This window comes from Paenibacillus sp. WC2504 (assembly GCF_052682475.1).
Map to the genome: position 1 here is coordinate 6724437 of NZ_JBQZFH010000001.1, position 57671 is coordinate 6782107.

The 57671-nt window shown below is 41.7% G+C and carries 49 protein-coding genes, 3 rRNA genes, 2 pseudogenes and 1 riboswitch (1 of these 55 only partly in view); of the genes and pseudogenes, 7 read left to right on the plus strand and 47 right to left on the minus strand.

The genetic code is table 11. From position 1 onward, the window contains the following. Window positions 1–18 precede the first annotated feature (18 nt). The 8 genes and pseudogenes from tnpA to ACUN27_RS30435 form a co-directional block, all read right to left on the minus strand. Window positions 19–471, minus strand: a pseudogene (gene tnpA / locus ACUN27_RS30400) (IS200/IS605 family transposase). Window positions 472–610: 139 nt separating this feature from the next. Then, window positions 611–805 (minus strand): annotated as a pseudogene (locus ACUN27_RS30405) (DUF420 domain-containing protein); the annotation flags it as partial. Between the two features lie 390 nt (window positions 806–1195). Continuing rightward, window positions 1196–1675, minus strand: coding sequence for a response regulator (locus ACUN27_RS30410; protein ID WP_445560117.1), 480 nt, complete (start codon window positions 1673–1675; stop codon window positions 1196–1198). 254 nt (window positions 1676–1929) lie between these two features. Beyond that, window positions 1930–3657: a thiol reductant ABC exporter subunit CydC gene (cydC, locus tag ACUN27_RS30415; protein WP_445560118.1), complete on the minus strand. Its 1728-nt coding sequence runs from the start codon at window positions 3655–3657 to the stop codon at window positions 1930–1932. Continuing rightward, window positions 3654–5420, minus strand: coding sequence for a thiol reductant ABC exporter subunit CydD (gene cydD / locus ACUN27_RS30420; protein ID WP_445560119.1), 1767 nt, complete (start codon window positions 5418–5420; stop codon window positions 3654–3656). The genes cydC and cydD overlap by 4 nt, the downstream gene beginning before the upstream one ends. 43 nt (window positions 5421–5463) lie before the next feature. Continuing rightward, window positions 5464–6477, minus strand: coding sequence for a cytochrome d ubiquinol oxidase subunit II (locus ACUN27_RS30425; protein ID WP_445560120.1), 1014 nt, complete (start codon window positions 6475–6477; stop codon window positions 5464–5466). Further along, window positions 6477–7841 carry a cytochrome ubiquinol oxidase subunit I gene (locus ACUN27_RS30430; RefSeq protein ID WP_445560121.1) on the minus strand — a complete coding sequence of 455 codons (1365 nt, stop codon included), beginning with the start codon at window positions 7839–7841 and terminating at the stop codon, window positions 6477–6479. Before ACUN27_RS30430 ends, ACUN27_RS30425 begins: the two co-directional genes overlap by 1 nt. A gap of 282 nt (window positions 7842–8123) precedes the next feature. Next, window positions 8124–8759: a TetR/AcrR family transcriptional regulator gene (locus tag ACUN27_RS30435; RefSeq protein WP_445560122.1), complete on the minus strand. Its 636-nt coding sequence runs from the start codon at window positions 8757–8759 to the stop codon at window positions 8124–8126. A gap of 305 nt (window positions 8760–9064) precedes the next feature. Here ACUN27_RS30435 and ACUN27_RS30440 point away from each other — a divergent pair, with 305 nt between their 5' ends. Then, window positions 9065–9241 carry a hypothetical protein gene (locus ACUN27_RS30440; RefSeq protein WP_445560123.1) on the plus strand — a complete coding sequence of 59 codons (177 nt, stop codon included), beginning with the start codon at window positions 9065–9067 and terminating at the stop codon, window positions 9239–9241. After that, window positions 9241–9426 (plus strand): hypothetical protein, encoded by a 186-nt coding sequence (locus ACUN27_RS30445; protein WP_445560124.1) that lies wholly within the window; start codon window positions 9241–9243, stop codon window positions 9424–9426. Before ACUN27_RS30440 ends, ACUN27_RS30445 begins: the two co-directional genes overlap by 1 nt. 155 nt (window positions 9427–9581) lie before the next feature. On the opposite strand, the gene ACUN27_RS30450 is transcribed toward ACUN27_RS30445, so the two are convergent. Further along, entirely contained in the window at window positions 9582–9770 is a 189-nt protein-coding gene (locus ACUN27_RS30450) for a hypothetical protein (RefSeq protein WP_445560125.1), read from the minus strand. A 21-nt stretch (window positions 9771–9791) separates the two neighbouring features. Between ACUN27_RS30450 and ACUN27_RS30455 the strand changes: the two genes are divergently transcribed. After that, window positions 9792–10301, plus strand: a complete 510-nt coding sequence (locus ACUN27_RS30455) for a DUF2306 domain-containing protein (RefSeq protein ID WP_445560126.1) — start codon at window positions 9792–9794, stop codon at window positions 10299–10301. 654 nt (window positions 10302–10955) lie between these two features. Here the strand turns inward: ACUN27_RS30455 and ACUN27_RS30460 are convergent. From ACUN27_RS30460 to ACUN27_RS30470, 3 genes are all read right to left on the minus strand, one after another. After that, window positions 10956–12242: an IS110 family transposase gene (locus tag ACUN27_RS30460; protein WP_445560127.1), complete on the minus strand. Its 1287-nt coding sequence runs from the start codon at window positions 12240–12242 to the stop codon at window positions 10956–10958. 95 nt (window positions 12243–12337) lie between these two features. Next, window positions 12338–12853 carry a hypothetical protein gene (locus tag ACUN27_RS30465; RefSeq protein ID WP_445560128.1) on the minus strand — a complete coding sequence of 172 codons (516 nt, stop codon included), beginning with the start codon at window positions 12851–12853 and terminating at the stop codon, window positions 12338–12340. A 251-nt stretch (window positions 12854–13104) separates the two neighbouring features. After that, entirely contained in the window at window positions 13105–13479 is a 375-nt protein-coding gene (locus ACUN27_RS30470; protein ID WP_445560129.1) for a VOC family protein, read from the minus strand. A gap of 256 nt (window positions 13480–13735) precedes the next feature. Here ACUN27_RS30470 and ACUN27_RS30475 point away from each other — a divergent pair, with 256 nt between their 5' ends. Beyond that, the gene (locus ACUN27_RS30475; RefSeq protein WP_445560130.1) at window positions 13736–14290 is read left to right on the plus strand and encodes a DUF3231 family protein; all 555 of its coding nucleotides are present in this window, start codon (window positions 13736–13738) and stop codon (window positions 14288–14290) included. 268 nt (window positions 14291–14558) lie between these two features. Here ACUN27_RS30475 and ACUN27_RS30480 read toward each other — a convergent pair whose 3' ends face one another. From ACUN27_RS30480 to ACUN27_RS30490, 3 genes are all read right to left on the minus strand, one after another. Next, window positions 14559–15029 (minus strand): DinB family protein, encoded by a 471-nt coding sequence (locus tag ACUN27_RS30480; protein WP_445560131.1) that lies wholly within the window; start codon window positions 15027–15029, stop codon window positions 14559–14561. Window positions 15030–15224: 195 nt separating this feature from the next. Beyond that, window positions 15225–15791: an RNA polymerase sigma factor gene (locus ACUN27_RS30485; RefSeq protein ID WP_315956279.1), complete on the minus strand. Its 567-nt coding sequence runs from the start codon at window positions 15789–15791 to the stop codon at window positions 15225–15227. 1116 nt (window positions 15792–16907) lie between these two features. After that, a complete protein-coding gene (locus ACUN27_RS30490; protein ID WP_445560132.1) occupies window positions 16908–17348 on the minus strand; it encodes a hypothetical protein in 441 nt (146 codons plus the stop codon). An 845-nt stretch (window positions 17349–18193) separates the two neighbouring features. On the opposite strand from ACUN27_RS30490, the gene ACUN27_RS30495 reads away from it, so the two are divergent. Genes ACUN27_RS30495 through ACUN27_RS30505 form a run of 3 tightly spaced genes read left to right on the plus strand, consistent with a single transcriptional unit; the run spans window position 18194 to window position 21871 of the window. After that, window positions 18194–19672, plus strand: a complete 1479-nt coding sequence (locus ACUN27_RS30495) for a spore germination protein (protein WP_315956281.1) — start codon at window positions 18194–18196, stop codon at window positions 19670–19672. Window position 19673: 1 nt separating this feature from the next. Continuing rightward, window positions 19674–20783, plus strand: coding sequence for a GerAB/ArcD/ProY family transporter (locus ACUN27_RS30500; RefSeq protein WP_315956282.1), 1110 nt, complete (start codon window positions 19674–19676; stop codon window positions 20781–20783). 23 nt (window positions 20784–20806) lie between these two features. Next, window positions 20807–21871: a Ger(x)C family spore germination protein gene (locus ACUN27_RS30505; protein WP_445560133.1), complete on the plus strand. Its 1065-nt coding sequence runs from the start codon at window positions 20807–20809 to the stop codon at window positions 21869–21871. Window positions 21872–22568: 697 nt separating this feature from the next. On the opposite strand, the gene rrf is transcribed toward ACUN27_RS30505, so the two are convergent. The 32 genes from rrf to ACUN27_RS30665 form a co-directional block, all read right to left on the minus strand. Next, window positions 22569–22685: ribosomal RNA gene (gene rrf, locus ACUN27_RS30510) — 5S ribosomal RNA — on the minus strand. A gap of 128 nt (window positions 22686–22813) precedes the next feature. Further along, a 23S ribosomal RNA gene (locus ACUN27_RS30515) occupies window positions 22814–25855 on the minus strand. 183 nt (window positions 25856–26038) lie between these two features. Continuing rightward, a 16S ribosomal RNA gene (locus ACUN27_RS30520) occupies window positions 26039–27574 on the minus strand. Together the 16S, 23S and 5S rRNA genes form the textbook arrangement of a ribosomal RNA operon. Window positions 27575–28017: 443 nt before the next feature. Beyond that, window positions 28018–28164 (minus strand): hypothetical protein, encoded by a 147-nt coding sequence (locus ACUN27_RS30525; RefSeq protein ID WP_315953438.1) that lies wholly within the window; start codon window positions 28162–28164, stop codon window positions 28018–28020. A gap of 168 nt (window positions 28165–28332) precedes the next feature. Beyond that, window positions 28333–29673 (minus strand): sugar phosphate nucleotidyltransferase, encoded by a 1341-nt coding sequence (locus ACUN27_RS30530; RefSeq protein ID WP_445560134.1) that lies wholly within the window; start codon window positions 29671–29673, stop codon window positions 28333–28335. Window positions 29674–29710: 37 nt separating this feature from the next. Then, a complete protein-coding gene (locus ACUN27_RS30535) occupies window positions 29711–30826 on the minus strand; it encodes a glycosyltransferase family 4 protein (protein ID WP_445560135.1) in 1116 nt (371 codons plus the stop codon). Continuing rightward, window positions 30826–31644: a DUF6492 family protein gene (locus ACUN27_RS30540; protein ID WP_445560136.1), complete on the minus strand. Its 819-nt coding sequence runs from the start codon at window positions 31642–31644 to the stop codon at window positions 30826–30828. The genes ACUN27_RS30535 and ACUN27_RS30540 overlap by 1 nt, the downstream gene beginning before the upstream one ends. A 222-nt stretch (window positions 31645–31866) precedes the next feature. Then, on the minus strand, window positions 31867–32601 hold the full coding sequence (locus ACUN27_RS30545; RefSeq protein WP_445560137.1) for a glucosamine-6-phosphate deaminase: 735 nt from the start codon (window positions 32599–32601) through the stop codon (window positions 31867–31869). Between the two features lie 51 nt (window positions 32602–32652). Beyond that, window positions 32653–33642, minus strand: a complete 990-nt coding sequence (locus ACUN27_RS30550; RefSeq protein WP_445560138.1) for an ROK family protein — start codon at window positions 33640–33642, stop codon at window positions 32653–32655. A gap of 10 nt (window positions 33643–33652) precedes the next feature. Beyond that, window positions 33653–34366, minus strand: a complete 714-nt coding sequence (locus ACUN27_RS30555) for a copper homeostasis protein CutC (RefSeq protein ID WP_315953433.1) — start codon at window positions 34364–34366, stop codon at window positions 33653–33655. Continuing rightward, entirely contained in the window at window positions 34367–35206 is an 840-nt protein-coding gene (locus tag ACUN27_RS30560) for a carbohydrate ABC transporter permease (protein WP_315953432.1), read from the minus strand. A gap of 1 nt (window position 35207) precedes the next feature. Then, window positions 35208–36095 (minus strand): carbohydrate ABC transporter permease, encoded by an 888-nt coding sequence (locus ACUN27_RS30565; protein ID WP_326063843.1) that lies wholly within the window; start codon window positions 36093–36095, stop codon window positions 35208–35210. A 79-nt stretch (window positions 36096–36174) separates the two neighbouring features. Further along, entirely contained in the window at window positions 36175–37503 is a 1329-nt protein-coding gene (locus tag ACUN27_RS30570; RefSeq protein WP_315953430.1) for an ABC transporter substrate-binding protein, read from the minus strand. Window positions 37504–37589: 86 nt separating this feature from the next. Then, entirely contained in the window at window positions 37590–38597 is a 1008-nt protein-coding gene (locus tag ACUN27_RS30575) for an asparaginase (RefSeq protein ID WP_445560139.1), read from the minus strand. Window positions 38598–38613: 16 nt separating this feature from the next. After that, the gene (locus tag ACUN27_RS30580) at window positions 38614–39780 is read right to left on the minus strand and encodes an ROK family protein (RefSeq protein ID WP_445560140.1); all 1167 of its coding nucleotides are present in this window, start codon (window positions 39778–39780) and stop codon (window positions 38614–38616) included. 363 nt (window positions 39781–40143) lie between these two features. Next, complete coding sequence (locus tag ACUN27_RS30585) at window positions 40144–40515, minus strand: hypothetical protein (RefSeq protein WP_315953427.1); 372 nt, start codon at window positions 40513–40515, stop codon at window positions 40144–40146. A gap of 123 nt (window positions 40516–40638) precedes the next feature. Further along, a complete protein-coding gene (locus ACUN27_RS30590) occupies window positions 40639–41631 on the minus strand; it encodes a copper amine oxidase N-terminal domain-containing protein (RefSeq protein WP_445560141.1) in 993 nt (330 codons plus the stop codon). A gap of 545 nt (window positions 41632–42176) precedes the next feature. Continuing rightward, entirely contained in the window at window positions 42177–42386 is a 210-nt protein-coding gene (locus ACUN27_RS30595) for a hypothetical protein (RefSeq protein ID WP_445560142.1), read from the minus strand. Between the two features lie 55 nt (window positions 42387–42441). Continuing rightward, window positions 42442–42532, minus strand: a riboswitch (cyclic di-GMP riboswitch). Between the two features lie 101 nt (window positions 42533–42633). Then, window positions 42634–43164, minus strand: coding sequence for a VanZ family protein (locus ACUN27_RS30600; RefSeq protein WP_445560143.1), 531 nt, complete (start codon window positions 43162–43164; stop codon window positions 42634–42636). 37 nt (window positions 43165–43201) lie between these two features. Continuing rightward, window positions 43202–44224 (minus strand): hypothetical protein, encoded by a 1023-nt coding sequence (locus ACUN27_RS30605; protein WP_445560144.1) that lies wholly within the window; start codon window positions 44222–44224, stop codon window positions 43202–43204. A gap of 62 nt (window positions 44225–44286) precedes the next feature. Further along, window positions 44287–45180, minus strand: coding sequence for a glucose-1-phosphate thymidylyltransferase RfbA (gene rfbA / locus ACUN27_RS30610; protein ID WP_445560145.1), 894 nt, complete (start codon window positions 45178–45180; stop codon window positions 44287–44289). Window positions 45181–45195: 15 nt separating this feature from the next. Next, window positions 45196–46410 (minus strand): beta 1-4 rhamnosyltransferase Cps2T, encoded by a 1215-nt coding sequence (gene cps2T / locus ACUN27_RS30615; RefSeq protein WP_445560146.1) that lies wholly within the window; start codon window positions 46408–46410, stop codon window positions 45196–45198. A gap of 2 nt (window positions 46411–46412) precedes the next feature. Then, entirely contained in the window at window positions 46413–47777 is a 1365-nt protein-coding gene (locus tag ACUN27_RS30620; RefSeq protein WP_445560147.1) for a glycosyltransferase, read from the minus strand. Continuing rightward, complete coding sequence (locus ACUN27_RS30625) at window positions 47777–48490, minus strand: acyltransferase (protein WP_445560148.1); 714 nt, start codon at window positions 48488–48490, stop codon at window positions 47777–47779. The genes ACUN27_RS30620 and ACUN27_RS30625 overlap by 1 nt, the downstream gene beginning before the upstream one ends. Before the next feature lie 32 nt (window positions 48491–48522). Next, window positions 48523–49422, minus strand: coding sequence for a glycosyltransferase family 2 protein (locus tag ACUN27_RS30630; protein WP_445560149.1), 900 nt, complete (start codon window positions 49420–49422; stop codon window positions 48523–48525). A 17-nt stretch (window positions 49423–49439) separates the two neighbouring features. Continuing rightward, a complete protein-coding gene (locus ACUN27_RS30635; RefSeq protein WP_445560150.1) occupies window positions 49440–50687 on the minus strand; it encodes a glycosyltransferase in 1248 nt (415 codons plus the stop codon). 259 nt (window positions 50688–50946) lie between these two features. Beyond that, window positions 50947–52401 (minus strand): O-antigen ligase family protein, encoded by a 1455-nt coding sequence (locus tag ACUN27_RS30640; RefSeq protein ID WP_445560151.1) that lies wholly within the window; start codon window positions 52399–52401, stop codon window positions 50947–50949. A gap of 163 nt (window positions 52402–52564) precedes the next feature. Further along, complete coding sequence (locus ACUN27_RS30645; RefSeq protein WP_445560152.1) at window positions 52565–53875, minus strand: oligosaccharide flippase family protein; 1311 nt, start codon at window positions 53873–53875, stop codon at window positions 52565–52567. Window positions 53876–53890: 15 nt separating this feature from the next. Further along, window positions 53891–55135 carry a UDP-N-acetyl-D-mannosamine dehydrogenase gene (gene wecC, locus ACUN27_RS30650; protein WP_445560153.1) on the minus strand — a complete coding sequence of 415 codons (1245 nt, stop codon included), beginning with the start codon at window positions 55133–55135 and terminating at the stop codon, window positions 53891–53893. A gap of 23 nt (window positions 55136–55158) precedes the next feature. Beyond that, window positions 55159–55860 (minus strand): sugar transferase, encoded by a 702-nt coding sequence (locus ACUN27_RS30655; RefSeq protein ID WP_445560154.1) that lies wholly within the window; start codon window positions 55858–55860, stop codon window positions 55159–55161. A gap of 10 nt (window positions 55861–55870) precedes the next feature. Beyond that, window positions 55871–56764, minus strand: coding sequence for a UTP--glucose-1-phosphate uridylyltransferase GalU (gene galU / locus ACUN27_RS30660; RefSeq protein WP_445560155.1), 894 nt, complete (start codon window positions 56762–56764; stop codon window positions 55871–55873). Window positions 56765–57013: 249 nt separating this feature from the next. Beyond that, window positions 57014–57671 carry the 3' portion of a CpsD/CapB family tyrosine-protein kinase gene (locus ACUN27_RS30665; protein WP_445560156.1) on the minus strand. The gene runs 29 nt beyond the window's last position, so the window shows 658 of its 687 coding nt (coding positions 30–687); its start codon lies beyond the right edge, outside the window — the gene reads right to left on this strand; it ends in the stop codon at window positions 57014–57016.

Sequence of the window (57671 nt, forward strand, 5' to 3'; positions counted from 1 at the left end):
CGGGCATTATTACCCGCCCTATTTTACAGACTCACCCGTAAACGGGTCCAGCAGCTCTTTCATCGTGAATTGTTCATAATTTTTGTCCTCCACCAACTGGTTAAGGATGTATTCTTCAATCACTTTCTTATATCGCCCGACCGTTTCCACGAAGTACCCTCTTCACCAGAATTGTCGATTACCATTCATATTGGCAAACTTATCGAAAATCATCAAAGAGCTTTTTCTCTCTAAGTAACCCATAAATTCAGATACACTCAACTTGTGCGGGATACTAACCAACATTTGAATTTGAACCGGGCAGGCTTCTGCTTCGACGATCTCTACCCTTTTTCGTTCAAAAAGCTCCCGTATGATCTTTCCTATCTCTCTTTTTAATTTCCCCTAGATGATCTGTCTGCGGTACTTTGGGACAAAGACGATATGATATTTACAGTTCCATTTCGTGTATGCTAGACTGCTTTTGTCCATCCCTTGTCCTCCCTGAATGTTGGTAACGGATGGCAGGGGTTTTCTTTTACAAGAAAAAAAAGCCCACGATTTCTCTTGGGCTTTGCCGGTTTATATCAGAATTATTCAAAATAGTATTCCCCTCAATAAGCGAGTTTGTTTAGTAATATGGTTCCATCATTAAAAACACTGCTACTCCAGTAAAACTGACATATAGCCAAATAAGTCATTGTCAATCGAGCAATGCGCCGATGCTTTTTAATTTGATTCGTCCATCCCCAAACAAGCGTGAATAGGGCTAGCGGTACGATTATTGCGGAAGGATGCTCTGCGAAATTAAAATAAAAAAATAAATGTTCTCGGGAAGATGACTAAATCAAATTTGATACTTCCTTTGTATTCTATCGGTGAAAAAAACAAAAGAAGTATAACAAAATTTACAAAAGGACGTTACTTTTTTATTATTGGCTGGTTGATCATTTGAGTTCATTTGATCCAAACGCCCCTTCTGCAGGCAGTAACCCATACGGTATTTTCGATCAGTTATACGGACGAAAGTAATTTCTTTTTTTCGAGCTTACCATAGACACAAAAGTTCCTTTATCAGACGCATAAGTGACTAGCTCAGTAGGACTCTTTAATTTCAACTTAAAAAGAATGTCATCAGTATGAGCTTCACGGTATCTTCCGGTATTACTAACTGATCGGCGATTTCTTCGATTGTTGAATCCTCTACACAGATTTCTTAATACTGCCGTTTCCTACTAAGAAGGGGCCGTATGCCATGTGGAATATTCTCGGTAACAAATTGCTTTAAAATTTGATATCCGAGCTCTCTCGGCAGAGTCACATCCTCGATCACGAGCGATCTCAGATACTCGTGAAAGGAAGCTGGATGCAGCGACTTGAGCAAGTAACCTTGTGCACCTCTTTTCAGAGCTTCAAAAAAATGCCCAACGTCAGCGCTTTCCGCTTGCAATACGACTAACATTTGGGGATTCATCTTTTTCATTTCTTGAATGGTCTTTATACCTTTCATATCGTGTAATTCAACCGCAACAAGCGCAACCTCCGGCTTTAATGAACCGGCTAGTGATATCGCATCCCTTCCGCAGCCAGTTTCCGCTACGACCTCAAATAGCGGATCCAGCTCCAGCAGATACTTGATCCGCTCTCTATGCTCTTTCGATGGTTCTACAAGCAACACTCTGTTGATATGACTCACCGCTCCACACCCCTTTATGGAACCTTAAAACCTATGCCTGTTGCTATTATCGCATTTTATGTGTTTAGTCGAATGGCCCGAAGTAGTTATTTTCCTCGAAAAATATGACCATTCAGTGTCAATGAAAATTTATAGATCTTCTTAAGACATATTTAATTGGCTCGCCATAATAAATTATTGACATTATTGGCGAATATACCGAATCGGGCGTTTTTACGTATTCCGTATTCAATAATAAATCAGAAATTAAATGCTTAGTCCCCCGTTTCGCCGATTAATTTTAACTCAATTTGTTTCATCTTATAAAAATAGCCGTTTTGCTCCATCAACTCGGAATACGAACCCGTTTCGATCACCCTTCCTTGATCCATAACGACGATTCTGTCCATTCCTTCCAAACCGTTAAGCCGGTGACAAATCAGTAGAAGCGTATTTTCGGAAGCCTGTTCATATAAGTGTGCCAAAACACGTTGCTCTGTCACATAGTCCAGCGAAGAGGTCGGCTCATCCAGCAGCCATAGCTTTCCATTGCGAAGCATGGCCCGCGCCAAGGCCAATCGCTGCTTTTCGCCATCTGATAAATTTTCTCCTTTTTCGTACACGGGGTCGGTTAATGAAGTGGTCGGCAATAGCACTTTAGCGAGGATATCCAACAGGTCGCCGTCAGAATGGTCCTCAGCATCCATGAGCAAGTTATCTCGGATCGTTCCTCGGAAAAAGTGGCTTTGCTGCAGCACGACATTAGCCGTTTTCCAAATGCTCGACTCCTCCAGCTCTTGTACCGATATGCCGTTCAGTCGCAAATCCCCAGCCGTCGGCAAACGCAGCTTGAGCAACAACTCAATCAGTGTGGACTTTCCTGAACCGCTAGGTCCAACAATCGCCGTTTTGGATCCTGGTGGAATTTGCAACGAAAAGTTCTTCAACGCCGGCCTCCACTCCCCTTCATATTGAAAGGAAACGCCGGATAACTCAATAGAAACGGCATGTTCGGTATTCAAAGCGCGACTTGGCTGCACCGGCTGCATGGTAGGAGTTAATACTGCTTCCGTCAGCCGCTTGGCTGCATGTTCGCTATCTTGCTTATATGCTGGCAACGTGGCCATAGCCGCTGCTTCTTCAAATACAGTTAATGAGGCCATGATAAGCATAGCCAGATATACGCCAGCTAGCGTTCCATCCGAAATCAGATAAGCTCCAAGTGCCAACACCCCCCAGGAAATCAGATATGTGACAAAGACATGCATTGATTGTCCACGTAGCAGTTGTCCGGCCGCTCGCTGTTGCTCGGCTGCCAATGTAGCAGAAGCTTGGCGAAGTTGCTGTTCCCGCTGCGCAAGCTGCCCATAAACTTTAAGATCCCGGAAACCATACAACACCTCTGTTAATTCCGTAGACAACAGCGACCGCTGCTTGCGAACATGACCATTTATTTGCCGATATCCTAGCAATACGATTCCCGGCACGACCAATACGGTTCCCAGCATACCGAGTAGCATCAAGCAAGACATCCAGAAAGAAAAGGAGACAGTAGCCAGCATTGTCGTCAAGAAAACCATGACAACAATGATCGGCGGATACGCGACACGTAAAAAGTAGTACTGCAAACTCTCTACATCCCCAACGATTCGCGCAAGCAGATCCCCGCTTCGGTTTTTATTTAAAATGCCTGGCATTAAAGGAATGAGCTTGGCAAAAAAGGATGATCGCAAACGGCTAAGCATAGAGAATGTCGCTCGGTGGGAATATAAGCGCTCGCCATAACGACTCACCGCTCGAAGTAAACCAAGCAGCTTGACCAACGAAGTAAGTACGATCAGCGTATAAAGCGGGGGTGCAAACACCGTTTGCGAAATCAGATATCCGCTCGCAGAAAAGAGGACCACACCAGCGATGCCGGCGACAAATCCGCCTAAAATTGAAAGAATAATATCCTTGCGCTCCCGAATCATAGCATGAGACAAAATGGCCAACTCATTCATCCCGGCACCCCTTTGCGTTGGATATCTACCATCTCTGCATACGCAGGCAGGCGTTTCATAAGCTCGTCGTGATGTCCCGAGCCCACTATGACGCCATGGTCCATAAACAAAATATTGTCCGCATGTCGAATGGTATACAATCGGTGAGCCACCGTAATCATCGTCGCCGATTTTGCCAAGGTTGCAATCGATCGTTGCAGGATGTCCTCGGTTTGAAGATCGAGTCCGACGGTTGGCTCATCGAACAAAATAATGGAGGGTCGCTTCAAAAAAGCCCGTGCTACGGCAAGTCGTTGCTTTTCCCCACCGGAAAGTCCTCTACCACCTTCACCGACTGGCGTATCAAATCCCTGCTCCAGTTGGGATACAACCATCAAAAGACCCGCGTCCGCAGCCGCCACCTCAATTTCAGCCCTGGAGACCTTCCGCCCGGCACCGATCGCGATATTATCGGCGAAGGTACCTGCAAAAATGTAAGGATGCTGGGTAATGTAGCTAATATGTTCCAACCATATCGTCTCATTCTGTTGAGTAAGCGTGTTGCCATTCATTAAAATGGTCCCCGACACCGGTTTTAGTAATCCAGCAATAAGATGGAGCAAGGTTGTTTTGCCGGATCCGCTATGACCAACAAGGGCAATATGATCTCCTGGTCCAATTGTGATAGAACCTGTATTCAGCTCAAATGAGTCAGGTGCATACTGAAACCGGACATTGTCCAGTTCAATGGAGGGCGGCATAGGAAACAGCTTCGGCGGGAATGTCAGGAGCCCTACCGACTGATCTTTCAAATCGTTTCTATCGTTCGTGTCCGTGAGCATGGTTTCAACCTTGCTAATCGCCCCCATACTGGTTCGTCCATTGTGAAAAGCTGTGCCCGAACTCTTTAGTAAGCTGTAAAACTCGGGCACGAGCAACAAAACAAAAAAGGCCGAGTGAAACGACATCGATTTGAAGACAAGCAGCTGAATGGCCAGTTCGAGAGCAACAATCCCGATGCTCAGCATCACAATCGATTCCAGCATGAGGGTATTTGTAAACGCAATTTTCAAAATATCCATTGTGGCATCACGGTATCTTAAGCTACTGCGTTCGATTGCTTGCTGCTGACGGCGGGCCAGTCCGAATATTTTTAATGTAACAAGCCCTTGAAGGGAATCTAGAAATGTACCGGCAAACTCGGCCAACTGCGCGTACTTTTCTTCTGATTTATTTTTCGTTTTCAACCCCACCAAAATCATAAAAATCGGGATAAACGGAGCCGTAGCCAGCATGATAATCCCTGAATTGGCATGTTGGGTAAACGTAACGACTAAAATTAGAATGGGGATAATGACGGTTTCCATCATACGCGGCATGTATTGACTGAAATAACTATCCGCCTCATCCACAGCATCCAGCGCCAAACTGACCTTTTCCCCCGTTTGCCCTCGAAGAGAGGAAGGCATGGAAGCATGCGTAAAATTCTGAAGCACGGCTGCTCGCATATTTTCTTTGGCTGTTGCTGCCATTTGCAAACCAACTGTCCCGTTCCCATATGACAACAGTGTACGTATCGCCATTACGACCAGTAGGATGCCGAGCAGTAGGGCAACCGATGAAAAAGATACTCTCTCCACAAAGATCCGCTGGACGGCTTCAGCCAGCAATGCAGCCTGACTTACAATGGCGGCGCCTAGTGCGAGCGAGATGAATGCCAGGTAAATGAGACGTTTGCGTTGGGCAGTCATCTGTATAGCAATTAAGCTTCTTTTCCCCTTCACCCAACTCAACTCCTTTTATAGTAATAGCCTGCGAGTAATCGGCCTATTTTTTCCCCTTCACGTAATCTGCATCGAACAGGAACAGCTTGAAAACCAAAATAAGGGAAGGAATCAATAGACACATGCCCCCGATAAATACGACAACTAACGCGAAGCCCATTGAGGATGAGGTGACGCTGCTCTGAATCGTAATGTAGGGATCAAGAATATAGGGATATTGCCCAATCCCGAAAGCGAAAAAGGCACAGAAAAATTGCAGCATGATGCAAACAAATGCTAGCCCATAGCGGCGGCCGCGGTATAACAGCCACATCGCAATCATGAAAAAGGCAACAGAAAGTGCAAGCAGCCACCATAAATCCATCATATTTTGATAATGTCGCTCATTGTGTTGCCCCAAATAGATAAAGGTCGTTAGGGCGATAATAATCGCCGGTGTGCTCCAGAAAAGCGCATAGATCCGCATAAGCTTTAGCGCAGCGTGATCCTCTGCCCGTGAAGCGTAAAACGCCAGAAAACAGGCGCTAATAAACAAGACAGACACAATAGCCAATCCAACGATGCTCCATGACAATGGATTGGTCAATAAAGCCCAGTAATCCAGAGAAACCGTCTGATCCTGCTTCAAGATAAAGCCGCCTTCAGACAGGGCCAGCGCCACGGACAATGAAGCTGGGATCAGCAAACCCGATGCGCCGTACAAAAACTGATAGACGATATTTTTTTTGGAACCATAGTTTTCAAATGCATAGAACGAACCGCGAATAGCAAGCAGCACGACCGCAACACTCCCCGGTACAAGCAGCGCCGAGCCATAGTAATAGGCTGTATCCGGAAAAAACCCGATCATGCCGATATAGAAAAAGACGAAAAATACATTTGTGATCTCCCATACAGGTGACAAATAACGAGAGATCAGACGATTAATGAGGTGGTCCTGCTTGGTCAGGCGGGCATAAAAGGCAAAGAAACCGGCTCCAAAGTCAATGGAGGCTATAATAAGATACCCGTACAAAAACAGCCAAAGTACCGAAATCCCAATTAAATCGTAACTCATCAGGCATGTACTCCCTTCCTTGTCCTCTTGTCGTCCGCACGTTGCGCCCACTTCTCCATCTCAGTTTCTGCCGGATTTTTGTTGAATAAGCGCCGAAGAACAAGAACACTAACCACGCCCAATACGATGTAAAGAAAAAGGAAGAGGAAAAAAAGAATTCTCACGCTAGGCGATGTCGTCGCCGCTTCTTCTACACGCATATATCCTCGTAAAATCCACGGCTGCCGCCCCAACTCAGCGTAAAACCAACCCAGCTCAACTCCCAAAAATGCGAGTGGCGCACCTAAAGCAATAATGCGGAGCATCCATTTGTTGTGCTCATTGCGTTTTTTCCAGAATGAAAATAGGAAATACAGAACGGATATGCCCAACAATGCAAACCCGATGCCAGCCATCAAGTCAAAAAAGTAATGTACAAGGAGCGGAGGTTGTTCGTCCGGAGGAAATTCATTCAGACCCGTTACTTTCGCATTGAAGTTTCCAAAAGCCAGGAAGCTGAGAAACTTCGGCAGGTGAAGTGCGCCTTTAATTTTATGCTCGGCATTAAGCCATCCTAATAAAATCAAATCCGCACCGCTCTTGGTCTCAAAATGCCATTCCCCAGCAGCCAGTTTTTCTGGTTGGTGTTTGGCCAAAAATTTGGCGGACACATCTCCAGCAAACGTGTTTAGTGAGCCGAACAACAGGACAACAGTCATCATAAGCTTCAGTGCTTTTTTGTGATATCCCGTAACTCCCTTTCTAAGCATCGTAAAGGCTGCTATTCCTGCTAGCAAAGCTGCTCCTGTGAGATAGGCCGAGTTTAATACATGGAACACTTTAGAGAACGTCGCCGTATTCAGCATCGCTTGCACCGGGTTAACGGCTGTAAATTGTCCACCTTGCATGGTAAATCCCCCAGGTTGGTTCATAAAACCATTCACAGTCGTGATAAAAACAGCAGACATGCCTGCCCCTGCGACAATGGGGATTGTGAGCAACCAATGAATATATGGGTTCTTGAACCGATCCCACGTATACAGATAAATGCCTAGAAAGATAGCTTCAAAAAAGAATGCAAACACCTCCATGAATAACGGAAGCGCAATAACGTTCCCCGCCAATTTCATAAAATTAGGCCACACCAATGCCAGTTGCAGTGAGATTGCCGTGCCTGTTACGACACCGACTGCGACGGATATAACAAACCCCCGCGCCCACCTCTTAGCCATCAGTGTGTAGTGAGAATCTTGCTTGCGGATGCCGATGAGCTCAGCTATCGCGATCATGAGAGGGATACCGACACCAATCGTCGCGAATATCATATGGAACCCTAGTGTCATCCCTGTCACCAATTTGCTCCATAATACCGTATCAATTCCCATTCCTTACTGCCTCCCTTCCAAAGACATTTGTAATCAGTGCTGATTATATCTCTGTCCTTTATTCAGCTCAATCGCGGTCACATCTTCTCCCTTAATCGTTCAAGAATGGAACAATTCTTTCTGACAACTTGATGAAAAATGCAAAAAAAGCTCGATCGAGCTATTGATCGAGCTTGCTTATCATGATAACTTTATCTATTTCTTTGTTTGCTGACGGATGGATTAGAGGAGGTTTGAGGGCAAATATAGAGGGCTATCTTGTGAGGGCAACTATATTTCCAATTACTTTGTTAAGCCCGTATCTCTAACATCCATCATGCAACTTCTGACCAACCTCTCCACGTACTTCATATATCGTTGAATGGGGTAGGCGCTGCCAGTCAATCTGCTTGCCATAATGGCTCCCTCCATCGAGTCAGTCAGAAATGATGCCAATTCAATAGCATCTGTGTCCGGACGAACCTCCGCATTTCGAATCCCCTGATCTAGGATTGACCACACGAATTGAACCATAACTTGATAAGCTTCATGAGCTTTCTGCTGAAGTTCAGGGAACGAACCATCACTCTCTACTGCCGTATTCAAAAGTGGACATCCCCCAGGAATCGGAGGGTTGTTTACAGCATCCTGATAAACTGCAGAGACTTTCATGAGCTTATCAAGCACATTCGTTCCTTCTTGTTCCGCCTGAACAAAAAATTCAAGCAATATCCCTTTTGCCCGCTCAAAAGCAGCAAGTACAATCATTTCTTTGTTTTCAAATCGTCGATAAATCGCACCTTTAGGTAATGCAGTTGCCTGCATTATATCCTGAATTGATGTTTGTGCAATGCCTCTTGTATTAAATAAGAGCATAGCCTCGTTTATGATTTTTTCTCGTATATCGTCTGGCTTATTCATGTTTCTCCTCCTCGTCATGTAAGTTCATCAGTGTTGTATTATTAATATTGTCACAAAATTCCCAAAGTTGTCTATTAGCAAGTAAGCGGTGCTAAAGTATAATGGATTATACGGACCGGACGGTCCGGTCCTAAACCAGTGCCTGTGCCTATTAAAGCGCGTTACCCTGCAAGATAACTTCTACGCTCAGTAAAAATGTCGAATCATTCGATGCTAATTCTAACTTAAGAGAAGGTTGAATGCTATGCCGTTCTTTAAAGTAGGAGCCAACGGAGAGGATCGGTACTAATTGTCAGCAGGCCACTTGAGAGCGCGGCCACCAGATGACAGCATTTGTTCGAAGGCCGAGCGACTTGGCACAACACCCACGGCTGAATATTGTCATTGGTCGCATCTTGGAAGATGACGAACATCTAAGGGCGAGCATGGCCGGGTATGATTCCGTATTCTCTTCACTGGGAACCGGATTATTCATAAAAGGAGGTGGTGGCCTCAAATAATGGAGGCAGCCGTGACGCGTCTTATTTCTGCCATGAATGCAGATAGCGTACAATTGCTTGTAATGCCACTAAGCTATGGCGCTGGCCACACACCAAATATATACGAATTTGCCCCGGCAGCGAGCCATACTGAGCGGGCCAGAGAAGGCTGCGCGGATCGTGATCATTTGGTTATGGTTTTGTGACAGTTCTATCACCGATTTCTCTACACGGATATCGTATTGTTACACTTGAAGAACAACTTTCGCTCTAAACAACATGTAAAGGAGTTGCGCCATGACGATTAGTCACAGTCTCTTGTTCTCGCTTAATTGCTGGTTTTTCGTTTCACTGTTCACATTCACCGGTTTCCGTTTTGCCCAGCTGCACAGTGAACATTATTCTCGCCGATTGATAGGTAACGCGCCTCAGGCTGATGAACGCTAAAAGTGCTTTCCGCCTCCTGATTACCGTTGCTGCAGCCTTCGTCTTCTGGACGCTCTTGAATCGTTTCGCCATGGATCCTGATGCGTCGGTTTTTTTGAGCCACAAGACCAAGCTCACCCGTCCGATGAATTTACCTGTCTGGCTAACTATGCTGAACGTTCACGTCATCTTCGCCTGCATCGCAATCGCTGCGGGCGCAATAAACTTTACTAGTGCCAAGTTCCGTAAGTACCGGAAGACGCATCGTATTCTCGGCTACGTCTATGTCGTCGCCGTACTGGCCGTATGCATCACATCAGGCTATATGGCTCCTTTTGCGACCGGAGGCAAGGTCGTGAGTGTAGCCTTCAATTTGCTTAATATCATTTGGATATTTATAACAGTGAACGCATACTTTCATATTCGACAAGGACGGGTTGAAGACCACCGCCGCTGGATGATCCGCAGTTACGCGTTCTGCTTTACAAATCAGATGATTCATACGCTTATGCCTCTCTTCATCAACGCGCTGGGAATGAGCTATGAGGTCGGATATACTGCGAGTGTTATAGGAACGATCGTCCTTCTTTTCTTGGCGGCGGAATGGATCATTCGGAGACGAAAGGCTGGCGGGAGTACGGTGTCGTTTCGGTGATAATAAACATCCACTGCTTCTTTTGTGGACGGACTCACAAACCGACGATTAAACCGCAACTGTCTAGAGGTACTCGTTCTTTATGAAACGGAGAATTATATTTCACTCCTGAGAAACTCCTTTTTGTATGGGTGCTGTTATGAGTTAAATAGTTCTATTATTAAATAATCTATCCTGCTTTTGGTATTAGATTCTTCTGCCCGTTAGGTGAGCGAAAGGCTGCCGATCGTGCCGGCAGCCTCCCTTTGCTGTGTTTTGAACAAACGTTCACCGTCCCTCGGTTTTAAGGGTTTATCTCACATATACTCACTCATTCGCAGGATTTCATCACCTTTGATCTGATCAAACTTAGGATAAAGAACAGTTGAACCCGGTTGAGGTGGTGGGCTGGGCATGCGGAAATAGAGGACTATCAGGAAATATTCCCCAATTATCTTCTACTGCACGCATACTCCACTAATCCCTTGGCGTTCACCCTCCCATGACTCTACGGGTCACTGCCCTTACAATCCTTCGTTATACTTGTCCAAGGTGTGGAGACCGATCGCGTTTAGCGGATGGGTCTTAGCCCTTAAGGGGAACGAATTCGGTCCTCCGTGCTTTCTTTGTGAAATCCCGCGAACGAGTCAATATACGTGATGTATCTTCATAATCTTAAGCTGCTTCGGCCCAGTTAAAAACGGTTTTCTCTGGCGTAAACTTTTCTCCTCGCTGAACAATACCAACTAGGATCCGTGCTAGTTTCCCAATTAACTTAAAGATAGACTGCTGCTTTTTCATCTTCTTTTCCTGCACATTATGTTCATGCAGATGGCGGAAAACGGGATTATTCCACACGAGTTGAACCGTTGCGAGATAGAGATACTTTCGTAAAGCGGAATCTCCTCGTTTCGAAAGAACGATTTGACCCTTTCGCTTTCCGGACGTACTTTGAGCTAAGTTGAGGCCGGCCTTTCGTAATACCTGACGTCCGTGTGCATACTGCCTTAAATCCCCTGTTCCCGCTAATATGGCTGCGGTGAAAATCTTCCCGAGTCCTTTTATGGTGCGTAGTTGCTGTGCCGTCGGAATCTCTGAAAGCAGTGCTTCGATGTCTTTTTCGATCTGTTCAAGCATCGTGGTTACGCGCTCAAACTCTTCAATGAGCCGTTTTAAGTCTGCTTTCGCTTCTTTTACAGCAGCTTGTTCTCCAACGCTTCGTTTAGCTTGTGCGATCAGCTGCGCGGCCTTCTCGATCCCCGTAGTGCCTCCGGCACGCTGCATATGAACTCGCCAAGCACTAATGACATCCGACACTTTATATTCTTCAAGATCCTGTGGGCATGGGAAGGTCTTGAGCGTCGCCAATGAACGCTTACAGGTCCAGTCTTTGAATACAGATGGATACTCAGGGAAACGGATGTCCAGCCAGCGTACAATTCGATTTTGGAGCCGTACACTATTCGCCACCCAGAATTCTCGGTCACTCATCATGGTCCGCAAACGCTGGAACATAAGTGACTGACGTGTGTACTCGTAGTAGAAGCCTCTGCTAACGGAATCTGCGATGGTAAGTGCATCTTTTGGGTCGTTCTTTGACGGGCTATTATCTCGATTTTCTTTATTCCTTTTCGTAGTGGCTGGATTAACCATAACCACGTGTACGCCTTTATTTGATAACCAGTTGGCCAGGTTAAACCAGTAATGCCCGGTTGGTTCCATGCCGATAATGAGCCTTTTCAATCGATGTTTCTGCTGTAATTCACTCATCCAGCGGCTCAGTTTTTCAAATCCTTCAATACTATTGGAAAATGAGAGATGACGTCTCGAAACCACAATTCCGCGGAAATTCGTAGCCTGTGCGACGTGCGTTTCTTTCGCCATGTCGATCCCTACGATGAGATGCGAGGTGGTAATTTGTTCAATCCGTTGATTTTGTGCGTCTGTTTCCTTAAACTTCATAGTAAGAGCGCCTCCCTGATGTGTTGTCGACAAACCCATCATACCGAGGCGCTCCCTTTTTTACAAAGCTCATTTCTTAAGCTCTACAGGATTGTTTAGTTCAACGGTATAACCTCAAAACTTGCCTTGTTTGTTTCAAGTTCTAAGTGTTTTTCATTGTCCACTTCACGAATTGTAAATTTTGCAATTGCCGAAACTTCATAAAAACCTGGCTTTTCAAGTTTGTATGTATAATGCTCAGTAATCGTCCCATTTCCTTTAAAAGTACGATATGTTCCTACATCATGCATACCAAATGTATTAACCCCCTTACCATTACTGTCTTTAATAGAAAAATAAAAAAGACCTGATGCATGTAAAATCTTAAAATTATTATCAGATAAGTTCTTTAGAGCAGCCTCAACAACGAACTCTTCATTGGATTTTAATTGATTAGGGACAGATATACTTGCTGTAAAAGGTTCTTTTTCAGAAGTAGGAACGGTTGTTGTATCCACTGCTGGATCATCCTTGGGAAGAGAGAGATTTGCTGTTTGTTCTTCAAATGGCGAAGGCTGACCGCATGCAACTAAGCCAAGTAAGGCGAGAATTACAATAATTAATTTCTTCATTTAAGCACCTCCTAAGAAACAAACGTAAAAATCTGGAATTTTGTTTCAAATAATTCCCAATTGACAAACAAATATCCCTTAGCTTTATTTATGATCGATTCTTAGGTATGCTGCCCGTTAGCGTGGAAAGGGCAGCCGATCGTCATGGCCGGCTGCCGCGGTGTTTTATTAAGTTATAGTTCGCCGTTAGTTGAGCGACCCACATCAGAATCTTCATAACGAGACACCCTCAAATTCAAGCAAATAAGGGATTATTCGGTGTGTGCTACAAGCATATTTCCATTCAAATCAAAGAATTTCAAAAATCGTCTTCCTTCTTCGATAGGCGGTGCAAGAGGATCACCGTATACCCGTGTTCCAGAATCTACAATCTTCTTGCAAAGTGCATCCATATCGTTTACTTGAAAACCAATTGTGGGAAATAACTCTCCGTTTACAGTGAATGACGCTGTCGTTTCATCCGCAGTTTGCCATAAAAAGATATTGGTTCGATCTTCTCTAAACCTAATTAATGCAAAATCTCCAAAGTTGGCGAGAAACTCACAATCAAGAAATGTAATATACCACTCAACAGTTTCTTCCAGGTTCTTTACTGGAATCTGCACATGACTAATCAAATGTGTCATCTTTTCTCGCTCCTATAATCCATATTTTTACACAAACCTAAATGTTTCAACAACACAAACCAAATATCCTTTTATGTGTGGAAGTAAACTGCCCGTTTAGGTGAGCAAAGGCTGCCCTTCATGCCGGCAGCCTCGTCCTAGGTGTTTATTCAACTAAAGTATCCCGTTATGCAATGATATGTGCACCATTTGAATAAAAGATCCTTCACTGCAAATAATAATTTAGGATATTATTAACATATCAGGAGTTGAATAAATGACTAATGTATTGGAAGCAGCAATCGATACGATTAAATCACTAACGAATGAAAAAAAACCTCAACCCCTTCATGTGGGGGAGGTTATGGCCTGTTGGTTTTACTTGGCGGGACTTGAATTAGCCAAAGTAACTGTTCAATCTGGTATAAATACCACAAATGATGCGGAACTACAAAACATGCTTAAAGAAGATCTGGAACTCAACAAAAATCAACGGGAACGGCTCTATACATTCTTGCTGAAAGAAGGAATTACTTTACCTCCTGCTCATGAAGATATGCCCCACTCGGATCCTAACAGTATTCCGTTTGGTGTGAAATTGAAGGATGAAGTACTTGCCAACGAGTTATCTTTAAAAATAGCAAGTTTGATCATACGTGCAGCTAGTACAAATGCAGAATCCATTCGCACAGATGTCGGTATAATGTTTCTTCAATTTCAGGCTGAAAAAGTCATGCTGGGAGCTAAATTAAAACAATTAATGCTAACTCGCGGCTGGATTAAATTACCACCGCCATTCGTTCCACCCGGTACCGAGCACTCACAAACTTAATATTCACCTAAATAGGGCTCCTCTTTAGACACGGTCTGAAAAAGGAGCCCCCTTTTTGCGATTTGATAAACTAAAGTATTTTTGAACTTATTCTACGCGAATTATTAATACCTACATTGTAATAGTTGGCTTAGCACCTCCACGGAAATAGGGATAGGTTCAATTAATCTGCACATTAGCTTAATGATAAAAAAGAGCAGCTGCCAAGCGCGGCGAACTACTCCTTGATTTCAACTATCTTTTCCGTTAGTTCAATCTCTCTTTAACTTCAGTCCCAAACCTTTGGCCTCTTTAAACCGGCTGACCGTAAATAATCCAACAGTTGACCTGAATGTACTGCTTCATGGTATGCAATCCTCATAAGCATATCACTTAATGATCGAATATAACCTACGTCTTTTCTATCAATCTGGATTCTTGTTAAATCCTCTTGTGTATAGGACTTTACTGTATTCATAAATGCGTTTCGATAAGTTTCTGAAAAGTCGAGCTCTTCTTGGAGCGTTACAAAAGGACGCGTCTCATAAGGGGATTCATAGGCGGTTAGACTTCCTCTATTCAACAAGGCAAGGTGGTAATAGTGTTCACTATCCAGGACATGGCGGATCATCTCTTTTATGCTCATAGCTTCTAAATCTGGTCTCCAGTCCAAAAAATCATCCGGAATACTTCCCCAAATAATCATGCTTCTGCGCCGAACCTCGCTCAAATTCTGGACTATAACTTCTATTGCATTCATAGCTGATTCCTTTCGTTTTCAATTTATTATGGTTACATTATATCAGAACTTACGTTCGCAATGCATCTAAAAGATATTTAAAGTATTCTGCCCGTTAGTTGAACGGATCCCACAGAAACGAAAATAGACGATGGATCAGATCCATCGCCATATAAATTGCATCCTACTTCTTAATTCTATATTGCATCATCCGGATCAGGAGAGTTCACTCGATTCACGATCCTTCAGCCTGATCATCTTCAATCTGGCACGATGGAGTCTGGATTTCACAGTGCCCTCTGAAATGTTAAGAACGGCCGCCATTTCCTTCGCAGAGAGTTGATAATGAGCATGCAAAATCAGAATTTCTCGATACTTGGGAGGCAATGAAATTACTTTTTTCCATAAATCGTTGGCATAAAGTTTCTCCATAGCTTCGTTCTCAGCGGATTGTGAGGTTGCGGTAGACTGAATAAAGCCGACGAGGGTGACTTTACGCCAGAATGCTTTGCGTAAATAATCATAAGCGGTATTGTGCGTTATGGTGAGCAGCCAAGTCTTCACTGAAGCTTCGCCGCGGAATGTCGTCAAATTGCGATATACCTTTAGGAAGGAATCTTGTGTAATGTCATCGGACAAATCCATATTACGGCAAATACTAAATGCATAATTCCAAACATCATTTCCGTAGGCATCCATTAAATTGCGAAGGATCGCCTTATGATCGGTTGTTTCAGACACATACTCCAAATATTTAAACACATGGACACTGGTCGTCTCCATACTCTCACCTCTCTGAATCAGATAAGCCATTCGGAATTTACATTCCATTGTAGACTCTAGTTCTCAGGTTAGGGGCTTACTGTATTTCACCCACCAAAACATAGAGAGAACATATTTTTTTATTGAGATTTTAATATTACCCTAAACAATCGCAGAGAAGGCATTTTTTACTGCTTATTTCTTTAGTCGGTGTGACTGCCAGAAGAAGGGCATTTGGGATTGTATGTAAACGTGAATTCTCTGATCTCGATGCCATCTCGGACTGGGATAGTTATCGGGAACGATACTTTTATGGCCTGCATTTATACATGCTTACGGCAGCAGAAAGTTATTATAATCTGCCGATGTACCCTCGATTGTTCAAAGCGAGCCAACACGACGCGATTTCTTGGTTTCTTGAGTTTTTGGGTTTCAGGAATTTCTTCACTGGTTTCTGAAAGGAAAGCTACCAAATTTATATACAACGAAATGGATATTGAACTTGATGGCGTTCCGATTTACCTGATCGGGTAAGGAAGCCAAACGTTATCGCCGCAAGTGACGATGTCCCGCCAAAATCGGAAAGCGAGAATATTCGACTTTCGAATAACGACTTATTAAGCAACAATTTGGGAGAAACGTTTCCTTACTACTTATTCTAAACCAAGCTTATTGAATCCCTCTAAATCGTTTATTAACAAAGTATAAACTCCTGTCTCCTCTGCCATCGTACAAGATTTAAGAAATAGTTTTGTGCTGACATTTATATCTTTTTTTGTTCATGTGATTGTTCTTACGTGAGCACCTAATTGTCGGCAACTGGACGATATTCTAGACATTGAAAAATGACAAGAATGTGTTCCGATACAATAAAAAAGCCGCCATTTTGGCGGATATTAATCGGACTATACTCTTGTCACTCGACAATATTTTTCACGTTATTGATCATGTGGTGGCAGGGAACATCGGATGCTTGCAGTGAAGTAAGCCACTCATCAATTACGATTTTCTTTACTTCCTTCGTGAACATTCGAAATGCTACTTACGAATGCAACCCATTCTGTTTGCCCAGTGATGATCTGCTCCTGTATTTGCATCAAAGTACCTTTTTAGTTAAACACCGGTTTTTCAGGTTACTTAACTTTTCAAGTTTTCAATTATGCCTTTAGCTATTACTTTATTTGTAGTTAACTCAAATTTCATTCCAGGTTTGATTAAATGATTCGGTGCCTCTTCTTTATCGTGGAAAAGTAAATACAAGTCTGCAGTTGTTTCTCTTTGAGTATTTGGTGATTTGTGAAATTCAATTACTGCACTCCATAAGCCATGAATTAGCTCCCTATCTTCTTCAAAGATAATATGTGATGAGAAGGTTCTTACTGGAATAATACTTTGCCCGCCTTCTTCCTTTGTCAGAAAAAATAACTTCGCTGTTCCTACTGTCTTCAAATCTTTATCAACGCCATCACTATGTTTATCAGCTTTACTCTCTCGACGTATAATGAATATTAAGAATCCGAGACCAACCGTAGCAAAAGCTGCGAATATACAACCGAATATTAGCATGAAATAGTCCATGTCCATAAATTTATTACCTCTGTTGGTTTTGACCTTGGATTTCCAATAGTAAATTATCACTACATATAAAACAACACATTCAGGCAAGTTACTGATGCAGAACTCTGTTGAACTATAGCTCCTCATTATCTCAATACAATGGCACATAAATACGGTAAGTAATGGTATCAATTAAAAAATCCGGTCCAATACATTTCCCATGTGAAGAAGATAGATGCTCAATTTGAATGAGACATTAGATTGTAAACGACAGCTCTTAATTAATCTAAAGTTCTTTCTCTGTTATCCATTGCCACTTATCTGAGATATGTATTAAAAATCTTTCTGCTTGTTCCTTATCAACCACATCTATATTTAAACTACATCTAGTCACAAACCATATGTCAATTTTCCAATATGCTTCGTTACTTAGTACCTTATAAGAACAATTAATTGCGGAGTTGGTACACACATTCTCAATGATTTCCCCCTAAAATAAGACGGACTTTTACTCCAATTGTATCACACTTCTATTTAAACTAAACTGTTGGGTTACGTCTTCTCCCCACATATCCATTCCATGTAAAAAACATCCCCACTCACGTTTCTGGTCTTTGTATCCCAACACTTCTATTACCTCTGGTTGCCCTATATCCCTACAAGCAGCTCTGCTTTTTCGTGTATATTTTTAGAAAGTTTATCCTATGACTTGTTTAACCCTTAATACTGATGTATCCGCATGCACTTCATGAAACAGTTCTCATATATACGAACCCTAAGGGTATAAATGATACAGTCATGGATAAATTATAAAGACATAACCAATATTTTCAATTTTTACTACCCACTTTGTAAGGATGGTGTTTATGTTTTGGAAGAAGCTTAAGATTGGACACCATTTTGAGAAACCTGAACCTCAGAATACCGTCCTAACGATAGATTCATTTAGACAAATTTTGGCCAACATGGACGATGCAGAAATCATCGAACGCAGGACCAATAATGATCAAATGGTGATGTTTCTCTACATAAGAACATTAATTGACCAAGAACGCTTAAATGAATCCGTTATCGAACCGCTGCTCCACTGTGATCTTGAAGAAATAAATGAATGTATAGCCACAGCTAAGGTATCCAGAATTGTCACGATGGAGGAAGGTCAGCAGAAACTATTAACGGGATCCATCCTTCTCTATGAACCTATGAAGAATCAGTGGTGGGCAGCACTTCTTCCAAATCCATTGACTCGCGCCATCGAAACATCGGAAACCGAAACCATTATGTTTGGACCCAAGGACAGCTTCAGTGAGCAAATCGATCAAAATGTGACAATGATTCGCAGACGGCTTCCATCGACATCTTTAAAATCAGAAAGGTTTTCTGTCGGTTCTGTAAGTAAAACAGAGGTTGTCATGATGTATATGGAAGGGGTGACCAATCCCGAATTTATTTCCATTGCAAGAAGTAGACTATCTACCATTGATTTTGATGTTTTTATGGATTCGTCCCATGTTGCGGCATTCATGGAAGATCATTATCATAGTATATTCCCGCAATTTCAACAAAGCGACCGCCCGGATCTATGCGCTTTCACTTTATCGATGGGAAAAATTACTTTTTTAGTAGCCAATACACCATTTGCGTTAATGGCTCCTATCACATTTTTTCATCTATTTCAATCTCCAGAGGATTACATTAATCGCTGGCTGGTTGCCAGTTTTTTGCGGCTGCTGCGATATGTAAGCTATGTACTTTCGTTAATATTAGTCCCGATCTATGTTGCGTTAGCCACGCATCATTATCAGATGCTCCCGATGCAAGTTCTTTTTGTATTATTAGAATCTAGAACCAAATTGCCGTTTACGCCATTTTGGGAAGCATTTTTAATGCTGCTTACCCTGGAGATCATCAAAGAAGCAAGTCTTAGGATGCCCACAAAGTCGGGTCAAGTACTAGGCGTAATCGGTGGCATTGTCGTAGGACAAGCTTCCGTTGAAGCCGGTTTTGCAAGCAAAATATTAATTGTTTTAGTAGGTGTTACGGCTATCGCTTCGTTTCTAGTCCCTAATTATCTCGTGACAAAATCAAACACACTGCTTCAATTCGCTTTCCTTTTCCTTGCCAACTATATCGGAATGTTAGGAATAGTATTCGGGATAATTGTTATTCTTGTCCATTTGAATAGCCTCACATCTTTGAAACAACCATATTTTGCCCCCTTAGCTCCTCTTTACTGGAGGGATTGGTTAGATCTTTTCATTCGGGGTCCTTTCCATTGGATGAAGGAACGTCCTGAATATTTACATACCCTACAGAAATGGCGAACCAGTCAAAGGAGAAAATAATGTGAAGGCATCTTCCTTATATGAGAGAACGGCCACGTTTGGCGGGATCTATGTCTTTTTCATGGCCAACCGAAGTCAAATGCTATATTTCGTCTTAGTCACTCCTTCCAAATTGGTTTATCCCTATATGCTTTGGGCATTAATTGCCGTGGGGATTTTATCACAATTGAATATGATCTTGATTGCAAAATGGTTTTCATCAGACATTTCCACCAAAGGATATCAAGGATTCGTTCAACTATTTGGAAAGCGGACGGTTCGTGTTTTGGCCTTCGTTGGTCTGTTTTTCATTTTTGCTAAAATATATGTAAGTACACTGGGGACTGTGGAAGTGATTAATAGTGTCATCTTCCCTTCCATGAATCCTTTGTGGTTGATTTTATTTCTCTTTGGGATTTGTTTGTACGCGGCCTCTCGAGGAATGACGAATACGATACGCTTTGTCGTTATTGCCTTTTTTGGTTCCGCTTGGATGATTTTATGTTTTATTCCTTTCTTCTTCCCATCGATGGCGTCACTTCACGATTTATATCCCTTGATCCCCACAGACTGGTCGACAGTCTCCTGGAAGAATCTTTTATTCATTTGGCAAGCCTTCTCGGGACCGGAGTACTTGGTCTTTATTGGGCCGTGGTTAAACCAAAAACAAAAGATGTTGAAATATTTGACATTTGCTAATACCGCGTCTGTCTTTGAGTATTTGATTATGTTTGTTGTTTCCTTATTATTTTTTAGTTCCCAATACTTGAGCAAAAGCAGATTTCCGGTAACGGACCTTATTCGTTATCTGCAAACTCCTGTTTTTGAGCGAATTGATATCATTTTAATTTGCCTGCAAATGTTTTATTATGTGTGGGCCATTTCCATTTATTTCTTATGGTTCTACGGGGCTATTCGAATAGTTTCAGGAAGATTAAACGAACAGAGCGATCGAATTGGTTTTATAACCTGTTGGATCATGATTTTAATAAGTACGATTATTCTAGACAAGTGGTTAGGTGAAACTGAACAGAACCCTTTGATAAACCTACAGATTTGGTTACGGGCATTTACCTACTTGTTCATCCCAACCTTCCTTCTGATTGCTTGCAAACGAAAGGGGCTTATCTAGCATTGAGGCTGTTTAAACATACGATGTTCCTCGTCATAATGAGCAGTATGCTATGGATGATTGGATGCTCCCCATTTGTAGATAACAATCAGATCGAAGAAATCTCCCCTGTGATTTGGTGGTCAATTACTGAGGGTGCAAAAGGGAAGCTAAGAATAAGCACACTGGTACCACCCATATATTCTGAACAAAAAAAAATGCTTACCCAAGAAGTCGATCTATTGAAGGAGGGAGGAAAGGATTTTAATTTAAGCTATTATCGGGAAGTAAAATCAGGACAACTTCGTATGGTATTTATTGAACAAGAACTGGCGAAAAAAGGCATTACATCACTTATGAACACTTTATTTACGGACCTTGATATTTCTCAACGCCTTTATATCGTCATCGTCAATGGAAGCTTTGATGATTACATTAAAAATCAAATAAAAACACAAGACATTCCCGGCTATTTTCTTTATCGTTTGCTTAAACACTATGAAAGTAAGAAACAAGGAGACATGACTATTGTAAATCTACATCAATTTATGAAAAGGTACTATTCACCATACTCCGATCCAGTCGCACCTATTTTCAAGGTCGATAAAGAACTTTTTATCTACGAAGGAACTGCCTTCTTCAAAAACGATAAACTGCAAACGAACATCAATAAGAGAAATGAACAAATATTCCAACTGATTGATAATAATCATCACCTTAAGGTCCTTACCATCCCAGAGTTATCAATAACGATGGGGAATGTCACTTCCAAGACAAAGATGAAATTAAATCTCGACAACTCAACATTATCTCTCAACGTCGAGCTCAAAGGTCGAATTGAAGAGTACCGTGGAAAGGAAGATATAGACAACCTTGATCAATTAGCGGTTATTCATCAACAGATAAAATCGCTTTTCGAAAAACAAACAACAGAGTTGCTAAAGAAAATGCAAAAGTCGGAAGTGGACCCTCTGGAAATAGGTACTCTTACACTAGGTCCTTTTTCGAAGCCCATGAGCGAGGATGAATGGTCTACTCTCTGGGCGAACGTGAAATTTAACGTTACATATGAGCTTCATATTCAACCTTTGACGAATGTACGAAAATAAGCTTGCACAAACACAGAACGAGAACCATCTTCTTAACGGTTCTCGTTCTGTGATATTTTCCAATGCAGGCATGCTGGCATTCTTGTTGAACTATTCTGCCTTTAGCGGGGAAAAGGGAGCCACTTTCACCTAAAGCAAAAACGATATATTCTTCATTATTTCGAATCCCTCCTTCCACAATAAGTGTGATATTGGTTAAATGCTGGTTTTTATTGGGCCCTGGTAGCCAACAAAATAAAAGAAACCGCAACAGCCTAAGCTAATGCGGCCAAGAATTTTTACCAGTTTTCACTTCCATAGTCTTGATTATCAAGTTCATTTATAAATACCGATACCCACAGTACCATATCGTTAACAGGATCAGTTTCAATGTATAGACCTTTATTGTTACAATAAACTACCTCAAAATCATCATATTGAAAACTAGGTACAATTCTTAAGACATAGCCATATGCATCCCGATTTTTATCCCGTAAAACAGTTAACCAATAATTAGATTGAACCGAAGGTCAATCTAATTATTATATATTTCATATTTTATTAAAAACTTACCTAGCAGCTTTGTCTTTACTTCTTCTTTAGTAGCTGCCACGATGGCAAGCTACTCCCATATCGTTAAACTAAGTTCACCGCTAGCATAATCGAAAACGTTCAAAAAAAAGAAAAAAAGACTCCACTTTTATAGTGAAGTCTGTGTGCTTGGCAACGTTCTACTCTCCCAGAACCCTGCGGTTCAAGTACCATCGACGCTGGAGGGCTTAACGGTCGTGTTCGAGATGGGAACGCGTGGGTCCCCTCCGCCATCATCACCAAACAGACAAAGCGTGATTTGCGCCTTGAAAACTAGATACGAAACTTGCGTAAAGTGGAATTCTTAGGGTTTCTGGGCCCCAATCAAGTACTCGGAATTCGCTACAAAGCTTATCTTCACTTGGTTGGGAATAGGTTAAGCCCTCGACCGATTAGTATTCGTCAGCTGCATGCATTGCTGCACTTCCACCTCGAACCTATCAACCTCGTCGTCTACAAGGGGTCTTACATACTGGGAAATCTCATCTTGAGGGGGGCTTCGCGCTTAGATGCTTTCAGCGCTTATCCCCTCCGTACATAGCTACCCAGCGGTGCCTCTGGCGAGACAACTGGTACACCAGCGGTACGTCCATCCCGGTCCTCTCGTACTAAGGACAGCTCCTCTCAAATTTCCTACGCCCGCGACAGATAGGGACCGAACTGTCTCACGACGTTCTGAACCCAGCTCGCGTACCGCTTTAATGGGCGAACAGCCCAACCCTTGGGACCTACTTCAGCCCCAGGATGCGATGAGCCGACATCGAGGTGCCAAACCTCCCCGTCGATGTGGACTCTTGGGGGAGATAAGCCTGTTATCCCCAGGGTAGCTTTTATCCGTTGAGCGATGGCCCTTCCATTCGGTACCACCGGATCACTAAGTCCGACTTTCGTCCCTGCTCGACTTGTAGGTCTCGCAGTCAAGCTCCCTTATGCCTTTGCACTCTGCGAATGATTTCCAACCATTCTGAGGGAACCTTTAAACGCCTCCGTTACATTTTAGGAGGCGACCGCCCCAGTCAAACTGCCCACCTGACACTGTCCCCATACCGGATTACGGTACCAGGTTAGAACTCCGATACGATCAGGGTGGTATCCCAACGGCGCCTCCACCCAAGCTGGCGCTCAGGCTTCAAAGGCTCCCACCTATCCTGTACAGATCGTACCAAAGTCCAATATCAAGCTGCAGTAAAGCTCCATGGGGTCTTTCCGTCTTGTCGCGGGTAACCTGCATCTTCACAGGTATTAAAATTTCACCGGATCTCTCGTTGAGACAGCGCCCAAGTCGTTACGCCATTCGTGCGGGTCAGAATTTACCTGACAAGGAATTTCGCTACCTTAGGACCGTTATAGTTACGGCCGCCGTTTACTGGGGCTTCAATTCATAGCTTCGGGGTTACCCCCTAACCACTCCTCTTAACCTTCCAGCACCGGGCAGGCGTCAGCCCGTATACTTCGCCTTGCGGCTTCGCACAGACCTGTGTTTTTGCTAAACAGTCGCTTGGGCCTTTTCACTGCGGCCCCCTCGGGCTATTCACCCTACCGAGGCACCCCTTCTCCCGAAGTTACGGGGTCATTTTGCCGAGTTCCTTAACGAGAGTTCTTCCGCGCGCCTTAGAATTCTCTTCTCACCCACCTGTGTCGGTTTGCGGTACGGGCACCTTCGCCTGGCTAGAAGCTTTTCTTGGCAGTGTGAAATCATGACCTTCGGTACTTAAAATTCCCCTCCCCATCACAGCCCAGCCTTACGGTTAGCGGATTTGCCTACTAACCAGCCTCACTGCTTGGACGAGCATCCATCAGCTCGCGTCACTATCCTTCTGCGTCACTCCATCGCTCATAACGGCTACGGTGGTACAGGAATTTCCACCTGTTGTCCATCGACTACGCCTTTCGGCCTCGCCTTAGGTCCCGACTTACCCTGAGCGGACGAGCCTTCCTCAGGAACCCTTAGGTTTTCGGCGGATCAGATTCTCACTGATCTTTTCGTTACTTATACCGGCATTCTCACTTGTATGCGCTCCACCTGTCCTTACGGTCAGAATTCAACGTACATACAACGCTCCCCTACCCATGCATCACCTTCACTCCAGCTTTGAATCCGCGTGTTTAGCTGGAGCATTTGGCCAGAATCTTTGAACAATTTTAAATGTCGATTCTGGCTAATGTCCCGTGGCTAACCACGATTCAAAGACGCAGTGAAGGTGATGCAAGCCATAGCTTCGGTGGCGTGTTTAGCCCCGTTACATTTTCGGCGCAGAGTCACTCGACCAGTGAGCTATTACGCACTCTTTCAATGGTGGCTGCTTCTAAGCCAACATCCTGGTTGTCTGTGCAACTCCACATCCTTTCCCACTTAACACACACTTGGGGACCTTAGCTGATGGTCTGGGCTGTTTCCCTTTTGACAATGGATCTTAGCACTCACTGTCTGACTCCCGGATTTAAGTTTGTGGCATTCAGAGTTTGACTGGACTTGGTAACCCTTGGCGGGCCCCGCACCCAATCAGTGCTTTACCTCCACAACTCCACATCCGAGGCTAGCCCTAAAGCTATTTCGGGGAGAACCAGCTATCTCCGAGTTCGATTGGAATTTCTCCGCTACCCCCACCTCATCCCCGAATTTTTCAACATTCGTGGGTTCGGGCCTCCAGTGAGTGTTACCTCACCTTCACCCTGGACAGGGGTAGATCACACGGTTTCGGGTCTACGTCCACGTACTCAAGCGCCCTATTCAGACTCGCTTTCGCTGCGGCTCCGTCTCTTCGACTTAACCTTGCACGGGAACGTAACTCGCCGGTTCATTCTACAAAAGGCACGCCATCACCCATATAGAGGGCTCTGACTTTTTGTAAGCACACGGTTTCAGGTTCTTTTTCACTCCGCTTCCGCGGTGCTTTTCACCTTTCCCTCACGGTACTGCTTCACTATCGGTCACTAGGGAGTATTTAGCCTTGGCAGATGGTCCTGCCGGATTCCGACGGGGTTTCACGTGACCCGCCGTACTCAGGATACCTCTAGGAGATTCGTTTGATTTTGGCTACAGGGCTTTTACCTTCTATGCCGGACCTTTCCAGATCGCTTCGCCTACCAAACTAACCCCATGATGAGGTCCTACAACCCCAAGGAGCAAGCTCCTTGGTTTGGGCTATTCCGCTTTCGCTCGCCGCTACTGACGGAATCACTTTTGTTTTCTTTTCCTCCAGGTACTTAGATGTTTCAGTTCCCTGGGTCTGCCTCTGCATTACCTATGTATTCAGTAATGAGTAACTGCGCATTACCACAGCTGGGTTCCCCCATTCGGACATCCCCGGATCAAAGCCTGCTTACGGCTCCCCGAGGCATTTCGTCGTTCGCCACGTCCTTCTTCGGCTCCTAGTGCCTAGGCATCCTCCGTGTGCTCTTTCTAGCTTAACCTAGAAAAAAACATGTATAGATATTACCTAAGTTCTTACTTTACGTTTTGTTTCGTTATCTAGTTTTCAAGGAACAAAGATAAAACATTGAAAGGATTAACCTTTCAAAACTGAACACGAGTGAATAAGCGATTGTGTATCCGAAGATACTTGACTGGGTCGTTTCAGACCCGAGTCTCCATAGAAAGGAGGTGATCCAGCCGCACCTTCCGATACGGCTACCTTGTTACGACTTCACCCCAATCATCTACCCCACCTTCGGCGGCTGGCTCCCTTGCGGGTTACCCCACCGACTTCGGGTGTTGTAAACTCTCGTGGTGTGACGGGCGGTGTGTACAAGACCCGGGAACGTATTCACCGCGGCATGCTGATCCGCGATTACTAGCAATTCCGACTTCATGCAGGCGAGTTGCAGCCTGCAATCCGAACTGAGATCGGCTTATAAGGATTGGCTCCACCTCGCGGCTTCGCTTCCCGTTGTACCGACCATTGTAGTACGTGTGTAGCCCAGGTCATAAGGGGCATGATGATTTGACGTCATCCCCACCTTCCTCCGGTTTGTCACCGGCAGTCATCTTAGAGTGCCCACCCGAAGTGCTGGCAACTAAGATCAAGGGTTGCGCTCGTTGCGGGACTTAACCCAACATCTCACGACACGAGCTGACGACAACCATGCACCACCTGTCTTGGGTGCTCCGAAGAGGGGCACTATCTCTAGTGCTTACACCCAGATGTCAAGACCTGGTAAGGTTCTTCGCGTTGCTTCGAATTAAACCACATACTCCACTGCTTGTGCGGGTCCCCGTCAATTCCTTTGAGTTTCACTCTTGCGAGCGTACTCCCCAGGCGGCATACTTACTGTGTTAACTTCGGCACCGAGGAATCGAATCCCCAACACCTAGTATGCATCGTTTACGGCGTGGACTACCAGGGTATCTAATCCTGTTTGCTCCCCACGCTTTCGCGCCTCAGCGTCAGTTATAGGCCAGAAAGTCGCCTTCGCCACTGGTGTTCCTCCACATCTCTACGCATTTCACCGCTACACGTGGAATTCCACTTTCCTCTCCTACACTCAAGTCAACCAGTTTTGGATGCGAACCGGGGTTGAGCCCCGGGCTTAAACACCCAACTTAATTAACCGCCTGCGCGCGCTTTACGCCCAATAATTCCGGACAACGCTTGCCCCCTACGTATTACCGCGGCTGCTGGCACGTAGTTAGCCGGGGCTTTCTTCTCCTATACCGTCACACAAAGCGCAGTTACTCGCCTTGCTGTTCGTCTAGGGCAACAGAGCTTTACGATCCGAAAACCTTCATCACTCACGCGGCGTTGCTCCGTCAGACTTGCGTCCATTGCGGAAGATTCCCTACTGCTGCCTCCCGTAGGAGTCTGGGCCGTGTCTCAGTCCCAGTGTGGCCGTTCACCCTCTCAGGTCGGCTACGCATCGTCGCCTTGGTAGGCCGTTACCCTACCAACTAGCTAATGCGCCGCAGGCCCATCTATAAGCCACAGATTGCTCCGTGTTTCATGATTCTCTCATGCGAGAAAACCAGTTATCCGGTCTTAGCTATCGTTTCCGATAGTTATCCCAGTCTTATAGGCAGGTTGCCTACGTGTTACTCACCCGTCCGCCGCTAAGCACCGAAGTGCTCCGCTCGACTTGCATGTATTAGGCACGCCGCCAGCGTTCGTCCTGAGCCAGGATCAAACTCTCCATAAAGTTACCAAAAAAAGTGACGTTAACCTCCAAAGAGAATTCCGATTACTTTTCCGGGGCCCATATTTTAAGCTGAATTGCGCTCATTGACTTGCTAGCGAGATTATTCATCTCATTTATAGTCGATTACTCGACTGTGCTTACTCACTCGTTGTTCAGTTTTCAAAGATCAATTTCTTTCGCTCGCTGCCGTGTTACCGAAGCAGCGAAAAGTAATATACCACACTAACTTTTATATTGCAACTTCTTTTTTTAAATTAACTTTAATCGGTCTGTCTTGCGACCGGATTGCTAATATACCATGTATCATAATTGAAATGCAATGTTTTATTTTTCCAATATAAATATATGTTCACTCTTGCCTACACTTTCTGCATTTGCCGGTCACTTTCATGGGCGATGAAACAAAAGCCCCTCAAAAACATGCTGAGGGGTATGGGCTTTTATTATGCTTCAATCTCACAACGAATGGTGGCTTGTCGCTTATCTTCCGATAATTCCTGGCGGTTGAACACAACCCGGATATGGTTCTTGCTGCGCGCAAGCAGGTAGACATCACGGCAAATCTCCACAGATCCTGATGCTCGAGACATATGTTTGAAAATGGTGCATTCTTTTTCGAAATATGTACGTCAGGCTGATCGAACTATCTTGTATCGTGTATTTGTTCTATTTTTTCGCTATTTTGTTTGAAAATGTGGATGCACAACACAAAAGAGCTCATGCGCCGATTCTACCAGCGATAAGCTCATTTCCAACAATTACCAGTTATTTAACAAACGAAGACAATCGTCCTCCTTCAATGCCATCCCCAACTGAACCTCTATCAACTCAAGCTGGGTGACAGCCTTGATGCCATGTCCAACGTTGATAGGAATTTGTCTAACATCGCCCGCATGAAGCCTGTACAGTTTATGATCCAATAAGATTTCTGCTTCACCCGATAAAATCGTCACGATCTCTTTCCGTGTGTGATGGAGATGATAACTCGTTTGCATCCCTTGGGACATCTCCACTCTTTTAATCATAACCTCCGTTCCCTGTTCATCCGTCCAAAAATCCAAGACCCGACAGGTCCCCCACCTATTCTCTCTATATCTGGGAAACTGAGGTACAGCATTTAACTTATCCTTAATTAGATTAGCTTGATCCTTGGCAGCAATAAGAATACCATCTAAACTTGCCGCAACAATCACATCGGGTACGCCAATCACTTCAATTGGATAGGGGAGCTCATTAATCATATGTGTATTGGTGGAATCGTCTGATATGCGGCCGTTGCCAATGACCTGATTCTCAAAATAACCTGTAATCGCCTTCCAACTTCCCAAATCATTCCATAAACCCTCATACCCCATAACGGCTACATGGTTAGAGTGCTCCACGACCTCTTGATCAAAGCTTGCCGTAGCAAGCTGCTCGTAACAGGCTAGCCACTTGTCAACCTGAGTAGGCAGCGCCTTTTTCGCCACATGATCCAGCATATACTTCAAACTAAAAGCAAAAACTCCGCAGTTCCACAACGCATGCTGCTCAATCAACAAGCCAGCCAATTGCTCATTAGGCTTCTCTACGAATTGCCGAACGAGGGCATAATCATCCTTCTCCATTAAACGCTCTGGAACAATATAGCCGAATTGGTTAGAGGGGTGTTGAGGCTTCGTTCCAAGAAGGGCAAGCTCCGCCTGCGACTGTGACAGAATATCCGGAAAGCGATGAAGCATCCCGAAAAACGCCGAATCCGCAAAAGTGTCCACCGGGAGGATACATATCGTTTCGCTCGGATCTACTTGCATCTGCTCATGCAGATAACAGGAAGCCAGTGCGACAGCCGCAAACGTTCCTCTTTTAAACGGTTCGCTAATGATAGGAATGTGTTCGCCCACATGCTTTCTCGTAATTTCCACTTGGCTGCTATGAGTGATAATGCTCGTGAATGGTAGCAAACCTACTTCATCCAATTGTCGGCATATGCGTCCAATCATCGATTCTCTCGTCCCATTGTCCGATTTCAAAAGTTTAAGAAACACCTTAGAGCGGATCTCGTTGGATAACGGCCATAACCTTTTACCAGAGCCACCGCACAATAGTACAATACGCAAGTCAAATGCCCCTTTCTGGGAGACATAACACTTCCCCTTAGTGCTTTGAACGAATTACCTTTTCTATAACCTGCTTCATTAACACCCCTGCTCGATTCCAGGATAAATCAAGTACATCTCTTCGGCCTTGGCGTCCTTTCTCCTTGCAAAGCTCAGGGTTTTGGTAGGCTTGCCGCATCTTCCGCCTTAGCGAATGCCGATCGGCTTCCGCCCATCTTTGTCCTTTCTGGGCAAACAGATAGCTGAATGAGCGCGAGATCGCATGCCGACTTTTCATACTAGCCGCAGGACTTTTGAGCCGATAGGGGAGAAGGAACGAATTACGAGTCGTCAAGAAATCCATTTGCCCTCCCCAACCGGTCGCAATGACAGGGACACCGCTAGCCAGCGATTCTAAAAAAGGCAAACCGACGCCTTCACCACGAGTAGGAAGGACAAAAGCATCGCCAAGCGTGTAAAGACCTTTCAACTGACTTTCAAGAAGTCGGTGTGCAATCACGACAACGGGAGCTGTTGGCTTTTGAAAACCTAATCTCTTTTGGTATTGCAGAATTTGCTTTTTTATCCATCGCTCTGTCTCATAGGCCGCGTATCCATTGGTTTTGATAACCAGAATGACATTATCCTGAGACGAAAACTCTTCCCAGTACGCCCTTAACAGAGCCTCTGGATTCTTGCGATGCTGGAAGCCAAATACGGACACGAACGTAAACTTACCTGCCGCACGCGGTAGTGACAGCTTTTTATTATCAGGATGGAAAACCTTCGTATCTACGCCATGAGGAACAATATAAATCGGCACCTTCACACCGCTATTTCGCAATGCCACCTTGTTATGCTGGGAGGGGACGCAGATCGCATCGAATTTGTTCATATTAGGCAGCCAATTCCTTGGCGTTCTGCTAGTCTCCCATACCGTGTTCAGAATAATAGTATCGTATCTGCTTCGCGCCGCCTTGAAATTTATATGATTGGGAAGATGGTTATAGATAAGCACCTTTTTGCCATGAGCAGACCTTCCTTTGGGACCAGACAATCCCCAACTCACCACAACACCCTGGCGCGTAAGTGCCCGTGCATAGGCTCTACTCGCATAACCAAGACCACTGGCTTTATGGACAGGTCCTTCCCAGGTCACATGATAAGACGTCATCAGGACCTTACCTTCCTGGCTTTTACATAACCCTTGCGTTTATGAAGGGAAATTGATCTGTAATGCCTCGCAAGAGCCCTGACAGTAGATGAAATGCGTGAAGCGTTCAGACTTAAACTTTTGTTCAATGCCGACTTCAAGATCATGTTGTGCGGAGCGGACGCGTAGAGGAAATTACCGTAAGTTTCAAATTCCGAGAAAGCAAACTGCTTGGATTTATTCATACTGGCCAAAATAGCCGAATACCAGCTTCTGTTGTGCTTCGCTTCAATCGTGCTTTTCAGCTTTGCCACTTTCTCTCTTTCAAACAGCATATAGTGGGTAACAAACGACCGACGGGACGAGCGTCCTCTGCCCATTAGTTTGCGATAGGTTTTAAAATATTCACTCTGACTCCAGTCCCGGCAATAAAACACGGTCTTGGATCCTACTTTAAAAACATGCGGGCGAATGAGAACTGTGTCCGCATCAATCACCAAGTAGTACTTGGATGTGCAGAGCCTGTCACCGTTAAGCTTCAGCAGTTGTTGATAAAGCCAGCCGGATCGCTCCCATGTTTTGGATTCATAGTGAATGTCCTTCTTCGTTATAGGGAGAACTGTGTCCTCATGAACGAACCTGCATCCCTTTCGTTGACAAAGCTCCATAATTCTCGCCTTTCGCGGGGCAACAATGATGATTTCACCAATTGGATGTTTCACATACTTCCGTACGGCATCAATCACCATAGGAAGTGTTCCCAAATCCTTCTCGATCGCTGGGATTAACACATCAATTTGGGTTGAACTACTCAACGCGACGCTTCCTGACATCAGCATGTACTCATCTCCATTAACCGAATGTATGAATTATCATATGTCCGATGGAAAAAATGGCATGGGTATATGGAAAAAAAGCGGCCCTTTTAACATTAACGATTTCTCATTCTCTTCTCGTTTGAACCAAGTACAATAAATAAGGGGTAAGCTCCGCTTACCCCCTAAAAATATAAATTTATTGAAAAATCCGCGATTTTCACGGCACTTAAAAGCAAAGGTTAGTTACAACGACAGTTTCGAAGCAGCCGAAGCATCGAGAATAACCGTCGCACTCGCATGCAGCTGTAAAAATGACGCTGGAACGCTAGTTGTTATTGGCCCAGCAAAAGCTTTTGCCACCATCTCGGCTTTATTGTCGCCTGTAGCAACCAGAACGATGTTCCGCGCTTTCATAACGGCTTCCAAACCGATTGTTATCGATTGCTTGGGCACCTCTTCTTCTGAACGAAAATGCGGCGAGTGAACAGGTCTGTTCTCTACAAACAGTTGCGAAACATACGTTTTCGCCGGTATATGATTGCTTGGTTCGATAAAAGCAATATGTCCGTTTAAGCCTAACCCCATAAGCTGCCAATCGACGTAACCTAGATCAGCTAACAATTGATCAAATCTAAGGCATTCAGCCTTCAGATCCGTTGAACTGCCATCGGGAATTTGCGGCTCGTATCGAAGCGTCTGAAGCTGACCAAACAAATGCTCTTGCATATAGGTTCGATAACTCTCCGGATGATCAGCCGGAATGCCGACAAGCTCATCAGGATTAATGAATTTCGACTCATGAAAGGAAAGCTCACCTGCTTGCTCCCGCCGGATCCACTCTTGATAGATCCCATATTTTATAGGTGATGAGCCCGTTGTCATGCCAAGCACCGATGTCGGTTTGCGCTTAATCTGTTCCGATAGCAGGTCCGCAACTCTAGTTTTAATTTCTTCCGCTGGCAACACTTCAATTTTCAATCGAATTCTCCTCTCCTACCTTTACCTCGCTAACGATTCCAATAATACCATTTAAATGGTAACGGCTTGATTTTCATACTTCCATAATAATGCGGCGCCGACTGCCCCTGCATCTACACCGAGAGATGAGCGAGCCATTTTTACATCCTTCACCATATCTTCGATTCCAAGTTTCTGAATCGTGTTCCACATCGGCTCGAAGAGCACGTCCCCGCTTAGAGACACGCCGCCACCGAAAATGATGATTTCCGGATTGAACAAATGAATGAACGTCACCATCGCGGTCCCAAGCGCTTCCCCCGCCTCTTTCAGCAAAGAGATGGCATAAGGGTCACCGCTTGAGGCAGCTTCTGCCACCAGTTTCGCAGTAACCCTGTTCGGATCATGTCCGGCCATCTCGGCCAGCGGTGCAGTTAGTACCTTGCCTGCAATAATATCTTCAGCGGCTATACGTGCTATTGAATTGCCGGATGCATACATCTCAACACACCCTTTATTCCCGCACTTGCATGTAGGCCCTTTCCGATCAATGCTGATGTGGCCGATCTCCGCTGCATTATTCGAAGCACCGAGCAGCAAGTGGCCACCGCTTATGACACCGCCCCCTATTCCCGTGGACACGGTTACATACAAACAGTCCTCTGTTCCTTTACCTGCTCCAACGATCCACTCACCCAACGCTGCTGCACTTGCATCATTGATTAAGCGGACTGGAATACCGAATTTCCGTTCCAATATCGGCCCTAAGGCAACATTTTTCCAACCTAAATTTGTTGAAAGAACAATCGTTCCCGTATCCATATCAAGTATACCCGCAGTTGCGATACCTAGACTCAAAATGCTGCGAGCATGAAGATTGGGTACAGAAGACAGCAACGACTCAATCATAAGGATCAGCCTTCTAATAACTTCTTGCTCACCTTCAGCGGCCAAAGTAGGCTGTTGATCTTTGATTACTACACGCCCTTGAGCGTCCACCAAGGCTGCCAACATTTTGGTTCCACCAATATCTATCCCTAAAAAGTACCCGTCAATTGTCATAGTTGCTCCTTCATACATCTGTCTTGGTAGACTCGTACCTATGTTCTTTAATCTGTTGGATCCGAACGGGATCAATCGGGCTAAGCGGATCGCCATTCACTCGTACACCTTTTCCGAAATGTACTTCTTGAACTCCTGTTTCGGCTACAAATGCAGGCAAGGACGCAATCGTAAGCCCGCTTCCCGCTAAAATCCGAATGGACGTCTTTTGACTCCAAGCGACCAGATGCTTCATCTCCTGAACGGCATCCAAAACATTGGGTTTGCCGCCCGAGGTAAGGATACGATCGATTTGCTTGAACTTCTCCAGCTCATCTAGCGCTTCATGAACATCCCGAACTTCATCGAATGCACGATGGAAGGTAACGGAGAGCCCCTCCGCCTCTTCTAACAATCTTGCCAACACTTCCACATCCGGACGCCGGTCTGGAGTCAGCGCACCTAACACCACGCCAGCCGCCCCAAGTTGTTTGACCATGCGGATATCCGTAATCATGGCAGCAACATCCAGACGATCATAGAAAAAAGAATAGCTGTGAGGTCTGATCATCACCTGAACGGGCAGCTTGGTAGCTTTAACCGCCGCTTCGATTAGCCCGTAACTTGGCGTTAGCCCGCCTTCCAACATGCCGGTGATGAGTTCGATCCGATCGGCACCACTCCGTTCAGCTGCAATAACGTCCCTCACACTAGTAGCAATAACTTCGAGCAGCACACGCTTCACCTAACCTTTCACTGCTCCTTGCGTTAAACCCGCAACGATATATTTTTGCACGATGGCAAACATAATAACGACAGGAATGAGTGATATGATGCCTGCCGCACTCATTTGCCCCCAATTGATATCGAATTTCTGAACAAAACTGCTGAGACCGACAGGAACCGTCTTGGCAGATTCGCTGTTTGTGAACATAACCCCGAAGAACAAATCGTTCCAAGCACCAATAAAAGCAAATACAAATGTCGCCACGATACCCGGCTGCATCATCGGCAGCACAACTTTAGACATGGTCTGGAATTTATTGCAGCCGTCAATCATGGCCGCTTCTTCCAAAGAAACCGGAATTCGCTGAAAGAAACTGGACATCGTAATCAAGCAAAATGGGATATTCATCGCCGTGTAAGTAATAATCAATGCGGGCAGCTTATTCAATAAATGGATTTGGCCAAAGGTAATAAACAAAGGCACCAGGATGACCATGACCGGCACCATTTGAGTAGCCAAAAAGGAGACGAGCACAAATTTTTTACCCTTAAACTGATATCTGGCCAAACTGTATCCTCCCAAGATGGAAGCAAGCAGAACCAGAATTGAACTACTCATGCTGACTGTAAAGCTGTTCAATAAATAGCGGGGAAAACTTGTGTTTTGCAGCGTATCCACATAGTTCACCCACGTCAGTGCCTTGGGCCACAAAGTCAATTGTCCGCTATATATTTCTTGTCTTGTTTTTAAAGAAGTCACCATAATCCAATAAAAAGGAAGCAGCGTACCTAACGCAAAAAGCAACAGTACAACAAATCGAACTAGTTCAGGAGTCGTTTTTCGTCCGAAGGAAGTCATTTTAAAAATCACCTGCATCGTCATATTTGGTTGCACGAAGGAAAATTAACGTATAGAGAATTAGGATAATCAACATGAGTACGCCAAGAGCGGACGCTTGCCCGAAATCCGTCGTATAGGAAATCTGATTGAATATGTACGATGACAGATTATGCGATGTGTTAGCTGGCCCCCCATTGGTCATGATATAAATAAGATCCGCTGAGTTGAACACCCATATCACTCGAAGCAAAACGGTAAGGATGATCGTCGACTTAATGAACGGAATGGTCACGAAGAATAACTTCGTCCATCGGCCGGCACCATCGATATCTGCGGATTCGTAAATATCCTTCGGCACCGATTGCAAAGCGGCCAGCAGCATGATTCCAAAGAAGGGTACGCCGTACCAAACCATCGCGATAATGATAGGAAATATCGAAATCCCAGGAAGCGCCAAAAACGAAATGCCCTTCTCCACGATTCCCAGCTTTATTAACAGATAGTTAATCAAACCGTTTTGCTCACTGAACATCCACTTGAAAATCATCCCGATCAAAAAAGCAGAGACCGCCCATGGTAGAAATACAACCGATTGGTAGATGTTTTTTCCTCTAAACTTCGTATTCAAAGCCTGGGCCAGAATAAATCCGAGAACGAATTGCAGACCGACCGTCAGCACGACCCACAGCAAGGAATTCCACAAAATGCGAACGATATTGTTGTCAGTAAGTATGGCTTTAAAGTTCTCCAAACCAGAAAAACGAACATCGTTTGGTTCAAACAAGATATAGTGCATGAAGGCTAACTTCAAGCCCTGGAGCAGCGGATATGCAAAAAAAGCTAACAGGATCAAGATAGCTGGAGCAATAAGCAAGTAAGGTTCCCATAGTTTCAATCTCAATTTCAAAGCCGCTTCACCTCCCTATCGGATAAGGAAAAGACAACCGGTACAGAACTCCGCCCCGGTTGTCTGCTTCTAAATGTTACTATTTATTAGTTTTCAAATAATCTTGCTGCTCCTTAGTCAGGAAATCAGCCAAATGCTTAATGGTATCCTCGAGGGATTGGGTTTTACTCAAATATTTTTGGGTCTCTTGTACAGCAAATGTACCTGAGAATTGACCCAGCTTGGTCAGATGGCTCGGCGGTCCGGCAAATACAATGTTGGAGTCAGCCATAGCACCCGCATATCCGGCAATTGGACCTTTGCTGAAGAACGGATCTTTCAAATTATCCTTATAAATCGGGATGCTTGAATTTTTAATGCTATATTGTAAATTGATCTCTGGGGAGCTTAGGAACTGGATAAACTTCCAAGCTGAATCTTTGTGTTCAGAGTTGGCAGCCATCGCGTATGCAGCTGTGTATCCCCAGAAAATATAACGTTTGCCGTCATCGGATTTTGGCATAGGAACTACGTTCCAAGTGCCTTCCTTCATGTTCTTTTGAGCTGTGACAATAACTTCAGGGGTTTGATTCAGGATGGCTGTCTGCCCGTTTAAGAAGCCCTGCACCATTTCATTAAAGCCCCAGTTGATCGACTCTTTAGGAGAATTACCGTTTAGATAGATATCATAAAACTTCTTGAATGCCGCTTGCCCTTCCGGTTTATAAAGGATGGATTTGCCGTCTTTGTCGAACCAACTCTCGCTGTGCGTCGCCGCCATAACGTATTCCATCGCTCTAAGAATACCGTTCGCACCGCCACGGAATGAAATGCCATAGTGTCCTTTGGAAGCATCCGTTAGCTGTTGGGAAAGCTTGAAGTAATCGTCCCATGTATCGATTTTCTCCGGCAAGTTACTTTCTTTGAACCAGTCGCTACGAATAAATAGACCTTGGAGCAAAAATCCATCGGGAATTGCATAAACTTTGTCCTGATACTTGTTTCTTGCCTGCTTGAACGCCTCAGTTAGGTTGCCTACTTGATCCCATTTATCGTAATAAGGCTGTAGATTTTCGATATAACCGGCAGCAGACATGGCCACGAGAGATGTATCGTCGATGCTGATGACATCCGGAAGCTGTTTGGCAGCACCTAGAGCCATCCATTTCTTATTCGCATCATCCCAAGGAACGGACGTGTATTCGACTTCAATGTTCGGGTTTTTGGTTTGGAATTGTTTGATGAAATCTTGCATGAGTGCTGTTCGCTCTGGGCTTGGAAGCGGATCTAAATACGTAATTTTTTCTTTTTTGCCTGAACTTTGAGCTGCATTACTTGAATTTCCTGCAGGTTCGCTGGAGCAGCCGACAAGTCCGACCGTCAGTACAAGAACCATGCTCATCACCATTGTTGACATTCTTTTTTTCAAAATAACCCCTCCCGATTGTTCCTCGAAATTTATATATGTAACTTGCCGGAGCGTAAATCGTGCTTATCCGACAATGCTCATATCACTTATGAGTGAATTTGAAGCGTAAAGACAGCTGTGTTGCGACCAATAATTTTCTTGTTATCATTCTTGATTTCTATGGGTGCGAGCTCATACATGCTCTGAATCGTGTTGAGATTGTCGTAATGGATTTGCTCCAAAATCGACGCGACGATTAACGGCCATTCGTCCTCGGAACCGTCCAGCACTTTCAAGGCGAAGGCCAGCTTTTCTTTTTTTAGCCCGAAGCAATAGACGCCTTTGGCCCCACCTTTCGCTACAATATTCGGATCCATGAGTAGAGCCGAACAAATGCGATCAGAACCAGCTACCATCTCATAGTGCTCATTCATGAGCCCCACCATCTTCTCGACAGCCGTACGAATAGCTGCATCCTCTATAAGTTCCGGGCAGGCCAACTTCAGAAAAGCAGTTGCTAAATTTTTCAAAGGAATGGCAAACACGGGGAACCCGCAGCCATCAGTGCCAAGCTGGATCTCGTCAATCGCACATTCGGATAGATACGAGAGCGTTTCCAATATCTCTAGCTGCGCCGGGTGCTGAGGCTCGTAATAGGTCTCCAAGGGATATCCCATCATTTTACACAGTGCTAGAATCCCCAGATGTTTGCCGGAGCAATTATGATAAATTGAACGCTTAGGCGCTTGATGGCGAAGCAAATCCTCTGTCGCGTAGACGCTAAGCGGGTAAGTCGGGTGGCAGACAAGCCCGTCTTCCGTCACACCAATTTTTCTCAACATGGACTCTAGCGCATCTACATGAAAAGGCTCGGCGCGATGAGAGCCCATCATGATGGCCGTTTCCTTACCGGTTAATCCGAAGTGGACATCAGCGCCATGGCGCAGCACGGGAATTGCTTGAAATGGCTTGCCAGCAGATCTTAAGAACGTGACAGCATTCGTATCACCGACAACATACTTCACATCCCCTGTATAAGAAACTCCGCAAATGTGCCCCCGATGCACGCATTCGAGCGTGTCTCCGCGATACTCTTCCAGCAATACTTGATCCATATGACTTCCTCCTAAGTTACATTTCATGATCCAAACGCTGCTGCAGCGCAAGGGTTGCCGCTCCGATCATCACGGCATTACTATGCAATTTGGAACTAACCAGCTTATAGGTTCCATTAAATGGTCCCCATATAAATTGATTTATTTTTTGTTTCACAGTTTCAAGCATTTCTGCATGCTGCTCAATCAAATGCCCACCGAGAATGATCGTGTCCGGGTTATACATGCACACAACATTGCTGACGGTAATTGCAATATACGTGCAGGCACGGTCAATAATTTGCACAGCCCATGTCTCGTTATTATGAGCACTGTCAAAAATCTCCTTAATGCTGGTTACAGACTTAACTTTATTGGCTTCCTGAATGATGGTGAAGTCAGCAATATACGTTTGCAGACAACCACGTTTCCCGCACTCGCATAGCATGCCATTCGGGTCAACGGTTGAATGACCGATCTCACCCGCGATATTCGATTCTCCCCGGTAAACCGTACCATCAATGACGAGCGCAGAACCGACTCCGCTGCCAAAACCAAGCAATACCGCTCTTTTGGATCCTTTAACGAAACCGTAGTATGTTTCACCCAGCGCCTTGACTTTCAGGTCATTATCGATAACCGTCGGAATATTAAGATTTGACTCTACCAAAGCAGCGAAATGGACATTCTCCCATCCTAATTGCGATGAGAAAATAATCGTCCCCTTATCCGTATCGATGATTCCCGGAACGCCAATTCCGATTCCGATGATTTTAGAAATAACAATCTCATTGCGTTCAATAAGCTCTTGAATGTGCTCGGAAAGCTCACGCGCCACCTTTACCGCTTCATCCAAGTGATAAAGCCTCGTTATTGTATTCTCAGCAATCATGTGACCGTCAAAGTCGACGATCCCTATTTTGATTACTCCTTTATCCATTTCGACACCGATTGTGAGCACGGAACCGGCATCAATATCCAGCATCGTCGCTTTTCTTCCTACACCTGAAGAGTATTGCTCCGTCTCCTTGACCAGGCCGATTTGACAAAGATCGTTGACGATACGACCTACAGAAGTGGCGCTCATCGAGGTGAGCTTAGCAATCTTCGCTCTGGATATAGGGCGGCTGCTCTTAATGAGGTCGAGCACCATATTCTTATTTTTCTTCTTAATAAACTCCTGATCATGCTTGCTAATATCCATTTCTTTACCACCTTTTAATTACTCCACTGGTGTTATTAATTAAATAAAAAAAATGACGAAGATACATGTAATTATGTAAAATAAGTAGTTATATCAAAGAATACGTTAGTAATTAATTCCTCGGTGTTAATAATACGATATTATCAGGAGATTTATAACCTGTCAAGAAATTTTGATTTTCGTGTTATGTAATATAACATATGACCATTAAAATCATCTAAATCTTGGGATGACTTCTGAATTCAACCTCAGAATATTGTTATTATATGTGACACGATTAATATCTTTTAATGGAACAGTCCAACAAACAAGGGAAAAACCGAGGACTCTCCTGAGAGAACTTCCTCGGTTGTAATGTTCGTGTTAGATCCCAGGATAGCCTGGGGGATATGGATAGTAGGGATTAGGCGGGTAGGGATAAGGATACGGATATGGGTACGGATATGGATATGGGTAGTAAGAATCAGCCGCACTGTATACAAGTGGAGCTACTAGCCACGGAAGTGCATTAAAGCCACCGCCAGGGAAGAAACCGCCATGAAAGCCATGGCCGAATCCAGGTCCGAAGCCCGGTCCATGGCCAATGCCGTGCCCGATGCCGCCGATACCTCCAATACCGCCGACATGTCCTGGGCCACCGATTCCACCATGTCCGATGCCTCCGCCATGTAAACCGCCACCAACTGGCGGACGAAATTCAAGTTCTTCCTGATTCGTCATTAAAGGATCACTCACATTCTTGTGTAGTTGAAATGCCTAATACACTGTATGTGTAAATGCCTAGTTGGTGATTAGTTTACTGAAATTGGGCGAAAATAAAACCGGACACATCCATATGGATGAGCCCGGTTTAGAGGATTAATTGCTGATAATTTCATTTTTAGCGTCTTCTTTGATTTGATTATACTGTTCTTTGTAAGTATTGATGATGCTTGTATCATACCCATTGTCCGTTAGCTTCGTGTCTAAATCATTCATGAGCCGATTAAACGTTGCATCGGTTTCAGCAATTTTATTCAATGCCTCTGCAATTAAATTCTTATCTTGCGTGTTTTTATATTGATTATATAAAGATGTCAGTTCTTCTTTACTTTTTGCTTGAAGCTGTCTGAGCTGAGCTTCCGTCTCGGATTTGAGTGCATCCAAAGATGGTTTTGTTATATTTCCACCTCCGCTGCCGCCAGTCCCACCACCACCAATCGCGCCTCCACCTCCAGCTGCTGGAGCTTGAGGATCCGGTTTAGGAGTTTCAGGAACCTTAATCTCAGGATCTTTAACATCAGGAGTAGTCACAGCTGAAACCGTGTAAGTTTCTGGATCCCAACTAATCGTTTTGCCAACAGACTCAGAGAAAAAACGCATAGGCACATATAGACTACCGTCGACGATGTAACCAGGTAAATCATCAGAAGGGCTCTTCGCGACACCATCGAAAATAAAGGCAACCTTCTCTTTGTACACATTTAACTTGCTAGAGACTAACTTGGATTTATCTATCTTCTCATTGCTTTTTGAATAAACCTGTGTGTTGAGCTTGTACTCTTTAATGTTAACTTTGTCTGCTTCTTTAGGTTCGGAAATCGTTACTGTGTATGTATCTGCATCCCATTTCACTGCTTTATCCAAAGAATAAGAAATGAACCTGATCGGGACATAAGTACTACCTTCATAGATAAAACCCATTTGACCTTCCGGCGGCGCGTACTCCTTACCGTCGAACTTGAAATGCATAGGGATTTGATAGACATCCACGTCTACGGGGGTCTGTGAGGCAGATGCTCCAGTACTTATTCCCAATAATAGAGCTAATGATAATCCTGCTGCTGTTGTGTAATGTTTTTTCACTTTCATATAATAGACACCTCGTATAGTTATTTGGTTGTAGTGACTTACCCAACTTTTATTTCAGCATTTGAAGACTTGGAATAGGCGGCAATATTCAGCAATCAGCAACAATAGTAACAATAGACCATATTACCCATTTAAAAACATAACTGCTAAACCGTTTTCCCCTCCCTGCCTATCAAATTAAAAGACTCCATGTTATAAATACACTTTTTTAAAAAAACACTTGTTAATTTAACAGGGAAATAACAACAATGTTGAGAATAAGAAATTAACTATTTACAAAGTCCAAGTACTATAACTCTCTTTAAATTTGTAATGTCTAAACAGCTGTATTAATCCTAAACAAAGAGGTGCTGCATTTTGATTAATGACATGGATGAAAACAAAAATAATCGTATTTTTATGTTTAAAGGTTGTTTATGGGGATTGCTTATTATGATCCCATTTTGGAGTGTAGTTATCTATTTCATAATAAAGTACTTGTAAGTGCTAGTATCTTAGTGCCTTAAATAAAAAAAGCACCCAAAAAGGTGCTCTAATCTTTCTTTTTATGTTAAACAAACCTGTCCAATAACTTCATTTCCTTTTTCAAAGCGCTGGGCATCGTCATTCAAGAAAGTGGATACTGCGTTTTGAGAAATCTCATTCGTAAACATAGTCTCAGCCATCTCGTCTGCTCGTTTTGCAACAGTACATATACTAAAATAAAAAATACACCCCACAATCCAAAAAATAGTCAATATGATTAGCCAAATCATACTCTTCTCTACCTCCTAATAGTTTGTTCCACATAAGAATCAGACGGAGGCCGTATTCGGCAGCTGGCTGACATACTGATTATTTTCTCAGCTTAGTCCCTCTAGCTTTGCGTCACTGACTTTCATCAATTTTGCCATTGTCTTACGATTTATGTGATTGTCGTTTATAGGATTATTTTAGCAAACGATACAGATGCGACATCTGCCATCCGAACCATTATTCGGATCAACACTTAGGTATAACGAACTATATTTCGCTATTTTTCGCCTTTCGTACCGTTTGACATATATGTGACACAGACAAATACAGCAGGATACCAAATATAGCACCCACTGCGTCTAAAACGACATCTGCCGGTTTAGAGCTTCGATCCTTAATAAAACTTTGGTGGAATTCATCCGATACTGCGTATACCGTGCATAATAACACAGAAATGAGAAAGTTCCTGCCAAAACCGCATCGCAAAAATACATGGAGTAAGCGGGCAATTAGCCCTCCGAGTACTCCATATATGAATAGATGAGCAAATTTACGTACTAAAAATTCCACGAAACTGCTTGCACTACTCGTTTTTAGACTTATTGTCTCAGCACCATAATTAATACTAGTACCCAAAAAATGTTCGTTTATCGTTTTTTCAGATATTTTCTTTTTAATCCACGGTTTAAGATCCTGCATTTGATGAGTCTGAGAAGAGAGTCCATAAATCAAGCCAAGCAATATTAAAATTGGGAGCACATACAATAGAAACTTAAGAATGTTTGATTTCTTTATCATGATGTATCACCCACAGGTTCCGTATAAACTCTCTAACCTATTTACTTGATAAAGCTTTTTCAATTTGACCAATTGCACTGCCTTGCGCCGCTTGCTTCATAGAATAATAGGATTGCTTCCAGTCATCAATCTCTCCAGAGCTTACTCCTGCTTTCGCTGCATCCGAAAGTATCCCATTAAAGTTAGTATCACACTTCGACTCCGCATCCACAAACTTTTGCATAAACATGCTTTGCAGCTCTTTAAGCCCAAGATCTTTCTTTCCTTTCTTTGCACTCACTATACCGGAGACAAGATTGTTGATATTGCCTTGGCAGCTGGTTTTTAATGAATCTAGCTTGGCAGTGTAGACCGCGATAAGTGATGGGTCAGATTTTTGGTCAGATGGTGTAGAAGACGGCTGGACTTGACTTGGCAGCTGTTCTTCATCTGCATGTTCAACATTCTCTTGTTTATTGTTCTGCTCTTGAACTTGCTGGCTATCCAGTGACTTTTCCTTATTTTTTAACTCAGCGAGAATTTTCTTGCGTTCTTCTGTGTCATACACGCCAATTAACTCAATTGGATAACTAGGGTCAAGGATTTTTAACTCCTTACCGTAGGGCATAGTAATTGCTCGCAGTGACTCTATTTCTTCCGTTGAAAGTTTAGAAAGAAGTAAGTCGCGAATTTTTTGTTTCTCATTATTGGAAAGCTTATCACTGGCCTGACCAGTCAAGTAGTATACTTCTTTCAAACTAAGACCTGACTTTAGTAAGATAGCCGCTGCATCCAAAGCATCTTGAGATTGAATTGGTTTGGTAGCAAATTCATTCGCTTTGTCAACAGGGGATGAAATGAAAGAAGGAAGAGTTGTGGAATTTGTTTTGCTACTATCTTCTCCCCCCTCTCGCTTTTCTTCAACGACATCTTTACTAACAGTTGCGTGCCGCTTCAACACATCTTCCACTTGGATAGAATGAATTTTGTAATATATATATCCTATTGCCACAAACAATATGATAGATACCGAACTAACTATCCATATAGTCCATCGAATCCAAGGTTTTAAATTTCTCACAATAGGTACATCCTCATTTCTTGCAGTTCTAACATAGTATCAATTTTCACTTTATTTTCACATCAGACATACACAGGCTTCCTTTTCAGCGCCTGGTTGGCTATTTTCAGTAAATACTTACCATATTCATTTTTCATCATAGGTTCCGCCAAATTTAAAAGCTGCTCCCGTGATATATATCCTCTGTTAAAAGCAATCTCCTCAAGACAAGCTATTTTTAGACTTTGTCTCTTCTCTATGGTCTCAATAAACTGTGAAGCTTTTAGTAGGGATTCATGTGTGCCAGAGTCCAGCCAGGAATACCCTCTGCCAAGAATCTCAACATTTAACAGTTCTAGATGTAAATACTCTTTATTAATATCGGTAATTTCAAGTTCACCACGATCGGAAGGTCTGATTCTTTTGGCAATCTCAACAACCTTATTATCATAGAAGTAAAGTCCAGTGACTGCATAATTCGAGCGAGGTATATTTGGCTTCTCCTCAATTGATATAGCCTTTCCTCTTTCATCAAAATCAACGACACCGAATCGCTCTGGATCATTCACATAATAACCGAACACTGTCGCTCCACTGCTCCGCTCAGCCACCTTTTGAAGCATTTCTGTGAGGCCATGGCCATAGAACAGATTATCTCCTAAGATTAATGCTACAGAATCATCACCAATAAATTCTTCGGCAATAATAAAAGCTTGTGCAATCCCATCCGGAGAAAGTTGAACTGAGTAGGAAAGAGAAATACCGATATCCTTACCATCCCCCAATAATTGTTTGAATCTAGGCGTGTCCTCTGGAGTAGATATGATGAGAATGTCTTTGATTCCAGCTAACATCAAAACAGATAATGGGTAATAAATCATAGGCTTATCATATATAGGAAGCAACTGCTTCGATATCGTTTTAGTTAGTGGATATAATCTTGTTCCGCTTCCACCTGCTAAAATAATCCCTTTCAATATTGAACAGCTCCTTTACTGCTTAATGAGTTTTGCACTTTCTTTTATCACAGACGATTTTCTCATCTGAACTTCAGTTGTTAGGAAGAGTTGTTCATATTCATTTACTATTTTTGACCAGGAATATTCTTGTTCGATCCGTTGTTTTGCCTTATATGATAAACTAGCAATTACATCGGGAGAAAAGCGATCAACCCGGTTAACTATAGACGCAAGTGAGTCTTCTTGTTTATTAAAATAAACAGCCCCATCCAAAGCCACTTCTTTATTAAAATTAACATCTAGTAGCAAATTTAACTTGGTTGAGGCTAACGCTTCCAGTAAAGAAGGGTTCGTCCCTCCTACTTCGTGGCCATGCAAATAACCATACGCCAGCACCCGAATCTTTTTCAATAACTCTTGATCGTAAACAGTTCCAACAAATTTTATTCTACGATCCGTGCTAAATTGCGTGCGTTCCGATAAACCTTGGAAAAACTGATTCTGCTCCACATTTGTAATAATGACTAAGTCTTTTCTTGTATTCGATCTCATAAATTCACGAATCATTAATTCGTAATTATTTTCTGGTACAAATCTTCCTACTATTAAATAGTACTCGTTGATTCTAATACCATGCTGCGCAGTCCAAGCTTGTAATTTCTCGGAATCATCCAATAGATTTGAGTCTTCGATATCTGCACCATAAGCGATAAAAGCTGTAGTAGGGTTGTATGACTTATATTCTGACTGTATGTAGCTCTTAATACCTTTGGAATCACAGATCAATAGATCCGCATGTTTAACCATCAAGCTTTCTGACACTTTCCAATACTTTTTGATAGCGGCATTCCATTTACTTCGTTTCCATTCGTGACCATCAGGATTTACGCAAACAGTAACCCCCATTTTCTCCAATTGCCTTTTATAGAAATAAAAAAAAGGCCCTATCCGGCAGGCCAATATATATACTGTGCAATTTATTAATTTGTTTTGGCGAATATAGTCTATGCATCTGCGTATGCTCAAAACATCATACAGTACTGCTGTAGCCGCGCCAATTTTCTTGGTCTTCACATTAAAGCATCGCGCACTATTATGCTCAAATTCTTCGTTGTTATCTGCCAAACAGGATACGTGATAACGAATATTGCCATTTTGCTGCCGCACGGTAAGTTGTTCTACGAATGTTTCGAAACCGCCGTATTTGGCCGGTATTCCTTTTGAGCCTATTATGAATATGTTTTTCATGTCTATACTCCTGTTTTATAAAATTCAATCATCCGATTCGTATGTTGTTCCATTGAAAACACAAATTCACTCTGCAAAATATTTTTATTAATTTTTTCCAAGATCTCTCTATCCTTAATGATGGCTGCGATCTGTTCACGTAATTCGCTTTCTTCAGCCTTAAACACAATACCTGTTTCTCCATGAGTAATAACATCTTGTAGCCCAACATGTTCAGAAATCATTATTGGCACTCCGTGTGCTAATGCTTCTAGACCGATAAACCCGAATGTTTCTTTCCAAATGCTTGGTATAATTAGAAGGTCCGTATGTTTAAAGATACTTGAGAGTTGGTCATACCTATATCTGTCATGAAACGTATAATGATTGGGATCATTATCTACATCAGCTTTAGCTAAATCTCCATAAACATGCAGGTGCCAATTACCGCCTTTTAATTCGTTTAAAGCGTTTTGCACAAAATAAAAGCCCTTATATCGATCTACCGGTCCAAGGTAGGCGATTTGTAACGGCTTGTTTTTGTCATATTGTCGTAAAACTCTAGAATCATGAATATCACTATGTGTTATTGGAATTACTTGCCCTCGAACGTTTAAATACTTTTCAAACTCACTCTTCGCAGTTCTGCTATTAAAATGGAATAAATCAATTAAAGAAAACATTTCAATATAATATTTTCTTAAGTCTATATATTTATTTGCATGAATATTTTTCATCTCAGCATGAACTGCAACTGATTTATTTACACTAAGAACGAGGTTATTTTTACTTTTTTCACGTTGACGAATTTTCCTAACAATAGATGAATCTTTTAAAAATCGATATAACTCCGATTGCATGACAAAAATTTTAAACATACTGTAGCCATTTACATTGCAAGTAGCGCATTTCACACCAGAATTGTAGTCATAACAAATGTTACCGAGATGATCCATCAAATTAACTTTAGGACATATCCCGAAATAATCGTGAGTAGTGTATATGATCTGTATATTAAATTCTTTAGCAACTTCGATGAACTCTTTGTGAACCCCTTGAAAAGTATGAATGTGTATGGAGTCAGGTTTTACCTCATTGAAAAAAGTTTTGTAGGTACGCTTATTTACTGTCCTAATATATCTGCTCGGTTCTTTTATTCCACCCAGAAGAGGTACTGGCAATGGATTAATTATTTCATATACACCTATGTTCTTATAACTATTATTTTCAGTAATTCGAACCCCACCAACACCATAAATATGTCCAGGATAAACAAGGGAAACAGTATGGGATTGTCGTTGTTGTTCTAACATTAAATCTACTGAATACTTGGTTAATCCACCTGATCGGAATGGAGGAATGCCTAGCGTAACGTGTAAAATATTCATTAAATTTTCGACCCCACAGCCAATCGACTCTTTACTATTTTTACCGGACTACCCACTGCTACACTATATGGAGGTATATCTTTATTAACAAGTGTATTTGCTCCAATTACACATCCTTCACCAACGTTTACACCGTCTAGAAAAACTGCACCTGCACCGATCCAACAATCATCGCCAATACGAATTCCAATATTCGTAACCCCTTGCTCTTTAATCGGAATATCAAGCCTATCGAAATTATGGTTTTCAGAATGAAATCTTACATTTTGACCCATAATTACATTTTCTCCAATTTCAATGCCACCAGCAGCACCGAAGAAACTATAGTCGCCTACTCCACTGTTAGCTCCAATTTTGATCCCTTTACCTAACTTTTTTAATGTTCCAGTGCATGCAATCTTTGTGAATGAACCAATTTTCACATTCTCCTCTAATATTAGACCTTCTCTAGATAATCCTTCTAAAACAACATGATCATCTAAAGTAACGCCACTTTTTAAAGTAATAAAACTTTTATGTTTAAGTGTTACACCTTTGCCGATAAATAAAATAGAACCTGCCTCTTTTAAACCAATACGCATAAAAAATCCACGTAGTAATAGCAACCCTCTATCCCACGCAATCGATAGCAAGCTTATTATGTTTAAACTGACGTCCAGTTTATAATCGTTCTTTTTTATCTTGATAATTAAGTAATTCAATAGTTTATCCAATGTTTAACTTCTCCTTGTATCCTAAAGAATATTTAATGATATTCTTTCTTAATTCCGGTTATACTTTTAGCGCCATCAATCATTCCTTTGATAATTGAATCCACCAAATACAGTTCTCCATGAATTAGGCATTTAACAATCTGTTTCAAATCACTCATAAAATTTAATATATTGAGGAAACTTCGTTTTAGTCCGAATGAGTGAAGTTTAAACATATATATTTTATTTCTTGATATATAATAGATTCGTCTTTTTTTATACTTATATCCATCTCGAGCTAATTTCCTGCTGACTGTTACATCAGCGAAATAGTCAATTCTTAATTTATTCATACATGCTCTTAATAAAAATTCATTTTCTTCACAATACATAAAAAAATCTTCATTTAAACTCCCTATTTTTTTAATGACATCTGTTCTGATTACTAAAAAAGATCCCAATAATAAAAGTTCATTAAAATTTTTGATTTCTTCTTTTCGCCCTTCGTTTAAAGTCAATAATCTCAATACCAAGTCCCACCAAGACTTTTTAGTATATATAGAGATTTCTTGGTTTGTTTCGTGACTTACAATTCTAGGAGCAAGAATATCAACTTCATGATTAGACATATGATGGATCACATCCTGAAGAAAAAATTCACTTTGAACCACGATGTCATTATTGACTAGAATAATAAATTCCGCACTCTCATCTAAGGAGTATGCTATCCCCACATTATTACCGCCTGAATAACCTAAATTACTCGAATTCAATATCACTTTATGGTTCGGGAAGTTCTTTTCAAGCATCCTCCCTGATCCATCCTGGGAGTTATTATCAACGATAACGATTTGACAATTCGCATATTTAACTTTCTCCAAGGATTCTACGCATTCCTTAGTATCGTTATAATTATTCCAATTCAGTACTATTAAATGGACTTTTGGAACCAAGTAACTTCCCCCTGTAATTAATTCACTTTATACAACTGCATATATTTCTCCGCATTACTTTTAACCGAAAAATTCCTATTTGCGTAATCTTTACAATTTTTTGATAATGTATGATAATGATTTACTCGAATATTAATTTCATCTGAAAAAGTAAAAGGAATTCCTACATGGGTTCTCTCATTAATATATTGTAGCCCCCCTATCTGTTGATTAAATAAAATAGGTAATCCTGCAGCCATATATTCCTCCGCTTTAGATGAAAGCATAGTTCGTGCGACCCAATAGAAATCATCACCCAGTTGTTCTTCAGTCAAAGGAATTATTCCAAAGTCTGCGGCAAGAAGATATTCCAACATCTCTTCTGGCTTACAATATTTAATCATAAGCAGCTTTTCATCTATACCATATTTCCTTGCAGAATCCAAAATTAGATCTCTTCTATATTGGGTTAAAACAACTAAAATGGGATTACTTATTTGAAACGCAATTTTCTTAAAAACACTTAGCAACGCATCACTACTATGCCAGTGCCCCAAAGAACCCGAATATAAAAATATGTTATATTTTTCTAATTCTAGCTTTTTTTTATATTCCACCTTTTCTCCACGCTCACTCTGGAAATAGGGAATATTCACATTCGCATATATCAATTTTGTTTTTTCTTTTACATCAATTTTCTTTGATTCAAAATATTCGGCAAATGTATCCGATAATATGATAATTTGATCTGATAACTCCAATAAGTATCGCTCGATTTTAGACCAAATGTTATAGCTCAATGAGTCATTTTTTAACATATTGACTGTAACCATCTCACTTACATATAACCCCCTTAGATCAAAAATTACATGGATAGGAAATATTTTTTTTAGTAAACATGAAATAAGTGTTGGCAAATAACTTCTACAATGAATCACACTTATTTTCCTTTTAATAATCCGTATGGATAATAATGGAGTTGTAATCAATAAAAAATAAAATAGTAAAAATGGCTTGAGATAAAAATGACTAAATAACATAGGAATGTAGGAAATTTCTAAATCAATATTATTAATATTCATCTCAGCTTTTAATTCTGCTATCTCTCTCTCATATTGGTTCCATGTAAAATGAATTCCATTGTTGCTACGTAATAGTATAGGAAGCATGATAAATAGTGCGATGTTTTCACTACTGTCCTGGATCTTAATATTTTTTAAAAGTTCAATTACTTGATTCCTAAATATTCCGCCATCAAAAACTTTTTCAAGAATACTTACATACATAATATTTTTTTTAATATGAATCCCTCTCCCTTACAAAAGAAAAGACTTACTTCAAAACATTAGATTTATTCATCTTAATACAGATCAATATAATTATTGTAAATGAACAACACCTATGATCTTTGGCAATCCTCCCTTAGTGAGTTTTGTATTGCAATCATTATTGGCAGTTGCATCCTAAACTATGTAATACCCTTTCAATGTCATGTCTTCTGTTTAATAAAAAAAAAGCCTAATTCAGGCTCTTTTTTAAAGAATACTATTTAATGTTGGAATTTACTTGAAACTTTTTAAAAGCAGAAAACACAGCCAGTAAAATCCAAAAATACCTCATCGTCTCTAATTCATTAACCATTGTTAATTCAATTAAATACCCTGCAAAAGAAGTGAACAACACCAAATAAAAGAAATCTTTTTTCCTTTGTTTATAGATCTTAAGAAGCACTGTTAGTAAAAAAATGATTGTTACTAATAAACCAATCCAGCCTGATTCGAGCTTTGCATTTACATAGTAATTATCTACAGATTTAGAAACTGTCGCTTCGTACGGATTTATTGTGGGGAGATAAAAAATTAAGGGTTCATTTCTTATAAAACCGATCCCCTTACCGAAAACCCCATCAATACCTTCTTGATTAAATGCATATCTTACAAGTTCTTCTCTGTAAGTAAATGGCTCACTATTTTTTCCGTAATCCTCAACCAGCGAAGTACCTAAAAGCGTGTCAGATAGTGCTTTCACATTTTTACCAACGCTTGATACTAACGGTATGTCATCAGCGTATGATGTGATACTAAAGACTAAAAACGGTATACACAAGAACACTGCAGAGTAAGCAATTATTATTTTGTTCCTTAAACTTGTCATAATAAAATACACAATAAAACCAATTGCTAAAGCAATTAAAGTGGATCTCGAAGATGTAAGTAATAAATTAGTTAGAAGTAAAAACAATAAAACAACATAATATTTGAAACCAATTGTCTTCTTGTTATTCATATACTTTCTAAGCTGATAGAATACAATAGGAATGATCAGTAAAAGATATAATCCATATCCTAGTGAATGTAAGAAACTCGAAGCTACCCGCAAATCCCCTTGTCTAATGTATGTACTATACCGAATTGCTTCAGAATTTGAAGTTTCCAGCAAACTAAATACGTTAAAAGAAGTAAAATACTCTATAACACCCAACACAGCAAGTACAAATGCTGAAAAACAAAAAGTATGTAACACCTTATCCAGATAAGCACTATTTCTATTCGATTCGATATTTATGTTCATTAACACCAAATAATATAGTAATACTTTTTCAACAATTATGGAAATAGCTCCGATCATCGAAGTGAAGTCCTTGTCCATTGCGAGATGAACCAAACTCGTTGAGCAAATAACCGCAGTATAAAAGAGTATTATTGGCGCCAGCCTATCTTTTTTCATTGTATTCAACAAGAACGCTAATCGTTTTTTTAAAATTAATTGATCTATTATGAATAACAACAACAGAACTCTAAAAGCTGTAATCACCGGAAATGATCCAAATTGAACTGAAAAGTAAGCAGGCAGGAATGGAATTATACCTAAAAAATACCAAAAAGTTTTTTTGTAGTTAATCAGATAATAAACAAAGCATAATCCAGAAACTGCTATGGTGATCGGATATATTACTGAGTGTTCCATTCCTACATAAGTCAATAAAAGTGAAACAAACAATGTAGAAAAAATAAGAACGAATTGTTTTGAGTATAGTATAAGATTCTCCCCCTGCCACTATACTTTATTTTAATCCACAACTCTCTAAAGATCTTAATTTTAGATATGAGAAAATGTTCTTTTTTGATCACGAATTGGAAAATCATTTATACAATCAAATTTACTAACTACCTTCAACATTATCTCTAATTCCGAAATTAATATGCTTAGGAGCCTTAAAAAATGCCATCCTCATGTAAAAATTATTAATAAATATTGCAATTAAAAATGTCAAAGAATAACCTATTGCCAGCCCATAAACTCCGTAAAATTTAATTGATATGATATACAAAACAATGGACGCACCAAGCGTCAATAAATTAGCAAAAAAGTTGTATTTTATTTTCCCCATGCTCATTAAGGTATTTTGTTTTGGAGAATATAAACTCCAAAACAAGAGACCAGGAAGCAGCAGTTCGAAATAGAGTATAGAATGTTTATATTCATTTCCGAATGCAAATGGAATAAAGATTGGAAATAAAATTGATGAGCCTAATATAATAACTAACATTAAAAGGAGTACTCTTTTCTCGTAACGGCCCATTATTTCTTTGATTGCATTTATATCTTTTGTATTCTCCGATATATACGGAACCATAAGCTGACTAACTGTATTCGGAATTATCATAATTGTAGTGATTACTAAAGAAGCAATGCCATAATACGCAATTTCACTTTTTTCTAAATTCATAAAATTAGCTAAAATAACACCAAAAGATATTAATAGTTGCCAAGTAATGCTAGTTCCAAAAGCATACCCGCAAAATGCCATCATCTTCTTAAAATGAAGCAATTTCATTCTATTGAATACCATGTATTTCATTTCAGCTTTTAACGGAAAAAATAATAATGAAAAAGATATGAAATTCGTTAATATTAAACTCATAATATACCCTTGAAATCCTAGAAAATGTGCTGTCACAGTGCTTATTATTATGACAATTAACTTAGATATACCTTGGAGCTTCGACATAACCCTAATTCTCTTCTGTGACTGTAAATATGACATGCCGTAACTTGCAAGTACGTAAATAGGTAGCTGGATTGTATATAAAATTGTCATTTTGTTGATAACAGTGTCGGATGAAATAATTTGTTGGGAAGATAAAGCATACACAATAACTAAAACAGTAAGAGAAGTAATAATACAAAATTTGAAACCAGTAAGGAAAAGTTCCTTTTTATTATCTTCAGATATTTTTTCTGAACTTAATTTGAGTATTGCAGTATTTAATCCGAATGTAGCAACAATTAGAAATATACTAAAAAACGCTTGAATAACACGTATTCTACCAATATCATCTACCGAAAGAATGTGTGTGAGAAAAATTTGACCACTAAATCCAGCAATCTGAATAACTAAATTGGTTGAAAGCAGGTGAAAAAAACCAACCTTAAATGCTTTCTTGAATATTTTCTGAAATAATAATTTCATTGTGTCTCCTGATCCTTATTGAATAAATCCCCTCGTATCAATCACAATCTTTTCCTTAAGTAGATTCCGATCAACCGAACCGAAAGCCCTATGATCCACCAAAAGCAAAACAATATCAGAAGATCGAATCGCGTACTCTGTTGTTGTCAATTTAATATTCTCCTTTTCCAACTTCGTAGGGAGACTACTCACATGTGGCTCAACCACATACAACTGCCCAACATTACTCCTCGACAAATGCTCAACAATCTCTACAGCTGGACTTTCCCTCAAATCATCAATGTTGGCCTTAAAAGAAAGACCTAAACATGCAATAACCGGCTCCTTAAACCGTTCTGCTTTTGCTTTTACTTTTTCTACAACATATCCTGGTTTATAGTCATTAACAACACGAGCTGTCTGAATTAACTTGGCTTGCTCAGGAGCCGCATCTACAATAAACCATGGATCAACAGCGATACAATGACCACCAACTCCTGGACCAGGCTGTAATATATTAACTCGAGGATGGTGATTTGCTAAACGAATGAGTTCCCACACATTAATATCCAAGTGATCACAAATCATAGACAACTCATTTGCAAATGCTATATTAACATCACGAAAAGAATTTTCAGTTAGTTTAGCCATTTCTGCTGTCCTTGCATTAGTTTCGAGAATTTTTCCATTTACAAATTGACGATAAAACTCAACTGTTTTTACTGTAGAAGGATGATCAATACCACCAATAATCCGATCATTATCAACTAATTCTTTTAAAATGTGGCCAGGTAGAACCCGTTCAGGACAATGAGCTACATAAAACCTATCACAATTCAAGTTTACTTCTTCTGACACAATAAACTCTGGCCTTTCTTCCAATATCCATTGAGCTACTTTTTCGGTAGTACCTACTGGACTAGTAGACTCCAAAATAACTAAGTCATCTGCCTTGATATGATGAGCAATGGATCTGGTGGCATTTTCAACATATGTTAAGTCAGGTTTAAATCCATTTTTAAATGGTGTTGGTACTGAAATAATAAATATATCAGCCTCTTCAGGCTGTGTTGACGCTTTAAGTTTTCCGCTCTGCACGGCAGCTTTAACTAGAATGTCCAGATCTGGTTCATAAATATGAACCTGTCCATTATTTATCATATTCACTGCATTTTCATTAACGTCTACGCCATGAACATTATATCCCTTAGTTGCTAGTAAGCTTGCTGTAGGTAAACCAATATACCCCAAACCTACTACACATATTTTCAATTTACTCATTTGACACCTCACTTATCCTCTCACTAAAATGCATCCTTCGAACCAAATAAGACAAAAAATGTTTTGAAAATTATTTTAAAGTCGAGAAGAATACTTTTTTTGTTTATATACTCTAAATCCAACTCAACCATTCTCTCAAATCCTACTTTGTTTCTTCCACAAACTTGCCACAAACCCGTACAACCCGGCGTGATCAATAAACGTTGCTTATGATAACTGCTATAGCACTCTACTTCACGAACAAGTGGAGGTCTAGGTCCAACAAGGCTCATATCGCCTTTTAAGACATTCCAGAGTTGAGGAAGCTCATCAATACTTGTTTTCCGAATAAACTTCCCAATTTTTGTGATCCGTGGATCTTCCTTTATTTTAAACATATGACCCTCGATTTCGTTCTTAGCTAGAAGGTCCTCAAATAGTTCCTCAGCATTGCTAACCATAGATCTAAATTTATACATCTTAAATAACTTTTCATACTTACCAACTCGCTGTTGGTAGAAAAACACGGTTCCTTTTGGATCTTCTAGTTTTATAAGTACCGCAGTAATAAGAAATAATGGGAATAACAAAAGTATGCCAACACAAGCACCTACAATGTCTATTAGACGCTTAGTCAACAAGTAAAAAACACTTGGACTTTCTATTATTTTTATATATGTCTTATTAGTCCTTTTGTAATATTGGTTATTTTCTAGTAAGGGTGTATCATTAGATAGATTCGGCATTTAATCCCTCCTACCCAATTGCATGGGGCAACGTTTCTCGTTGAGCAATTTTATTTATTTCTTGAAGTAAAGGAACTCTTAGCTCATCATTTTTTAAAGCAAATTCTAATGACGTAAGAATAAATCCAAGTTTCTCACCTACATCATAGCGAGTGCCACTAAAATGATAAGCGTATACGTTTTGGATTGCGTTTAGTTTGCTAATTGCATCCGTTAGTTGAATTTCTCCCCCAGCTCCTGTTTCCTGAAGCTCAAGAAAATCAAAGATTTCAGGGGTAAGAATGTACCGTCCCATTATCGCTAAATTAGAAGGTGCTGTTCCAAATTCTGGCTTTTCTATCAAGTTTCGGACATGGTATAAGTTTTCTTCTTTACTAATAGGGTCAATAATGCCATATCTTTTAGTTTCTTGATCAGTTACTGGCTGCACACCAATCACAGAAGACTGAGTAATATCATATTGTTTCATGAGTTGTTTTAAACAAGGGATGCTAGCACTTACGATATCATCCCCTAATAGAACAGCAAAAGGCTCATTTCCAATAAAACGGCGAGCACACCATACGGCATGACCTAGTCCCTTGGCTTCTTTTTGTCGAATATAGTGAATTTCAACTTTTGCCGGTCTTAATACCTCTTCAAGAAGCTGAAGCTTTCCTTTTTCCGCTAAGTTATATTCAAGTTCAAACGCGCTATCAAAATGATCTTCAATAGCCCGTTTCCCCTTACCTGTAACGATGATAATATCCTCAATACCTGATTCAATAGCCTCTTCCACAATGTATTGAATGGTAGGCTTATCAACAATGGGAAGCATTTCCTTAGGCATCGCTTTGGTTGCTGGCAAGAATCTTGTCCCTAAACCCGCTGCAGGTATAATTGCTTTTCTTACCTTCCCCTTCATGTGTATCCCTCCATTTTTATCTATTTGTTTATAGAATTAAAAAAACCAGGCATGTTGTCTTCTACGAAAACAACACGACTCGTTTTTTTAAAAAAATAAGGGCATTGAACCCTACCTCACCCCACACCATTGATGATAAACATCTAAGGTGACAAGCACCCACAGCATGGACGAGTATCTACAGTGATAAAGGTTCAGTAGATATTACCTGAAAATAACTACATAAGTGCTACTTGGGAAACTGGAATTTTATTTACTCTCACCGTAATAGTAATAGTATGAATCTTTGTTTTTTCTATCAACATTATTAAGTACAACACCAAGTATTCTAGCTCTTACATTATCAAGGTTCTGTTTCGCCTTTAGTGCAGCATCTCTTTTCACTTTGTCGGAATCCACAACCAATATGACGCCATCAGCACGGGTGGCTATGATCTGAGAATCAGTCACCGCAATTGCCGGCGGAGCATCGATAAGAATAATATCGAATTGCTGCTTTAACTCGTCTAAAACACTTATCATCTTTTTGGAGGCAAGAATTTCTGACGGATTAGGCGGAATAGGACCAGATGTAATAATGCTTAAATTATTAATAGATGTTTCTTGCAGTACTTCTATAACAGATAACTGATTCGTTAGTAAATTGGTAAGCCCCCAACGGTTAGAAACTTGCAATGTATGATGCATTGTAGGCTTTCTAAGATCCGCATCAATGACTAATACTTTCTTATCTGCTTGAGCATAAGCTACTGCAAGATTAACTAATGTGGTTGATTTTCCTTCTCCTGGCCCTGCAGAAGTTATCATCAGCACTCTCAATTCTTCATCAATTGATGAAAACTGAATATTAGTTCTCAGTGTCCGATATGCTTCAGAAATGGGCGATTTCGGATTATGATGGGTGATA

Coding starts and splice junctions, on each gene's coding strand:
- ACUN27_RS30645 (WP_445560152.1), bottom strand. CDS start 53,875: ATGAAATTATTATTTCAGAAAATATTCAAGAAAGCATTTAAGGTTGGT.
- ACUN27_RS30535 (WP_445560135.1), bottom strand. CDS start 30,826: ATGACGTCTTATCATGTGACCTGGGAAGGACCTGTCCATAAAGCCAGT.
- ACUN27_RS30480 (WP_445560131.1), bottom strand. CDS start 15,029: ATGAATGCAATAGAAGTTATAGTCCAGAATTTGAGCGAGGTTCGGCGC.
- ACUN27_RS30595 (WP_445560142.1), bottom strand. CDS start 42,386: ATGATTTGGCTAATCATATTGACTATTTTTTGGATTGTGGGGTGTATT.
- ACUN27_RS30485 (WP_315956279.1), bottom strand. CDS start 15,791: ATGGAGACGACCAGTGTCCATGTGTTTAAATATTTGGAGTATGTGTCT.
- ACUN27_RS30455 (WP_445560126.1), top strand. CDS start 9,792: ATGAATTTACCTGTCTGGCTAACTATGCTGAACGTTCACGTCATCTTC.
- ACUN27_RS30425 (WP_445560120.1), bottom strand. CDS start 6,477: ATGAGTTACGATTTAATTGGGATTTCGGTACTTTGGCTGTTTTTGTAC.
- ACUN27_RS30575 (WP_445560139.1), bottom strand. CDS start 38,597: ATGGATCAAGTATTGCTGGAAGAGTATCGCGGAGACACGCTCGAATGC.
- ACUN27_RS30655 (WP_445560154.1), bottom strand. CDS start 55,860: ATGCCGAATCTATCTAATGATACACCCTTACTAGAAAATAACCAATAT.
- ACUN27_RS30590 (WP_445560141.1), bottom strand. CDS start 41,631: ATGAAAGTGAAAAAACATTACACAACAGCAGCAGGATTATCATTAGCT.
- ACUN27_RS30460 (WP_445560127.1), bottom strand. CDS start 12,242: ATGAAGTTTAAGGAAACAGACGCACAAAATCAACGGATTGAACAAATT.
- ACUN27_RS30430 (WP_445560121.1), bottom strand. CDS start 7,841: ATGGGAATTGATACGGTATTATGGAGCAAATTGGTGACAGGGATGACA.
- ACUN27_RS30465 (WP_445560128.1), bottom strand. CDS start 12,853: ATGAAGAAATTAATTATTGTAATTCTCGCCTTACTTGGCTTAGTTGCA.
- ACUN27_RS30635 (WP_445560150.1), bottom strand. CDS start 50,687: ATGTATGTAAGTATTCTTGAAAAAGTTTTTGATGGCGGAATATTTAGG.
- ACUN27_RS30540 (WP_445560136.1), bottom strand. CDS start 31,644: ATGCTGATGTCAGGAAGCGTCGCGTTGAGTAGTTCAACCCAAATTGAT.
- cydC (WP_445560118.1), bottom strand. CDS start 3,657: ATGAATGAGTTGGCCATTTTGTCTCATGCTATGATTCGGGAGCGCAAG.
- ACUN27_RS30475 (WP_445560130.1), top strand. CDS start 13,736: ATGACTAATGTATTGGAAGCAGCAATCGATACGATTAAATCACTAACG.
- ACUN27_RS30440 (WP_445560123.1), top strand. CDS start 9,065: ATGACAGCATTTGTTCGAAGGCCGAGCGACTTGGCACAACACCCACGG.
- ACUN27_RS30600 (WP_445560143.1), bottom strand. CDS start 43,164: ATGATAAAGAAATCAAACATTCTTAAGTTTCTATTGTATGTGCTCCCA.
- wecC (WP_445560153.1), bottom strand. CDS start 55,135: ATGAGTAAATTGAAAATATGTGTAGTAGGTTTGGGGTATATTGGTTTA.
- ACUN27_RS30505 (WP_445560133.1), top strand. CDS start 20,807: ATGTTCCTCGTCATAATGAGCAGTATGCTATGGATGATTGGATGCTCC.
- galU (WP_445560155.1), bottom strand. CDS start 56,764: ATGAAGGGGAAGGTAAGAAAAGCAATTATACCTGCAGCGGGTTTAGGG.
- ACUN27_RS30495 (WP_315956281.1), top strand. CDS start 18,194: ATGTTTTGGAAGAAGCTTAAGATTGGACACCATTTTGAGAAACCTGAA.
- ACUN27_RS30435 (WP_445560122.1), bottom strand. CDS start 8,759: ATGACGAGGAGGAGAAACATGAATAAGCCAGACGATATACGAGAAAAA.
- ACUN27_RS30560 (WP_315953432.1), bottom strand. CDS start 35,206: ATGACTTCCTTCGGACGAAAAACGACTCCTGAACTAGTTCGATTTGTT.
- ACUN27_RS30620 (WP_445560147.1), bottom strand. CDS start 47,777: ATGAATATTTTACACGTTACGCTAGGCATTCCTCCATTCCGATCAGGT.
- ACUN27_RS30550 (WP_445560138.1), bottom strand. CDS start 33,642: ATGACAATTGACGGGTACTTTTTAGGGATAGATATTGGTGGAACCAAA.
- ACUN27_RS30490 (WP_445560132.1), bottom strand. CDS start 17,348: ATGGACTATTTCATGCTAATATTCGGTTGTATATTCGCAGCTTTTGCT.
- ACUN27_RS30470 (WP_445560129.1), bottom strand. CDS start 13,479: ATGACACATTTGATTAGTCATGTGCAGATTCCAGTAAAGAACCTGGAA.
- ACUN27_RS30445 (WP_445560124.1), top strand. CDS start 9,241: ATGGAGGCAGCCGTGACGCGTCTTATTTCTGCCATGAATGCAGATAGC.
- cps2T (WP_445560146.1), bottom strand. CDS start 46,410: ATGAAAAACATATTCATAATAGGCTCAAAAGGAATACCGGCCAAATAC.
- ACUN27_RS30525 (WP_315953438.1), bottom strand. CDS start 28,164: ATGTCTCGAGCATCAGGATCTGTGGAGATTTGCCGTGATGTCTACCTG.
- ACUN27_RS30580 (WP_445560140.1), bottom strand. CDS start 39,780: ATGGATATTAGCAAGCATGATCAGGAGTTTATTAAGAAGAAAAATAAG.